The sequence below is a fragment of the Nitrospira sp. genome (assembly GCA_016873435.1).
GTDB lineage: Bacteria > Nitrospirota > Nitrospiria > Nitrospirales > Nitrospiraceae > VGXF01.
Genome location: VGXF01000008.1, coordinates 1 through 57,671 on the forward strand (window position 1 = coordinate 1; position 57,671 = coordinate 57,671).

The 57,671-nt window shown below is 59.9% G+C and carries 56 protein-coding genes and 1 pseudogene; 47 read left to right on the forward strand and 10 right to left on the reverse strand.

Annotation, left to right across the window (positions count from 1 at the left end):
• The first annotated feature begins 83 nt into the window (after positions 1–83).
• The 3 genes from FJ248_06085 (at position 84) to FJ248_06095 (ending at position 2,282) form a co-directional block, all read left to right on the forward strand.
• A complete protein-coding gene (locus FJ248_06085) occupies positions 84–317 on the forward strand; it encodes a hypothetical protein (protein ID MBM4120454.1) in 234 nt (77 codons plus the stop codon).
• 108 nt (positions 318–425) lie between these two features.
• Positions 426–1,514 carry a PstS family phosphate ABC transporter substrate-binding protein gene (locus tag FJ248_06090; GenBank protein MBM4120455.1) on the forward strand — a complete coding sequence of 363 codons (1,089 nt, stop codon included), beginning with the start codon at positions 426–428 and terminating at the stop codon, positions 1,512–1,514.
• A 75-nt stretch (positions 1,515–1,589) separates the two neighbouring features.
• Positions 1,590–2,282 (forward strand): hypothetical protein, encoded by a 693-nt coding sequence (locus tag FJ248_06095; GenBank protein ID MBM4120456.1) that lies wholly within the window; start codon positions 1,590–1,592, stop codon positions 2,280–2,282.
• A gap of 6 nt (positions 2,283–2,288) precedes the next feature.
• Here the strand turns inward: FJ248_06095 and FJ248_06100 are convergent, their stop codons facing one another.
• On the reverse strand, positions 2,289–3,758 hold the full coding sequence (locus tag FJ248_06100) for a hypothetical protein (protein ID MBM4120457.1): 1,470 nt from the start codon (positions 3,756–3,758) through the stop codon (positions 2,289–2,291).
• 165 nt (positions 3,759–3,923) lie between these two features.
• Here FJ248_06100 and FJ248_06105 point away from each other — a divergent pair, with 165 nt between their 5' ends.
• Positions 3,924–4,184, forward strand: a complete 261-nt coding sequence (locus tag FJ248_06105) for a winged helix-turn-helix domain-containing protein (GenBank protein ID MBM4120458.1) — start codon at positions 3,924–3,926, stop codon at positions 4,182–4,184.
• Here FJ248_06105 and FJ248_06110 read toward each other — a convergent pair.
• Entirely contained in the window at positions 4,181–7,855 is a 3,675-nt protein-coding gene (locus tag FJ248_06110; GenBank protein ID MBM4120459.1) for a DUF255 domain-containing protein, read from the reverse strand. The genes FJ248_06105 and FJ248_06110 overlap by 4 nt on opposite strands.
• An 864-nt stretch (positions 7,856–8,719) precedes the next feature.
• Between FJ248_06110 and FJ248_06115 the strand changes: the two genes are divergently transcribed.
• Positions 8,720–10,120 (forward strand): NAD-dependent malic enzyme, encoded by a 1,401-nt coding sequence (locus tag FJ248_06115; GenBank protein ID MBM4120460.1) that lies wholly within the window; start codon positions 8,720–8,722, stop codon positions 10,118–10,120.
• Between the two features lie 47 nt (positions 10,121–10,167).
• Here FJ248_06115 and FJ248_06120 read toward each other — a convergent pair whose 3' ends face one another.
• On the reverse strand, positions 10,168–10,725 hold the full coding sequence (locus FJ248_06120) for a cytochrome c class I (GenBank protein MBM4120461.1): 558 nt from the start codon (positions 10,723–10,725) through the stop codon (positions 10,168–10,170).
• A 32-nt stretch (positions 10,726–10,757) separates the two neighbouring features.
• Here FJ248_06120 and FJ248_06125 point away from each other — a divergent pair, with 32 nt between their 5' ends.
• The gene (locus tag FJ248_06125; GenBank protein MBM4120462.1) at positions 10,758–11,426 is read left to right on the forward strand and encodes a J domain-containing protein; all 669 of its coding nucleotides are present in this window, start codon (positions 10,758–10,760) and stop codon (positions 11,424–11,426) included.
• On the forward strand, positions 11,410–12,621 hold the full coding sequence (gene rnd, locus FJ248_06130) for a ribonuclease D (protein MBM4120463.1): 1,212 nt from the start codon (positions 11,410–11,412) through the stop codon (positions 12,619–12,621). Before FJ248_06125 ends, rnd begins: the two co-directional genes overlap by 17 nt.
• On the opposite strand, the gene arsC is transcribed toward rnd, so the two are convergent.
• Positions 12,618–12,968, reverse strand: coding sequence for an arsenate reductase (glutaredoxin) (gene arsC / locus FJ248_06135; GenBank protein ID MBM4120464.1), 351 nt, complete (start codon positions 12,966–12,968; stop codon positions 12,618–12,620). The two genes, rnd and arsC, sit on opposite strands and share 4 nt — an antisense overlap.
• 211 nt (positions 12,969–13,179) lie before the next feature.
• Here arsC and FJ248_06140 point away from each other — a divergent pair, with 211 nt between their 5' ends.
• Positions 13,180–13,509, forward strand: coding sequence for a hypothetical protein (locus FJ248_06140; protein MBM4120465.1), 330 nt, complete (start codon positions 13,180–13,182; stop codon positions 13,507–13,509).
• A gap of 105 nt (positions 13,510–13,614) precedes the next feature.
• Here FJ248_06140 and FJ248_06145 read toward each other — a convergent pair whose 3' ends face one another.
• Positions 13,615–14,028, reverse strand: coding sequence for a hypothetical protein (locus tag FJ248_06145; GenBank protein ID MBM4120466.1), 414 nt, complete (start codon positions 14,026–14,028; stop codon positions 13,615–13,617).
• 102 nt (positions 14,029–14,130) lie between these two features.
• Between FJ248_06145 and FJ248_06150 the strand changes: the two genes are divergently transcribed.
• The 5 genes from FJ248_06150 to FJ248_06170 all read left to right on the forward strand — a co-directional run bounded on the left by FJ248_06150 (position 14,131) and on the right by FJ248_06170 (position 19,429).
• The gene (locus tag FJ248_06150; GenBank protein MBM4120467.1) at positions 14,131–15,264 is read left to right on the forward strand and encodes a citrate synthase; all 1,134 of its coding nucleotides are present in this window, start codon (positions 14,131–14,133) and stop codon (positions 15,262–15,264) included.
• Positions 15,251–15,754: a hypothetical protein gene (locus FJ248_06155; protein ID MBM4120468.1), complete on the forward strand. Its 504-nt coding sequence runs from the start codon at positions 15,251–15,253 to the stop codon at positions 15,752–15,754. The genes FJ248_06150 and FJ248_06155 overlap by 14 nt, the downstream gene beginning before the upstream one ends.
• Before the next feature lie 165 nt (positions 15,755–15,919).
• Positions 15,920–16,372, forward strand: coding sequence for an Hsp20/alpha crystallin family protein (locus FJ248_06160; GenBank protein MBM4120469.1), 453 nt, complete (start codon positions 15,920–15,922; stop codon positions 16,370–16,372).
• Between the two features lie 124 nt (positions 16,373–16,496).
• Positions 16,497–17,942: a class II fumarate hydratase gene (locus FJ248_06165; GenBank protein MBM4120470.1), complete on the forward strand. Its 1,446-nt coding sequence runs from the start codon at positions 16,497–16,499 to the stop codon at positions 17,940–17,942.
• A gap of 125 nt (positions 17,943–18,067) precedes the next feature.
• A complete protein-coding gene (locus FJ248_06170) occupies positions 18,068–19,429 on the forward strand; it encodes a hypothetical protein (protein ID MBM4120471.1) in 1,362 nt (453 codons plus the stop codon).
• Between the two features lie 6 nt (positions 19,430–19,435).
• Here the strand turns inward: FJ248_06170 and FJ248_06175 are convergent, their stop codons facing one another.
• Entirely contained in the window at positions 19,436–20,287 is an 852-nt protein-coding gene (locus FJ248_06175; GenBank protein ID MBM4120472.1) for an NAD(+)/NADH kinase, read from the reverse strand.
• Positions 20,288–20,535: 248 nt separating this feature from the next.
• Here FJ248_06175 and FJ248_06180 point away from each other — a divergent pair, with 248 nt between their 5' ends.
• The 13 genes from FJ248_06180 to thiE all read left to right on the forward strand — a co-directional run bounded on the left by FJ248_06180 (position 20,536) and on the right by thiE (position 33,301).
• Entirely contained in the window at positions 20,536–22,962 is a 2,427-nt protein-coding gene (locus FJ248_06180) for an ATP-dependent Clp protease ATP-binding subunit (protein ID MBM4120473.1), read from the forward strand.
• 110 nt (positions 22,963–23,072) lie between these two features.
• Positions 23,073–24,125: a tRNA (adenosine(37)-N6)-threonylcarbamoyltransferase complex transferase subunit TsaD gene (gene tsaD, locus FJ248_06185; protein MBM4120474.1), complete on the forward strand. Its 1,053-nt coding sequence runs from the start codon at positions 23,073–23,075 to the stop codon at positions 24,123–24,125.
• Positions 24,126–24,204: 79 nt separating this feature from the next.
• The gene (gene hflX / locus FJ248_06190; GenBank protein ID MBM4120475.1) at positions 24,205–25,800 is read left to right on the forward strand and encodes a GTPase HflX; all 1,596 of its coding nucleotides are present in this window, start codon (positions 24,205–24,207) and stop codon (positions 25,798–25,800) included.
• A 1-nt stretch (position 25,801) separates the two neighbouring features.
• Positions 25,802–26,449 (forward strand): endonuclease III, encoded by a 648-nt coding sequence (gene nth, locus FJ248_06195; GenBank protein MBM4120476.1) that lies wholly within the window; start codon positions 25,802–25,804, stop codon positions 26,447–26,449.
• Complete coding sequence (locus FJ248_06200; protein ID MBM4120477.1) at positions 26,446–27,324, forward strand: YicC family protein; 879 nt, start codon at positions 26,446–26,448, stop codon at positions 27,322–27,324. The genes nth and FJ248_06200 overlap by 4 nt, the downstream gene beginning before the upstream one ends.
• A gap of 47 nt (positions 27,325–27,371) precedes the next feature.
• On the forward strand, positions 27,372–27,965 hold the full coding sequence (locus FJ248_06205; GenBank protein ID MBM4120478.1) for a guanylate kinase: 594 nt from the start codon (positions 27,372–27,374) through the stop codon (positions 27,963–27,965).
• Between the two features lie 23 nt (positions 27,966–27,988).
• The gene (locus FJ248_06210; GenBank protein MBM4120479.1) at positions 27,989–28,351 is read left to right on the forward strand and encodes a DNA-directed RNA polymerase subunit omega; all 363 of its coding nucleotides are present in this window, start codon (positions 27,989–27,991) and stop codon (positions 28,349–28,351) included.
• 13 nt (positions 28,352–28,364) lie between these two features.
• Positions 28,365–29,588 carry a bifunctional phosphopantothenoylcysteine decarboxylase/phosphopantothenate--cysteine ligase CoaBC gene (coaBC, locus tag FJ248_06215; protein ID MBM4120480.1) on the forward strand — a complete coding sequence of 408 codons (1,224 nt, stop codon included), beginning with the start codon at positions 28,365–28,367 and terminating at the stop codon, positions 29,586–29,588.
• Positions 29,589–29,705: 117 nt separating this feature from the next.
• Positions 29,706–30,173: a type II 3-dehydroquinate dehydratase gene (gene aroQ / locus FJ248_06220; GenBank protein ID MBM4120481.1), complete on the forward strand. Its 468-nt coding sequence runs from the start codon at positions 29,706–29,708 to the stop codon at positions 30,171–30,173.
• Between the two features lie 37 nt (positions 30,174–30,210).
• Positions 30,211–30,771, forward strand: coding sequence for an elongation factor P (gene efp, locus FJ248_06225; GenBank protein MBM4120482.1), 561 nt, complete (start codon positions 30,211–30,213; stop codon positions 30,769–30,771).
• Complete coding sequence (gene accB / locus FJ248_06230; GenBank protein MBM4120483.1) at positions 30,768–31,271, forward strand: acetyl-CoA carboxylase biotin carboxyl carrier protein; 504 nt, start codon at positions 30,768–30,770, stop codon at positions 31,269–31,271. The genes efp and accB overlap by 4 nt, the downstream gene beginning before the upstream one ends.
• 25 nt (positions 31,272–31,296) lie before the next feature.
• Positions 31,297–32,646 carry an acetyl-CoA carboxylase biotin carboxylase subunit gene (accC, locus tag FJ248_06235; protein ID MBM4120484.1) on the forward strand — a complete coding sequence of 450 codons (1,350 nt, stop codon included), beginning with the start codon at positions 31,297–31,299 and terminating at the stop codon, positions 32,644–32,646.
• Between the two features lie 61 nt (positions 32,647–32,707).
• Positions 32,708–33,301 (forward strand): thiamine phosphate synthase, encoded by a 594-nt coding sequence (gene thiE / locus FJ248_06240; GenBank protein MBM4120485.1) that lies wholly within the window; start codon positions 32,708–32,710, stop codon positions 33,299–33,301.
• Here the strand turns inward: thiE and bioD are convergent.
• Positions 33,234–34,073, reverse strand: a complete 840-nt coding sequence (bioD, locus tag FJ248_06245) for a dethiobiotin synthase (protein MBM4120486.1) — start codon at positions 34,071–34,073, stop codon at positions 33,234–33,236. The genes thiE and bioD overlap by 68 nt on opposite strands.
• Before the next feature lie 11 nt (positions 34,074–34,084).
• On the reverse strand, positions 34,085–34,837 hold the full coding sequence (locus FJ248_06250; protein MBM4120487.1) for an SDR family NAD(P)-dependent oxidoreductase: 753 nt from the start codon (positions 34,835–34,837) through the stop codon (positions 34,085–34,087).
• Positions 34,838–34,922: 85 nt separating this feature from the next.
• On the opposite strand from FJ248_06250, the gene FJ248_06255 reads away from it, so the two are divergent.
• From FJ248_06255 to amrB, 15 genes and pseudogenes are all read left to right on the forward strand, one after another.
• Positions 34,923–35,753: a hypothetical protein gene (locus FJ248_06255; GenBank protein ID MBM4120488.1), complete on the forward strand. Its 831-nt coding sequence runs from the start codon at positions 34,923–34,925 to the stop codon at positions 35,751–35,753.
• A gap of 264 nt (positions 35,754–36,017) precedes the next feature.
• Positions 36,018–36,785, forward strand: coding sequence for an acyl-CoA desaturase (locus FJ248_06260; protein MBM4120489.1), 768 nt, complete (start codon positions 36,018–36,020; stop codon positions 36,783–36,785).
• A gap of 108 nt (positions 36,786–36,893) precedes the next feature.
• Positions 36,894–37,766, forward strand: a complete 873-nt coding sequence (locus FJ248_06265) for an Mrp/NBP35 family ATP-binding protein (protein MBM4120490.1) — start codon at positions 36,894–36,896, stop codon at positions 37,764–37,766.
• Between the two features lie 10 nt (positions 37,767–37,776).
• Entirely contained in the window at positions 37,777–38,082 is a 306-nt protein-coding gene (locus FJ248_06270; GenBank protein ID MBM4120491.1) for a Rieske 2Fe-2S domain-containing protein, read from the forward strand.
• Positions 38,083–38,110: 28 nt separating this feature from the next.
• Positions 38,111–38,464, forward strand: coding sequence for a hypothetical protein (locus FJ248_06275; protein ID MBM4120492.1), 354 nt, complete (start codon positions 38,111–38,113; stop codon positions 38,462–38,464).
• A complete protein-coding gene (locus FJ248_06280; GenBank protein MBM4120493.1) occupies positions 38,464–38,817 on the forward strand; it encodes a hypothetical protein in 354 nt (117 codons plus the stop codon). The genes FJ248_06275 and FJ248_06280 overlap by 1 nt, the downstream gene beginning before the upstream one ends.
• The gene (gene lipA / locus FJ248_06285; protein MBM4120494.1) at positions 38,814–39,695 is read left to right on the forward strand and encodes a lipoyl synthase; all 882 of its coding nucleotides are present in this window, start codon (positions 38,814–38,816) and stop codon (positions 39,693–39,695) included. The genes FJ248_06280 and lipA overlap by 4 nt, the downstream gene beginning before the upstream one ends.
• Before the next feature lie 188 nt (positions 39,696–39,883).
• Entirely contained in the window at positions 39,884–40,237 is a 354-nt protein-coding gene (locus tag FJ248_06290; protein MBM4120495.1) for a hypothetical protein, read from the forward strand.
• Complete coding sequence (locus tag FJ248_06295; protein MBM4120496.1) at positions 40,234–42,087, forward strand: methylaspartate mutase; 1,854 nt, start codon at positions 40,234–40,236, stop codon at positions 42,085–42,087. Before FJ248_06290 ends, FJ248_06295 begins: the two co-directional genes overlap by 4 nt.
• Positions 42,088–42,151: 64 nt before the next feature.
• Positions 42,152–43,279 carry a hypothetical protein gene (locus FJ248_06300; protein ID MBM4120497.1) on the forward strand — a complete coding sequence of 376 codons (1,128 nt, stop codon included), beginning with the start codon at positions 42,152–42,154 and terminating at the stop codon, positions 43,277–43,279.
• A gap of 161 nt (positions 43,280–43,440) precedes the next feature.
• A pseudogene (locus FJ248_06305) lies at positions 43,441–44,583 on the forward strand (hypothetical protein).
• Positions 44,580–45,230, forward strand: a complete 651-nt coding sequence (locus tag FJ248_06310) for a hypothetical protein (GenBank protein MBM4120498.1) — start codon at positions 44,580–44,582, stop codon at positions 45,228–45,230. The pseudogene FJ248_06305 and the gene FJ248_06310 overlap by 4 nt, the downstream one beginning before the upstream one ends.
• A gap of 74 nt (positions 45,231–45,304) precedes the next feature.
• Complete coding sequence (locus FJ248_06315; GenBank protein ID MBM4120499.1) at positions 45,305–46,147, forward strand: hypothetical protein; 843 nt, start codon at positions 45,305–45,307, stop codon at positions 46,145–46,147.
• A 9-nt stretch (positions 46,148–46,156) separates the two neighbouring features.
• On the forward strand, positions 46,157–46,903 hold the full coding sequence (locus tag FJ248_06320) for a hypothetical protein (protein MBM4120500.1): 747 nt from the start codon (positions 46,157–46,159) through the stop codon (positions 46,901–46,903).
• A complete protein-coding gene (gene amrB, locus FJ248_06325; protein ID MBM4120501.1) occupies positions 46,900–48,144 on the forward strand; it encodes an AmmeMemoRadiSam system protein B in 1,245 nt (414 codons plus the stop codon). The genes FJ248_06320 and amrB overlap by 4 nt, the downstream gene beginning before the upstream one ends.
• Before the next feature lie 6 nt (positions 48,145–48,150).
• On the opposite strand, the gene FJ248_06330 is transcribed toward amrB, so the two are convergent.
• Positions 48,151–48,672 carry a peptidylprolyl isomerase gene (locus tag FJ248_06330; protein MBM4120502.1) on the reverse strand — a complete coding sequence of 174 codons (522 nt, stop codon included), beginning with the start codon at positions 48,670–48,672 and terminating at the stop codon, positions 48,151–48,153.
• On the reverse strand, positions 48,669–49,931 hold the full coding sequence (locus FJ248_06335; protein ID MBM4120503.1) for an MFS transporter: 1,263 nt from the start codon (positions 49,929–49,931) through the stop codon (positions 48,669–48,671). Before FJ248_06335 ends, FJ248_06330 begins: the two co-directional genes overlap by 4 nt.
• 155 nt (positions 49,932–50,086) lie before the next feature.
• On the opposite strand from FJ248_06335, the gene FJ248_06340 reads away from it, so the two are divergent.
• From FJ248_06340 to FJ248_06365, 6 genes are all read left to right on the forward strand, one after another.
• Positions 50,087–53,434 (forward strand): AsmA family protein, encoded by a 3,348-nt coding sequence (locus tag FJ248_06340; protein MBM4120504.1) that lies wholly within the window; start codon positions 50,087–50,089, stop codon positions 53,432–53,434.
• Between the two features lie 64 nt (positions 53,435–53,498).
• Positions 53,499–54,632, forward strand: a complete 1,134-nt coding sequence (locus FJ248_06345) for an aminopeptidase P family protein (GenBank protein ID MBM4120505.1) — start codon at positions 53,499–53,501, stop codon at positions 54,630–54,632.
• Between the two features lie 81 nt (positions 54,633–54,713).
• Positions 54,714–55,676: a succinate dehydrogenase iron-sulfur subunit gene (gene sdhB / locus FJ248_06350; GenBank protein ID MBM4120506.1), complete on the forward strand. Its 963-nt coding sequence runs from the start codon at positions 54,714–54,716 to the stop codon at positions 55,674–55,676.
• 231 nt (positions 55,677–55,907) lie between these two features.
• Positions 55,908–56,255, forward strand: coding sequence for an RtcB family protein (locus FJ248_06355; protein MBM4120507.1), 348 nt, complete (start codon positions 55,908–55,910; stop codon positions 56,253–56,255).
• Between the two features lie 11 nt (positions 56,256–56,266).
• On the forward strand, positions 56,267–56,722 hold the full coding sequence (locus FJ248_06360; protein ID MBM4120508.1) for a hypothetical protein: 456 nt from the start codon (positions 56,267–56,269) through the stop codon (positions 56,720–56,722).
• A 7-nt stretch (positions 56,723–56,729) separates the two neighbouring features.
• Positions 56,730–57,119 (forward strand): hypothetical protein, encoded by a 390-nt coding sequence (locus FJ248_06365; protein MBM4120509.1) that lies wholly within the window; start codon positions 56,730–56,732, stop codon positions 57,117–57,119.
• Positions 57,120–57,671 lie beyond the last annotated feature (552 nt).

Below are 57,671 nucleotides of genomic sequence, written 5' to 3' on the forward strand. Positions count from 1 at the left end.
GCCTTTAGGGGGCGTGCATCTTGACGGTTCATCGGGGCTCGGTCTATGCTCCCCCCTCATCTGCCTGCATAAAAGGAGGCCGTATGCGTCTGGGGCTGCTGCTTGGACTGGGACTGCTGGGCTTGACGGGCTGTGCCACGACCGAATGGGTGAACCTGAACAATCCGCGGGCCGAGTATGCCACGGATTTCAATGCCTGCGAGCAGAAAGCCTACAACGATCCGCGATACCAGGGTGGTATGAAACTGATCGTGGAAAAGAGCCGCGATCAGTGCATGGCCAAGCTGGGCTGGCGCCTCCGCGAAAAACGCGACTAGCCCACGCCAGAATTAACAGATCCGTAACAACACGATCATTCTTCCGCAACCTCCCGCGCCTATCGTCTAGGGCAGTTTAGTGATCTGCTCGAAAGGAGGCGCGTGCTCATGACACACATCGTGCGCATTTTCACTGTGGGCTTGCTGGCCCTGACGGGTCTGGTGGCGACTGGCAGGGCTGCCGATCCGCCCGCCCCGCGGCCGGTTGTCGACGAGGCGATCCCGGCCTATGCTGCGAAGGGGAGCGTCACCGGGGCCGTGGCCATTGCCGGGTCCGACACCATGCAGCCGATCGTCGCAAAGCTCGCCTCGGCATTTCGTCAGTGGCAGCCGAATGTGAAAGTTGCGGTCCAGGGCGGCGGTTCCGATGCCGCCTTGGGAGCCTTCCTCCAGGGGCTTGCAGGCTCTCGGCGTGGCGATGGCAATGTGCGGGGGCATCTGAGCTCGAACGACGTGGCACTGCTGGCCTCCTCGCGTCCGCTGTCGGAGGGCGAGCGCAAGGATTTCCGGTCCCGGTATGGCTTCGAGGTGACGGAAATCCCCATCGCTATGGATGCCATCGCGCTCTATGTCCACCGAAGCAATCCGATCGAGGGGGTGACGCTGGAGCAGCTGGACGCGATGTTCGGACGAGACCGCAAGCGGGGCGCCGGACGCGACATCGTAACCTGGGGACAAGCCGGTCTGAAGAACGAGTGGGAGGAACAGCCCCTCCATCTGGTCGGGCAGGATCTCCGGTCCGGCACGCGCACCTTCTTCAAACAGACTGTCCTGCGCGATGGGGAGTTCAAGGGGACGATCAAGGAGGAGATTGGCTACGCTACCGAGATTCTGACGATCAGCCGCGATCCCCTGGCCATCGGCTATGCGGGCATTGGTTTTCAGTCCACCTACGTGCGGACGCTGCCCATCGCCGGACGGGCCGGTGCGCCGTTTGTCATGCCGTCCGCGGAGTCCTCAGCCGACGGAACCTATCCGTTGAACCGGCAGCTCTATTTGTACGCGAAACGGGATCCTCGAACCGGGCTGGAACCGGCGATCCGGGAGTTTTTGATATTCATTAACAGCCGGGAGGGGCAGGCCCTCGTCGCAAGGGCCGGCGCCTATCCGTTGCCGGCCTCTCAGGTGCAAAAAAACATTCACGTGCTGACCGGCGGCCCGCAGGCCGCTTCGCTGACCACCCGCGAAGCGTCCTGACAGGCGTCAGGCTCAGCCGAACGCGCGGGAGGTCTCAGACTTCCGCGCGTTGTCTTTTTGTGGAAGGAATCTGGCATGATGTGCGGTATGACCGCGCTTCGTCGCTTCATGGCTTGGAGCCTGCTGCTCGCCGGATGCAGTCTCGCGCCGGCCCCGATTCTAATTCACGACGACGCCAACGACTCCGTCTGGCTGATGTCCGATCCGGAAGCGGGAGCTGGACACAGCCATCCGGCGGTAGTGAGTCCGGAGCAGCTCGCGGCTGTCTTGCAGGGGGTCCGCATCCAAAAACGGGATGCGCTCGGATTAGGCGGGCTGTTTCAACAGACCGGCAGCGCGCCGGCGTTCACGGCCCGTGAAATCGCTCTGCTCACCCGCCATCTTCCGCAGGCGCTTCGAAAAGCCTCGCCCAGGGATCTGGCCACCTTCTATCTGATCAGCACCGATCCCGTGCTAGGCCGTGTGGTGACGTCGGGGGGGCTGTTTGTCCGGCAGGGACGCTGGTATCTGATTCTGGCCAATGCCAAAACGTCGCCGCATGCCGTCCAGTACGAAAACACGTACGCCATCGACACGCGCGACCGGCCGCTCCTGCCCATCGTGCCGCTGAAATTTGTTGTCGGATTCAGCCCGGCCGGAGCCTGGATTCCCAACCGCGACATGCGCGGAAAGGACGGCTACGGAGGGTATCTAGACGACTCGAAGCTCCTCGTGATCGATCCGGCCCGCCTGGCGGAGCGGGCGCGTCCCGCGGCGCCGCAGCCCTGATGGCGGTCAGTTCCAGAACCAGATCACCTGAAACCGCAACAGATTGCCGTAATTGTCGAACTGCTGGCCCGGCGTCGAGGCCGTGCCCGCGGTGGTCGTGAACACGTTTTTCCGCTGCGTGAAGGTGTAGGCGGTCGTGAATTCCCATTGTGGGTCCGGCTGCCAGGCGATGCCGAGCTCCAGTTCCTTCATTTCGTCGTTGGGGGCGCCGGTCTGGAACTTGAGTCCGCCGTAATATTCCTGCCAACGGGCATAGAGGTTGGCCAGTCCCACGTCAGAATATTTCCACTGATAGTGTCCCTGCACGTAGCCGCCGTAGAGGGCTTCCGTGCGGACGACGCCGTTGGCGTCGCGCTGCGGCCCGCGCCCGGCGGTATATTCTGCGATGAATCCCCAGGGTTGGGGCGGATAGTACACGTAGAAATTCGCCCGCTCGTCGCGGTAGCTGCGGTCGGCGGTCGTCCCGCTCTGGTTCAAGGAGTAGAGCGTCGTGCCCGCCGCCGCGGTGCCGTGGCTGACGACATACTGGCCCTTCATGGCGTTCATGCCGACTTCCATCAGCCGCCCGCCGGGCAACTCGAAGGGCCAGCTCAGGCGCAGGCCGACGTGCTTGTCGGCGTTCTTTTCGACATTATTCAGGCCCTGTCCGTTATGGACGGTCAGATTGACCACGCCGTAGTCGCCGGGGCCGTACATATAGTCGAGCATCTGCTTGTAGCGGGCCTGCGCGCTCTTGGGCGTCCACATGAAGCTGACGCCCATGTCGCGCTCGCTGGGCGCGCAGGAGTTAGTCGCGTCGGCCCGGTCAATCGCCATGCGGACGCGGCTGGCCTGCCAGTTGTCGAAGGAGCAGGGGACACGCTGGAGGCCGACCCGCAGCCGGTATTCCTTGTTCCGGTCAAAATTCCAGTCGCCGTAGGCATCGCGCATGGTCAGCGTGTGCGTGTTACCGCTGAGATTACTGGCCAGGTCCGGCTGGAAAAAGACCGAGACATGGTCGGAGATCTGCCCGGTCACCACCCAGCGGACCCGGCGGAAGAAGAAGCCGGGCTGGGCGCCCGAATTCTTGTCGCCCACGGAGGCGTCGTGATAGGTCCGCAGCAGCCCGTTCGACGCGCCCAGATTGTTGTAGCGGAACATGCCGTAGCCGAACATCGTCAACCGCTCGTACCAACGCGGGCTGCCCGTGAACTCCGCCACAACGGCCCGCTCGCTCTGCCGCTGCTCCTCCTCGGCCTTGATTCGGATCCAGTCGTCCATGGTAATGACGCCCTTTTCGAGCAGCAAATCCTCGATGGAGGTGCTCGTCGGTCCCTGGGGACTCAGCCGCGGCGGTTCCACGGCCGGAGGCGGCTGATTGGCCGCCGGATGGGCCGCCGCCTGCGGTTCTCCGGCAATCGCCGGCATGCCGGCGATCAGGCCCAGCGCCGCTACTGCCAGCAACCTCGTCAGAGTCATCGTTAGTTGCCGAGTCATCACACCGCCTCCTTCGTTGGTTTTTTATGATCCTTACGCTACCAGTTGTACGGGGGGGCTGTGACGCGGGAATGACCGGCATGTTACGGGCACGTTAATATTCGGGCGGGGGGCTGCGCGACAGGCCGGATTGACAGGAATATCACACGCGGTTGACGGGCAGACATGAGGTCACTGTCGACGGGAAACCGGTGGCCCTGCCCCCCCAAGGAATTTCAGATTCTGCTGCACTTCATGCAATATCCGACCCGGGTCTTTTCGCGCGATGAGCTGCGGAACGGGATCTGGGGGGAGGGCTATGCGCTCGAGCAGCATACGCTCGACGTGCACATCCACTCGCTGCGCCATACGATCGAGCCGGACCCCGCCAACCCCTCACATCTCGTCACGGTCCGTGGCATCGGGTACAAACTCGCCCGGTCCTAGCTTCCCGGGGAGGCGGAACGCAGCGCCTCATAGACGCGGCGCGCATCCGAAAGCGGTTCCCACCGAAGGACGGCCAGCGAGTCCTTTACATAGGCCGGTGTGCGCATCCCGTTGAGCACACAGGTGACGCCGGGCGTGGAGACCAGCACCCAGAGGGCCTTGCGGGAGAGAGATTCGCCCAGCCTGGTCGGGGGCAGAAAAGGGGCCAGTTTTTTAGCAATCGATGCGGTCGTTTCGCGGCTCTTCATGCCCGCGTCGTGGCGCAGCGTTTTCAGCAACAGGAGCAATTGGGGCAGGTAGCGTGCCTGCCATTGCTGCCAGGGTTCCGCTCGTGTCTGCTTGAACAGGTTCGTGAGCGCGCGCAGGATTTGATGGAGCTGTGGCGCGATCATCTGGTTCTCGATCTGGTCCCAATGCTCGAGACCCTGCACGTGCGGACGGATGCGGGTGAGCTCGTCCGCCCAGCGGAAATAATCGTGCGGCGACAGTCCCTGGCCGGACCATGGGACGTGCGGCGCGAAGTCGCGCCGGTAGTCTGCCTCGATCGCCGCCACCGCCGTGCATTGCGCCTCAAACGCCACGCCGGCTGCTTCGACCGGCATGTCGGCCAGCCGGATCATGCCGGCCTCGTTCGACGCCATGGCGTTGAGCGGACGGTTCAGGAGCACTGCGAGCTGCTCCTCGCGGGCTAGGTCCAGCAGTGTTTGTTTTGAATGTGCGCCGGTGTTGGGCGTCAGCAGGGCGCCCGATTCGAAGAGATTCATGGGGCATTGCACGACGCGGAAATGATGTGGCGCATTCGTCGCAGCCATCCGCGCGGCTTCGATCATTGATGAGAGCGACGTCGCCTCCGGATCGTTCGAATCTGCTGTGGCGGTGTTGGAGGAGACGCCATACCACCGAATGCGTCCCGCGGCCACCTGTGTTTCAAGCCAGGCAAAGGCGGCGTGCAGACGCCGATAAAATTCCTGTCGCAGGGCCGGGAGATCTTTGCGACCGCGATGCGCGGCATCAGAGAGGAAATACTCGGCATTGTGAAGCAGCAGGCCGTCCAGTGTCTGGAGGCCCAGCCGGTCCAGTGACAGATCCAGCTGATCGGCCAGAAACTCTGGATGGAGACAATGCCAGATGCCGTCTCCGTACTTGACCATCTCAGGGTACGGCGTACCGGCTTGTTCGCGTGCCTCGGCCGTCTTGAGATTCTGTCCCTGCACATAGCCGATCTTGGAGACGATAATAACTTCGTTACGCTTTAGTTCGCCGGCGCGGGTCAATTCGGCCAGCACCGAACCGATGAGACGCTCGCTGTCGCCATCCAGATAATTGGTGGAGGTATCGATCAGGTTGCAGCCCTGCCGGAGCGCGTCGAGCAGAGCCTGGCGGTGGTCGGCGTCGTCCGTCTCGGTTCTGTACCCGCCAAAGCCCAGCCGGCATACAGTGAGTCCGGTCGAACCGAAGGGCGTGAAGCCGCGTGCCAGATCGGAGTCCTGCCGGGCGATCATGCGCGCCGCGTAGCCGGCCGTGCCGTCCGGCGTCGCTGCGCCAACCAGCCGCGAGTCGGACAGCGATGTGGAGGGGGACTCCTGTTGCCGGGTGTGCTGTGCCCGCAGGGCTGCACCAACTGTTGCAGGATCGGTGAGTGGTGCTTGGCAGGAAAAGTTTCGGCACACATAGAGCGCCGGGGTGCTGTTGACCAGCGATTTGCCGGCCGTCAGTGGATGCTCTGGCTCGGGTCCCTGCGGATCGTGGTGGGCGATGATCCGGAGGGGGAGGTACCAGCGGTTTGCTTCTGCGCGGAGGGCTTCGTACCGCGACTCGGCCGGACTGCCGATGAACGCCAGTTCGACCGGTCCACGCAACAAGAGATCGATCACGGAGAGACTCTTGGCAAAGGCGCGGGGATAGCGCGTCATCTGGCGGCCATAGGCACGGACCGCACGGGCAGCTTCGTCACGAAAATCCTCGCGGGAGAAATGAAAGGACAGACGCGCCAGCACCGACGCCGCCACGGCGTTGCCGCTCGGCGTGGCGCCGTCCGGACCTTCGCGGCTGCGTAGGATGAGCGATTCATGATCCTTTGACGTGGTGAAGAATCCTCCCTGCTGCGCGTCCACAAAATCGACCAGGATGCGCTCGGCCAGCCGGACGGCTTCCTTGAGATAACCTTCGTGGGCGCCCGCTTCGTAGAGGTCGATCAAACCCTCGGCCAGCCAGGCATAGTCTTCAAGACAGCCATCCAGATGGGCTTTCCCTGCTCGATACGTTCGATAGAGCCCCCCGTCAGGGCGCTGCATGGTGCGGAGCAGAAACTCCGCCGCCTCTTCTGCCGTCTCCAGATAGCGGCTGTCGCCCAGCACGCGCGCGCCTTCCGCCAGGGCGCTGATCATCATGCCATTCCAAGCGGTGAGAATTTTATCGTCCAATCCAGGGGGGACACGCTTGGCACGAGCAGCGTAGACAAGCGGTTTGACCCGCTCGAGTGTCATCTGCAGCTCATTCGGCGTGATATGGAGCCGCGTCGCCACGGCGTCCAGCGATTCTGGCGTGTTGGGAATGCTGGCGTGCTCCCAATTGCCGCCGGGCGTGATGTCGTAATAGGCGCAAAACCGTGCGGCATCCTCTTCGTTCGGCACTGCCGCGCGGATCTGCTCCGGCGTCCAAACGAAGAATTTCCCTTCAACGCCTTCTGAATCCGCGTCGGTGGCGGAATAAAACCCGCCTTCCGGCGAGGTCATTTCCTTCAGGATGTAATCGAGCATCTCGGTGGCGACGCGGCGGTAGCGATTAAGGCCGGTCGCCTGACAGGCTTCGAGATAGGTGCGGGCCAGTAGCGCATTGTCGTAGAGCATTTTTTCAAAATGCGGGACCAGCCAGCGGTCGTCGGTCGAATAGCGGGCAAATCCGCCGCCAACATGGTCGTACATACCGCCGGCCGCCATGGCATCGAGCGTCGTCGTGACCATCGTCAGTGTGTGCGGATCGCCGGTCCGGTGGTGATGCCGCAATAGAAACGACAGGCCGGTGGCAGGCGGAAACTTCGGCGCCTGGCCAAAGCCGCCGTACCGCGCGTCGAAATCCTCGGCGAACTCGTTGACGGCCGTGTCCAGTTCCGCTTCGCCAACAGCGGCCGACGAGGCCACGCGCAACGACTGGTGAAGCTGGCGGGTCACGTCGCCGGCTTGGCGGCGCAATCCGGTCGGGTCCCGTTTCCAGGCGTCGGCGATTTTCGTCAGGAGCGAGGCAAATCCGGGGCGCCCCCACCGGTCGGCAGGGGGGAAATAGGTGCCGGCAAAGATCGGTTCCTGCTCCGGCGTGAGAAACACCGTCATCGGCCAGCCGCCCTGGCCATGGTTTAGGGCCAGTGTGGCCTGCATGTAAATTTCATCGAGGTCGGGCCGTTCTTCACGGTCCACCTTCACGCAGATAAAATGCGTGTTCATGATCGTGGCGATGTCGTTGCTCTCGAACGACTCGCGCTCCATGACGTGACACCAGTGGCAGGCTGAATACCCGATGGACAACAGAATGGGCGTATTCGTCGCCCGCGCTTTTGTTAGCGCTTCAGGTCCCCACGGATGCCAGTCTACGGGGTTATAGGCGTGCTGGAGCAGGTAGGGGCTGGTTTCCTGAATCAGACGGTTGGGCGGACGTTGGCTTGTGCGATCGGACATAGCGGGCAGGCTACCATCGCATTGAAAGAACGGTCAACCCACGGCAAACGCTTGCGGCGCCTGGCTACCCCGCAGACGTTCGGTTACGGAGGGAGGTTGTCCTTTGTCTCCTTCGTGTGGTCGTGCCCCGTCATTTTTCGTGCTTGGTCGCACTCGGCATTGTGGGACAAGCGGGGGGCAGGCGGTGCGTCTGCGTCAGGCACGAGGCGTCACAGCACGCCGACCACGAGAGTCGGCAGTAGGAGGGCTGCGGACAATCGGCGTCCCTGTTCGTGAAAAAGAAACGGCCCGCGCTCGTGAGAGCAGCGGGCCGGTCGAACACCGATCGTCAGCCGACTGGCTGAAACGGCTTACTTCTTCTTTTCGTCCTTCTTCTTCTCTTCCTTCTTGCCCTTATCAGCCGGAGCAGCCTTGTCGTCACCGGCGAAGGCCACGCCCGTGATGGAGACCAGGAACATCGCAAACATCATTGCGCTCAACAGCTTCTTCATTTGGACCCCTCCTTTAAAGTGATCGCCTGGCAAAGGGACAATTCCCTTTTGACCCTTTCAATCTATATTGAACAGTTGAAATAAGTCAATTAAAAAGGCAACCCCAAGTGCCTCCTTTTTATCGACTCTTCGACCCGGGGCGGGAGACACCGGGGGTGATTGAATGCGGGCGGCGGGCGTATAATCGGGTGTGCCCCCCCCGCAGTGCGTTGGGCTAGGGGCCCCAAGCCAAGACCACGGTCCGCCCATAGTCAGAGGGCTGGCGGTGGCGTGGGGACACGGTCTCCGTGACAGGGCAGGGGACATCGATGATTGTCGCCGAACCATTGGAGATGCACAGACTATCCGACAGCCAGAGAAGTCAGTAAGTACTATGCGCGTGCCGACATTCAAAGTAACCGTTCGGGTAGCTCTCGACGACCGACCGGGCGTCTTTGCCCAGGTAGCGGCGGCACTGGCCGCTGAAGGTGCCAATCTTGGCGCAGTGGACATGGTCACGGCCGATGGAGCCCAAATTGTTCGTGACATCACCTTTGAAGTGCAGAACGAAACGCAGCGCAGTCGTGCCACAAAGCGGTTGCAGTCCCTGCCGAACGTTCGGCTCCTGCCGGCGCCAGAGAGCGTTTTCGAGGTTCACGAGGGCGGGAAAATCGGCATTCAAAACAAGGTGCCGGTCACTTCGCACAGCGTGCTGTCGTTTGTCTACACGCCGGGCGTGGGGCGTGTCGCTGCCGCAATTGCGCAGGATCCTGCCCAAGTTTACACGTACACGATCAAGCGCAATGCCGTGGCTGTGGTGACGGACGGCTCCGCCGTGCTGGGGCTGGGCAATCTGGGGCCGGAGGCGGCGCTGCCGGTCATGGAAGGCAAGGTTATGCTGTTCAAGGAGCTGGCCGGCATCGATGCCTGGCCGATCTGCCTGAAGACGCAGAATGTGGATGAGATCGTGCGGGCCGTGGAACATATCGCGCCGGGATTTGGGGGCATCAATCTCGAGGACATCAGTGCGCCACGCTGCTTCGAGATTGAACGGCGCTTGAGACTCTCGCTGGATATTCCGGTCATGCATGACGACCAGCACGGCACCGCGGTCGTGATTCTGGCCGGGCTGCTCAACGCCGTGCGGGTGACACAGAAGAAACTGGAGGACATTCGCGTCGTGGTGAACGGACTGGGCGCGGCGGGTGTTACGTGCTGCCAGATGCTGCTGAAGGCCGGCGTGCGGCACATCATCGGCTGCGGGCGGCAGGGGATCATCCTAGCGGCGCCGCCCCAACAATTGTTCGCCCACCGCGAAAACCTGACGGCGCTGATCGATCGCGAGAACCCCAAGGGCTCCCGGCAGGATGCCCTACACGGCGCCGATGTGTTTGTTGGATTGTCGAGCGCAAATCTGCTCACGCCGGAGGATTTGGCGCTGATGGCATCGGACCGCATCGTGTTCGCAATGGCCAATCCGGACCCAGAGATCACGCCGGAGTTAGCGGTGGGGCGCTGCCGGGTCTTTGCCACTGGCCGGTCGGATTACCCCAACCAGATCAATAATGCGCTGGCCTTTCCGGGCATGTTCCGCGGCGCCCTGGATGTGCGCGCAACGGAGATCAACGATGCGATGAAGATGGCGGCCGCCCACGCGATCGCCAGGATTATTCCGGCGGACGCGCTCAGCGCGGACTATATTATCCCGAGTGTGTTTGATCGGCAGGTCGTGCCGCAGGTGGCCCAGGCCGTGGCCCAAGCCGCGAGGGACACAGGCGTTGCGCGGAAACAATAAGTCGCGCGCAACGCAAGTGCCAAGGGTCTCTAATAACGGACGGTTCGTTACTGCGACTCGCCGAGGCTCCGCTCGTAGAGCAGCACCTTCCAGCCGTCCTCTTCGCTCAAGAACTGGCCAACAATCGGGAGCATGCCCGTGCCCGGCACCTTGCCGGACTGGCCCATGCTACCGTTCTTCAGGACCCACATCATCTCGCCCGGCGTGCGGACCTTGTTGAATTTCGGATTCGTGAAATTACGTGGCTGAATCGGCAGCACTTTGGCCGCGCCGCCATCCCCTTTGCCCTCGGGCCCATGGCATTGGAAGCAGGTACCACGGCCGAGAAAGATTTCCTTGCCTTCCTTCAGAATCTCAGCTGTTGCCGCAAATGGCGGCTTCAGCGCCTTGGCCTCCGACAGTTGATCGGCCGGCACGCGCGGAATCTTGATGTCGAATTCGCCGCCTGCCTGGCCGTACCCAGACGGATTCTCCGCCCAACCGGCACCCGGGGCGAGCAGCAGCACCGCATAGAGCATCACGACAACACGCCACATAAATCTCACCCTCCGTATATGAAAATGGGGCCAAACCAAAACGGCGCGGAGTATACCATGCCCGTGCATTCGTTTTCATCCGATTTGCCGGCTATGTTAAGATGCCAACCGTTTCGAGCCTGCGAGCGACCTGCGCCATGCCATTTGACTTTAGAAAATTAGGGAAATACCGCGTCGGCATGCTTCGGCGCATCGCCGATCTGAAGGTCAAGTTTGAAGACAGTCTGGAATTCGCCGTGGACACGATGATGGAAGAACGCGTCGACAGTTTTTTTCGGGTCGAACAGGGGTTTGCCGAGATCGAGCATTCGTTACAGACTATCGAAGCAGAGCTATCGCTTATCGGTGATCTGACGACTGCCCAGCGCCTGGAGGCCCGCTTGGAATTCGTCGAGGACCGCTACGACGAGCTCGACAGCGAGGTCCGACAGCGTCCGCGACGAAGACGGCGCAAGATCAACCTGGCCGATTTTCTCAAGGCGGCCGGCGGGACGCGCGATCCGCGGAACGACTCGCGGGGAGAGGTCAATACCGTTGGCGAAGCCTACGACGTGTTGGGGGTGGAGTTTGGCAGTTCCCTGTCAACCGTAACGAAAGCGTTTCGCGCAAAAGTGAAAACCTTCCATCCCGACGTTCGCAAGGGGGACCGCAGCTCCGAGCCTGAATTGCGACGCATCCTCGAGTCTTATCAGATGCTCAAGGAATATCTCAGCCTAAGCAACGTAGACCCAGTGACCGGTAAGCCCGGCACCTATACGCCAGCCGAATAATCTAGTGACGAAACACGTCCCCGCACATCTTTATATTGCTGAGCGCCGACAATTCGAGGACTTGTGCCGGCAGCTCCGGCAGGCCGACCGTCTTGCGCTGGACACAGAGTTCATCGGCGAAGACCGGTTTACCCCCCGGCTTGAAATTATTCAGATCGCCGCTGCCGGGGTGTGTGCGATCGTGGACGTGCCGGCGCTCGGTACGCTGGACGGATTCGCCGAAGTCCTAGCCAATCCGGCTATCGAGAAAATATTTCACGCAGGCCGCCAGGATCTCGATCTGCTCGCCGCTCACACTGGGCAAGTGCCGCTACCATTCTTCGATACGCAGGTGGCCGCCTCGATGGTGGGCTACGGTGTGCAGATCGCCTACAGCCAACTTGTGCAACGCGTCTTAGGGCACAAATTGGAAAAGGCGCAGACGTTTACCAACTGGAGCCAGCGCCCGTTGCTGCCGGAGCAACTCCGGTATGCGGCGGAAGATGTTGAGTACCTGTTTCCGCTCCACGATCATTTAAAGAAAAAACTTGCCTCGCACGGACGACTGGAATGGGTGCAGGAAGAATTCGCCCGGTTGCGTGCAAACGTGGGGGCGCACGCGCACGACCCCCGCGAGCGCTATCAGCGTATCCGCGGGTGGGACAATCTCAAGCCGCAGTCGGCCGCCGTCCTGCGCGAATTGGCGGCCTGGCGAGACGAGGAGGCCCAGCGGCGAAACATTCCGCGCGGGCGCGTGATCCGTGACGAAGTACTGGTCGAATTGGCGCGGCGGCCACCGCATACGGTGGAGGCGATGAAAAGCGTTCGCGGGCTGCATGGGAACGAGGTGGACAAGCGGGGAGACGCTATTCTCGCCGCTATTCAACGCGGGCTCGCTCTTCCCGCCTCCGACTGGCCGGAGGTGTCACCTGCCAAACGGTCCGAACCCGAGTCCGCTGGCCTTGTCGATTTACTGCAGGCGGTGCTCAAGGCCCGTGCCACCGATGAGCGTATCGCCCCTACATTGCTGGCCACCTCAGCCGATCTGCAGGCGCTCGTCGAAGCTACGCGCGAGGGGGACAAGCTGGACCTGCCGATTCTCTCCGGCTGGCGCCGCACCCTGGTGGGGGAATTACTGCTGCAGGTGTTGGATGGACAGGTGCGGGTCAGTGTAGATCGCAAAACCGGACAGCTAAAAGTCGTTCCTAATTCTTAGAGCAGCTTCTTCACCGTCTCCGCCGGCCTCGCCAACATCGCCTGCTCGCCTTTTTCAACCACCGGCCGCTGAATTAGATCCGGATGCGTGAGCATCAGGTCAATCAACGCATCTTCGGACACCTGCTTCCTGGCTAACCCCAGTTCCCGATAGATGTCGTCTTTGACCCTAAGAATATCTTTCGCTGCCAGGGTAGCTTTCTTCAACAATTTGTTTAGCTGTGCCTTCGTAAAGGGCTGTTCATAATAGTTTATAACCGTAAAGGCCTGCCCGCTCTCCTGCACGAGTTGAATTACCTCACGGCAAGTCGAGCAGGTCGGTTTGGCATAGATAATGATTTTGGCCATTCGATGGGATCCTCCTGCTGGCCGCCTTGACGACCTTTTTCTCGCGTGATAGATACACGCACGACACGCGCGCGCCGCCTGCGACTTGCGTGAATCGCCCGAAGGCCGGAATGCTTCCGCGGGTTCGCTGGTCCCAACAGTCGCGTGGTTCGTTCGCCTGCGTCAGGAGCCTATGCCGACAGCCGGGACTAGTTCAAGCGGGAATTTTTTGGTGGCAAACGCCACCCAGCGGACGCTCAAGGATCTGCGAACCAAGCGGAAGGGCCAACCGCTCTTTGTGGTCGGGCATCTGCCTGACCGAAAGGGACAGGAGGCGACTTTTGAAGTCTTCAACGAACGGCTGGCGCTGGTCAAATTTCCAGACGGGGTGGTCCTGGGCTATGACCCGCTGGAATTGTTGTTGCCGACCGAAATTGATGAGAAGGGCGTGGGGTTCTTCGAAATCCGCCAGTGCAAACAGTGTGAGCAACTCTTTCCGCTCACCGCCGCCGAAGCCGACGCCGAGCAGGAGCCGGCCACTTGCCCGGTGTGCACGTCCTGACTCATGAACACTAGATGCGGATCGATGCCCTAGCCAAGCGGGTCCTTCCAGAGTGCGTTCCCAGCTCCCGTTCCGCGTTCATCTGTCCAGGCGCACACGTACGAGTTAGTCTACCAACGGCGCCACATCCAAGGCCTTGCGAATCAAACAGTCGCCCGCCACACCTTGGAGTTCCATTGGCAGCATGCTGGGGTCCAGCACTCTGACCGACGCCAGGCGATAGCCGTCCGGCGTTTTCCAGGCATCTGCTTTCAGCGAGTGGCAGAGTTCCAGTGCGCGCCAGATCGGGTTGGTGACGATGTGATCCGGAACGATGAGGACGCTGTCCAAAGCCTGAGTGCCGACCAGCACGCGCGCGGGCACACGGCTGCGATCGCGCGGTACCTTGGTTACGACGGCAAAGATCGTGGACGGATCGCTTTGCGCCCAGACCGGTTCCGCCGCCACCAGCACACTGCCGCAGAGTAGGTAGCAGACAGCCACTGCCCGATGCCACGTAAGTTGCATGACTGACGCCATCTTAGCATACCTCCGTCGATCTGCCGCGCGGACGTGGCTTGACTCCGTCGCGCGCCACCCCATAGTATCTCGTACACGAGTAGTGAATCTACGCGGGGACGCATGCCGCACGATTTCATGCCGGGCTTAGCCGGAGTACCCGCTGCCAAATCCTCGATTAGCGACGTCGATGGGGACCGCGGTATTCTCGAATACCGCGGCATCCGCGTCGAGGACCTCTGCGCACGATCCTCCTTTCTCGAGACCGCCTCGTTGCTGCTCTTCGGCGGCCTGCCCAGACAGCACGAACTGGCCCAATTCGTCAGCGACATCACCCATCATCGCCGAATCAAGTTCAAGATCATCGATCTGCTGAAATGCCTGCCGGCGCAGGGGCATCCGATGGATGCGCTCCAAGCCGCCGTCGCCGCGCTGGGCATGTTCTACCCTGGGCGGAATGTCAAAGACATCGAGAACAACTACTGGTCGGCCATCCGGCTGATCGCCAAGGTGCCAACAATTATTGCCGCGTCTGCCCGCATCCGACGCGGCGACGATCCCATTGAGCCCCGCGACGACCTCGATTTCTGCCAGAACTTTCTCTACATGCTTACCGATCGCGTCCCTGAGACGGTCGTCGCCTCCACGCTGGATACCTGTCTGATCTTGCACGCCGAGCATACGATGAATGCATCCACGTTCACGGGGCTCATCACCGCCTCCACGCTGGCCGATCCCTATACCGTCGTCGCCTCGGCCATCGGATCGTTGAAAGGTCCGCTGCATGGGGGCGCCAACGAAGAAGTGGTCAGCATGCTGCGCGAAATCGGTGCGCCTGAGAAAGCGAAGGCGCATGTCGAACGCAAAATTGCCGCTAAGGAAAAACTCATGGGGCTGGGACATCGGGTTTACAAAGTGAAAGACCCACGCGCAGTCATCCTGCAGACGCTCTGCCAGCGGCTGTTCAAGGAATGCGGCTCGTCGCCGCTCTACGACACAGCCGTGGAGGTTGAGCGGGTGGCTGCAGAGATGCTGCACAGCAAGAAGGTCTATCCCAACGTGGATTTCTACTCAGGTATCATCTACGACAAGATGGGCATCGAGGTGGACTGCTTCACGCCCGTCTTTGCCATGGCGCGCGTGGCCGGCTGGTTGGCCCACTGGTTTGAGCAGTTGCGTGAGAACAAATTGTTTCGACCCGATCAAATCTACTCCGGCGAACACAACCGGCCCTACGTTCCCATTGACGAACGCTAAGTTCAGCGTGCTGTTGGCAGCCTGTGGGGGCCTGCTACTGGGCGTGGTGGTGGCGGACGCGCAGAATCCCCCCCGCACAATCGTGCAGTTTGCAAGTGGCGAGATTCGATTCGCGCAGCGCGGCAAGGCCTACGTCGCGCATCTCTCATCAGGACGTATCGAGGTGTCGGAAGAGCTGGCTGGGGAAGCGCCGCTGGAGGTCCGCACGGTGGATCTGCAATTCACGTTTCTCAAGGGAGGGGCGACCGCCACGCCCGACGTGCAGCTCATTCTGACTAATGCCGACGGTCCGCGGACCTACGACGGCTCAGATCTGCTCGCATTTACCATTCAGACCAGCGAGGGGGGACTGTGGGATCTTCGGACGGGAAACGGACGCTGTGTCTTTACGCTGAGCCGTGTGTCGCGCGGCGGCGTGGAGGGGACAGCAAAATGTGAGGATGGCCTAGACACGCCTGTGACGGACATCTCGTTCGCCGCCAGCCCTTGAGCTGACTGTTGGGTTAATACATTAAACAGATAATTCGCGTTACTGCAAAGTCAAGGTCGCCGGTCTCAGTGCGCAGAAAAAATACCGCCGTCTCGTTCTCTTGACCAGTGATGAGGCGACCTTACCTCTTGGCTGTGAGCGGACACCCTAACTAGGAGGCTTGTTATGACAACCTTGATGCGTTGGGATCCCTTCCGTGAATTAGAAGACATGTCCGAGCGGCTCAGCCAAGTGTGCAACCGGCCGGTGCTCCGGGCCCCCGACGGCACGAAGACCAGCACGGTGGCCGACTGGGTTCCGACCGTGGATATCGCTGAGACGGACGCGGAATATTTGATCAAAGCCGAGCTACCGGAAGTGAAAATTGAGGACGTGAAGGTGACGGTCGAAGACGGCGTCCTGTGCCTCTCTGGCGAGCGGCGCCACGACACGGGGGAGAAGAGTACGAAGTATCATCGAGTGGAGCGATCCCACGGCCGCTTTGTTCGGAGCTTCACACTTCCCGATCATGTGGATGAAGCCAAGGTGAAGGCTGAATACAAGGACGGGGTGCTGAACCTGCATCTGCCCAAGGCCGAGAAAGCCAAGCCGAAAGCCATCGAGGTCAAAGTCGGCTAAATCACCGGCCGACGGTCCCCACAACGGAGGGCCTGCTGTAGCGGCAGGCCCTCTTTTTTTGTCTTGTCGGAGCGCCCATGCTGACGCTAAGATGCCGCCCTGAGTCAGGAAGGACAAGGCAGCCATGAAAAAGAGCGCAGAGAAGACCTCACCACCTGCCGAAGCCACCCGCGTCGAAAAGGACACGATGGGCGAATTGGCCGTGCCAGCCGACGCCTATTATGGTGTCCAGACTGCCCGCGCCATCGAGAATTTTCCGATCAGCGAGCTGCGGTTTCCGCGTGCATTCATCCGCGCGATGGGGCTGATCAAACACGCGGCAGCTTCAGCCAACCAGTCCCTGGGCCTGCTGAACAAGAAACAGGCGGAGGCGATTAGGCGGGCGGCAGCCGAAGTCATCGCCGGCCAACTGGACGCCGAATTTCCCGTCGACATTTTTCAGACTGGCTCCGGCACCTCCACAAACATGAATACCAACGAGGTGATTTCGAATCGTGCGACCGAACTTGTGGGCGGGGCGCGCGGCACGAAGCTGGTGCATCCCAATGACCACGTGAATCTGGGCCAGTCGAGCAACGACGTCATTCCCACGGCCATTCACATTGCGGCTACGGAGATGATCCAGCGACAGCTCATTCCCGCGCTGACCCGCCTCCACAAGGCGCTCAATCGTAAGGCGCGCGAGTTTAACAAGATCGTCAAAATAGGACGGACTCATTTACAAGATGCCACGCCGGTCCGATTGGGCCAGGAGTTTGGCGGCTACGCGCGTCAGATCGAGCTGGCCATCGTACGCGCACGGCGGGCACAGGAGGCCCTGAGGGAAGTCGCACTCGGCGGCACGGCCGTGGGCACGGGGCTTAACGCCCATCCGGACTTCGCCCGAAAAGTACTGGCACTTGTCTCGAAGGAAATCGGCTGCACGGTCCTGGAAGCGGTCAATCACTTTGAAGCGCAATCCACGCAGGATTCGGTCGTGGAAGCCAGCGGGGAGTTACGAACACTCGCCGTCAGTCTGATGAAAATTGCCAACGACGTGCGCTGGCTTGGCTCCGGTCCCCGCTGCGGGCTGGGTGAAATCACCCTGCCTGAGACGCAGCCGGGTTCCTCGATTATGCCGGGCAAGGTCAATCCGGTGATCGCGGAGTCTGTCACGATGGTCTGCGCGCAGGTGATCGGAAATGACGTGACCGTCACTGTCAGCGGGCAGGCCGGTAATTTCGAGCTGCTTGTCATGCTGCCGGTCATGGCCTACAACTTGTTGCAGTCCATCGAATTGCTGGCAGCAGCGGCCGACAACTTTGCCGCCAGGTGTATTGAAGGCATCCAAGCCAACGAGCAAAAGTGCAAGGATACGATCGAGGGCAGTCTGGCCATGTGCACGGCGCTAGCGCCGGAAATCGGCTACGACGCTGCGGCAAAGCTGGCCAAGGAGGCCTACAGGACCGGCAAGACCGTACGGCAAGTTGCCAAGGAACATAAAGTCCTCTCCGAGACGCGTCTCGACAAACTGATGGACCCCTGGCGAATGACGAAATCGGGGGGGCCGGTGGGCTCCGCCGGCGGGTAATTCCGGCTCGCCTCGTCTCCTCATTGCCGTCGTGTTGTACTATCTCGAAGTTTTGACAATTCGCGGTGCTGTGTGCTAGCGTCCGCACGTTTTTTGAACTTTTTCCACGCAAATTAACGAGGACCATGAGCGGATCAACGGGACATGTCATTGTCGTCGTCGGGGCCGGGCCAGCCGGCCTGGCGCTGACCAATATGATGGTTAAGGCCGGCCATGAAGTGATCGTCCTGAACCGCGACATCAAGTTCGGCGGCCTTGCCGAATACGGGATTTTCCCCAGCAAGTTGAAGCTCCGCGGCGGGCTTAAGAAACAGTACTGGGACATGCTGGAGCAGCCGAACGTCCACTATCTGGGCAACGTGTCAGTGGGCACAGGCAAGGATCTGACGGTGGAGCAGTTGCGGGGGCTCGGTGCCAGCGCCGTGGTATTTTCCATCGGTGCGCAGGGCACCAAGGCCATCGGCGTCGAGGGTGAGTCGGCCCAGGGGGTCTTTCACGCAAAAGATGTCGTCTATCATTTCAACCGTCTGCCGGGATTCGGCGACCGGCCCTTCGACATGGGCAGGCACGTCGCCGTGATCGGGGCGGGCGACGTGATGGTGGACATCGCGCACTGGCTCATCGGCTATAAGAAGGTGGAGCGGGTGACGGCAATCGTGCGTCGCGGACCGGTCGAGCGCAAATACAATCCCAAGGAAATTCGAGCCGTTTGCTCCAATATGGACATTGCCGGCATCACGCAGGAGTTTGAGCGTATCAAGGACCGCATGGTGGCGGTGGGGCAGCAGCCGGACGAGGTCCTCAAGGGGTTGCTGGATGAGTTTACCAAATGCGAGCCGAAGGTCAGCAACACTCAGATGGGCTTCAAGTTCCTCGCCTCGCCGAAGCGCATTCTGGTGGATGCCAACAATCGTGTCCGCGCACTGGAGATGGAAGACAACAGGCTGGATCCAAAAGGTGAGGATACGGTTGCGGTCGGACTCAAACAGTACTACGAATTTCCCTGCGATGCGGTGGTCTTTGCCGTCGGCGACAAAGTGGACGAATCGGTCGGTCTCCCGTTCAAGGGCGGCGTGTTCGTCACCAATCCCTCCAAGACGAACAACGATCCGGATGATGCGCTGTTCCAGGCGTACGATGAGGCCAGCGGCAAGGTGGTGGACGGCGTGTTTCTTGCTGGCTGGGCGCGCAAGGCCAGCGAAGGGCTCGTCGGTGTGGCCAAGCGCGACGGGGAATGGTGTGCGGAGGTCGTCACTCGCTATCTGAATGGCAAGGCCCCGCTGGGCAAGAGCGCCGTGGGTGATGTCCTCAAAAAACTTCAGCAGGCGCTGGCCGAGCGCGGTGCGCGTCCGGTGGATATCAAAGGGCTGCGCGTGCTGGAGTCAGCCGAGAAGACTCACAAGAGCCACGATGATGGCGCGATCGGCGAGTTCAAGTTCCGTACGAACACGGACATGCTGGCGAAGATTCAAGCCGGCAGGAAATAGTCCGGGTTACTCATCCCCCCACTTTAGCTTCTGCCTCAATACATCGTAGTAGGTCTGCTCGGGAAAGCGGATCAGCTTCGTCGCATGCGACGACGGCGTGATCGTGACGGTATCGCGCTCCCGCAGGGCCACGCCGATCTGCCCATCGAAGGTTACCATAGCGCCCTTGTCATGCGTCGTCAGCGTCACCGCCAATGTGGCCGTACCAGGCACGAGCAAAGGACGATGCGTGAGCGTGTGCGGACTGATCGGCGTGACGAGCACGGCCTTGACCGCGGGGCTGACAATCGGCCCGCCAGCCGACATCGAATAGGCGGTCGACCCGGTCGGCGTGGAGAGAATCAAGCCGTCGCCGCGCAGCCTCGTTACGAATCGCCCGTCGATGTCAATTGTCATCCCGATCATGCGCGAGAGCGTCCCCTTTGTTATCACGACGTCATTGAGCACGGTCGCCTGGGCGAACCGCTTGCCGCCGCGATTCAGCCTAGCCTTTAGCATCAACCGTTCTTCGATCTGGAAATCTTTAGCGAAAACGCGTTCGAGCGTCTCGTAGAGATGCCCGCTGCCGGTTTCGGTAAGGAAACCCAGGCCGCCCATGTTGATGCCGAGAATAGGCACCCCGTGTTCTTCGACCATGCGTGCGGCACGGAGCATCGTGCCGTCACCGCCCAGCACCAACACCATGTCCGCCTTTTCGGCCAGCCGTCCAGCATGCTTTGTGGCCAACACGGCGGCGGCGGCCGTTTTAGCATCCAGCACGACATCTTTTCCGCGCGCACGCAACCAGGCGACGAGATTGGCGAGCGTCGCCTTCATCAGGGGGAGTTTGGGCTTGGTCAGAATGCCGATAACTTGCATGAATGGCCGGTCCTCACCCGGCATGCGCAACGCGAATTTTCGAGCGCGTAGTGGAGGCAGATTGTACGGGGCACCAAAATTTCTGTCAACGAGTGGTGCGCATGTACAATTGAGGTTGCACGACGGAATTTCGGTACTGCCAAGCGGCCGCCGCTCTTGACAGAGCAAGAAATGACGGATAGAATTAGCACAGTTTTTCGACAACTTCCGTCATTCCACAGTATCACTAAGTTGCCAAAGGAGGCGGGATGTTCGAACGATTCACGGATAAGGGTCGGAAGATCATCATCCTGGCGCGCGAGGAAGCCGAACGCCACCAGAATGACTACCTCGGGACGGAACACCTCGTTCTGGCCATACTTCGTGAGACAGACGGGATCGCCCTGACCATTATTAAGAAGATGGGGCTCTCGTCCGAACAGATCCATCTCGAAATCGAGCGCAATCTCCCGGGTGGCGGGACCACGATGACGTTCGGGGAAATTCCCTTTAGCCCGCGCGTGAAGAAAGTTATTGAGTATGCGGTTGAGGAAGCACGGCTCCTGGGCCATAATCACATTGGCAGCGAGCATCTGCTGCTCGGTCTCTTGCGCGAAGAGGAGGGCATCGGCGGCAAGATCCTCCGCAGCCTTGGCGCGAACCTCCTAACCGCGCGTCAGCTCACCGTCACGTTTCTGCGCAAATCCGCGCCCCGCGAGCGGGATCGCAAATCCACCACGCCCGCGCTGGATGAATTCGGCCGCGACCTCACCGCGCTGGCTCAAGAGGGGCAGCTTGATCCGGTGATCGGGCGGGCAGACGAGATCGAACGCGTCCTGCAGATTCTCAGTCGCAGAACCAAGAACAACCCGGTGCTAATTGGGGAATCCGGCGTCGGCAAGACGGCCATCGTCGAGGGGCTCGCCCAACGCATCGTTGCCTCGGAGGTGCCCGACAATCTTTTGTCGCGCCGCGTGATCGCGCTCGATTTGGGCTCGCTCGTGGCGGGCACGAAGTACCGGGGGCAGTTCGAGGAGCGCCTGAAGGTGGTCATGAAGGAGATCGCGCAGGCGGGAAACATCATCATCTTCATCGATGAGCTGCACACGCTCGTCGGCGCGGGCGCGGCGGAGGGATCGATCGACGCCTCCAACATGCTCAAGCCGGCTCTCTCGCGCGCGGAGATTCAGTGTATCGGCGCCACAACGCTGGACGAGTACCGGAAACATATCGAGAAGGATGGTGCCCTGAAACGCCGCTTCCAGCCGATCTATGTGCAGCCGCCGTCGATTGACGAAACAATCCGAATCATCCATGGCCTGCGCGACCGCTACGAGGAGCACCACGGCGTGGAGATTACCGAAGAGGCGATCGAAGAGTCCGTGAAGCTTTCGGACCGCTATATCACTGACCGGTTCCTGCCGGATAAGGCGATCGATTTGATTGACGAGACCGGTTCGCGCGCCAAGCTGCAGACCTATGCGCTGCCGGGCGAGCTCAAGGCGATGGAGCAGGAGCTCAAGAAGGTCTCGCGCGAGAAGGAAACGGCCATCTCGCTCCAGAATTTTGAAGAGGCGGTCAAGTTCCGTGAAGAAGAGGAACGCCTGCGGAAGCTGCTCGAGGAATCTAAGCGGGAATGGAAGAAGAATCAGGAGAAGAACAAGCCCGTCATCTCTAAGGAGGACGTGGCCTATGTCGTCTCCAAGATGACCGGCATTCCGCTCTTTAAGCTCGAGGAGGAGGAATCCCAGAAATTGCTTCACATGGAGGAATTTCTCCATAAGCGGATCGTTGGACAGGAAGAAGCAATCTCGGCGGTCTGTCGTGCGATTCGCCGCTCGCGGGCCGGGCTGAAAGAAGCCAAGAAGCCGATCGGTTCGTTCATCTTCCTCGGCCCTACCGGCGTCGGGAAGACGGAGTTGGCGCGCGCCCTGGCGGAGTTCCTCTTCAACTCGGAGGATGCGCTAATTCGCGTGGACATGTCCGAATATCAGGAAAAGTTTACCAGTTCGCGCCTCTTCGGCGCTCCTCCGGGCTACGTCGGGTACGAGGAGGGTGGCCAGCTCACGGAGAAAGTCCGCCGCCGCCCCTACTCGGTAGTTTTGTTCGACGAAATTGAAAAAGCCCATCCGGACATCTTCAACGTGATGCTGCAGGTCCTGGATGACGGCGTCCTGACGGACAGCCTCGGTCGCAAGGTGGACTTCAAGAACACCGTCGTCATCATGACGTCGAATCTGGGCACAAAGCTCATCCAGAAGGGTGTAGCACTGGGCTTTCAGCAGGAAGAGGCCGCGCAAAATCGGAAGATCAAAGAAGACGTGCTGGCGGAGCTACGCCGTTCGTTCAGTCCGGAGTTCCTGAACCGGATCGACGAAGTGGTCGTCTTCCATCAGCTGGAGAAGATCCATCTCGTCAGCATCGTCGACATTCTCATCAAGGAGCTCAACGCGCGGCTGGTCGAGAAGGGTGTGCAGCTTGATATCACCGAGGAGATCAAGCAATGGCTCATCAAGGAAGGCTACCAGCCGCTCTACGGCGCACGCCCGATGCGGCGGGCCATCCAGAAGAGCATCGGCGATCCGTTGTCGGAAGAGCTCATCAAGGGCCGCTTTAAGGATTCACGCCGGATCAAGGTTGTGCTTAAGGATAACGCCCCGGCTTTCATCGAAGCGGAAGTCCTGGCTGAGGTGTAGAACTCCCTCCGCGGGACCCTTGTGACGATAACTCCGCACATTCATATCCACTGTCGGTTGAGCCCCACGTTGGCCCTTTGACGTTGCCCCTCCACACGTCGTCGCCCCTCATTCTCGCGCTCGAAACGTCCTGTGACGAAACGGCCGCCGCAGTTGTCACCGGCGAGGGCCGCGTCGCGGCCAGCGTGCTGTGCTCGCAGCACGACGTACATGCGCGCTATCAGGGCATCGTCCCTGAACTCGCTGCGCGGCGGCACATCGAAACCGTCGAGACCATCGCGGCTGAGGCCATGACCCAAGCCGGCCTGGAGTGGTCCGATCTGGGGGCCATTGCTGTCACGCAGGGGCCGGGGCTTGCTGGAGCGCTGCTGGTCGGCGTCAGCGTCGGCAAGGCGCTGGCCTACGCGCTGAAGCTGCCGTTAGTTGGTGTCAATCATCTGGAAGGACACATCGCCTCGGCCTGGCTCGATCAGCGGGATTTCCCACTGCCCTGCGTCGTCCTGGTTGTTTCGGGCGGGCACACCCATTTGTATCTGGTGTCGACGGATGACCGGCTCGAGCTGCTGGGAAAGACGCTGGACGATGCCGCGGGCGAAGCGTTCGACAAGGCCGCCGCCGTGCTCGGCCTCGGATTTCCGGGAGGGCCGGCCATCGACAAGCTGGCCCGAACCGGCACCCCCGACGCGGTTAAGTTCCCCCGACCGCTGTTGAGCGCGGGGAATCTGAATTTCAGTTTCAGTGGGCTGAAAACGGCGTTGCTGTATCACTGGCGTGATCTGAATGACGCGCAACGGTCACGGGATAGGGCGAATGTCGCCGCCAGCTATCAGGAAGCCATTGTGGACGTGCTGGTTGAGAAAGCATTCCGGGCCGTACGCCGCATGCAAGTCAACTCGCTCGCCGTGGTAGGCGGCGTCTCGGCTAATTCGCGGTTACGCGTAAAATTGACGGCGCGGGCAGGGGAGGCCGGCATCCGGCTGGCCATTCCACCACTGACCTTGTGCACGGACAACGCCGCTATGATCGCACTCGCCGCGCAGCGCGCTTACCGTGCCGGCCGACTGGCAGCGTGGAACTTGGAGGCGGTGGCTGATCTGCCACTGCAGACCGCAGGGGAGGCACGTCTATCAGCCTCACGCATTCTGGCGGGAAGGCGAGGCTGACATCCCGACACTCCACGGCTATACGAACGGACTCAAGGCCGGCCAAGTACTTCGATTGGAGCATCTCTACCGACGGCGCGTGCCGGTGACGGCTGTCGTCAGCGCGGAACTGGCCCGATCCTGCACGGAACTCTCGCATGAGATTCACCGTGAAATCGCCCTGCTGATCAACCGACGTGGGGCCGTCCAATACGTCTGCGTCGGACAAGGGCGGGACGTGGCGCTACCGGACCTCTCCCGGTTCCGGTCAGGTCCGCGCTCGTTGCGCGGTCTGCGATTGGTCCGGACCTATCTGCACAACGAGCCACTGACTAAGCAGGACCTGACCACCTTGGCGCTGCTCCGCCTGGATCTTGTGGCCTCGATTGTTGTGGGGGAACACGGACTGCCGGCCCAGATGGCTGTGGCGCATATCATACCGCCGAACCCGCGCACTCAACTCTATGTGGCGCTGCCGCCTAAACCCTTCCATGCCTGGGATCTGGATTGCCTGGAGTTGATCGAGTCCATCGAGGACGAACTGGCTAGGGCCGATGTCGGACGCGAAGTGTCGCATGCCTCCGATGCGGCCATCCTGATCAGTGCCTCGCAGGCCAGTCGGATTGTGCAGGAGGACCGGATGGAAGAGCTGGTCGACTTGGCGCGCTCGGACGATCTGGATGTGCGTGATACCGTCGTCCAGCGTTGTCAGACCATCAATCCAAAATATTTGATGGGAAGTGGCAAGCTCAAGGATGTTGTGATGACGGCGCTCCATAAGGGCGCAAACCTTCTGGTATTCGACCAGGATCTCACGCCGGCCCAAGCACGGGCGATCGCGGATGTCACCGACATGAAAGTCATTGATCGGACGCAATTAATCCTCGACATTTTCGCGCGGCGGGCGCACAGCCGGGAAGGGAAGATTCAGGTCGAACTGGCGCAGTTGCGTTATCTGCTGCCCAGACTGTCCGGGTCCACCGGGACGTCGTTGTCGAGGCTGGGGGGCGGCATCGGCGGCCGCGGGCCGGGTGAAACGAAACTGGAAACGGACCGCCGGCGCGTGCGCGACCGCATCGCGCATCTAGAAAAGGAGTTGCACGCCTTTGCGCGCCACCGGGACCAGCGTCGCGCGCGCCGGTTCCGGTACAAGATTCCCACGATTTCAATTGTCGGCTATACAAACGCGGGCAAATCCACGCTGCTCAATGCGCTGACAGGTAGTCGGGTCGCGGCCGAGGACCGGCCGTTCGAAACGCTCGATACTGCTAGCCGCCGGCTACGGTTTCCGCATGACCGCGATGTGATTGTCACGGACACAGTCGGGTTCATTCGCGATCTGCCGAAGGCCCTCGTGGGCGCTTTCAGGGCTACGCTCGAGGAATTGCGCGATGCCGACTTACTGCTCCATCTGATCGATGCCAGCAGTCCACGGATTGACGCGCAGATCGACGCGGTCGAAAAAATTCTACGCGAGCTCGGGCTGACGCATTTCCCGTCCATCCGGGTGCTTAATAAATGCGACAAGCTGTCGTCAGGAGAAATTGGCGGTCTGTGCCGGCGATATAGTGCCGTCGCCGTGTCCGCGTTCACGCCTGCCACGCTCGCGCCGCTGGTGGATGCTGTGTCAAATGCACTGGACGAACAGACGCGCCTGCCGCAGGTCGCATCCGCACTGGCCGTGCCTGGATTCTGACATGCCGACGGCCGTGCTCCGTCAACGAGCCCGACGCATCCTGCAGGGGCTAGCGAAAACCGACCCCGTACCGGGAGTGGAGCTCCATCATCGCTCGCCGCTCCAGCTCCTGATCGCAACGATTTTGTCCGCGCAGTGCACGGACCAGCGGGTGAATATGGTGACGCCGGCTCTGTTCCAGCGGTACCAAACGGCTGGGGACTATGCCGCCGCCGATCAATCCAAATTAGAAAGCCTGATTCGCTCAACCGGCTTTTATAAAAGCAAGGCTAGGAGTATCATCGGCTGCTGCACAGTACTGACGCAGCGATTCGGGGGGCGCGTACCGGATAGGATGGACGATCTGGTGACGCTCCCAGGAGTTGGCCGCAAAACCGCAAACGTCGTGCTGGGAAACGCCTTCGACAAGCCAGCCGTTATCGTAGACACCCACGTCACGCGCGTTGCGCAGCGGCTGGGGCTGGCAAAGAGTAACGACGCCGGGCGGATCGAGCTAGATTTGCAGAGCTTGATGCCGGAGAAGGACTGGACCGTCAATTCGCAGCGCATCCTGCTGCATGGCCGCTACATTTGCCTGGCCCGCAAACCACGCTGCGCAGACTGTTCGATCTACGCGCTGTGTCGCTGGAAGGGGAAACTGAAAACATGATCCGCAGTATGACCGGTTATGGGCGGAAGGAAGCCGCCTGGTCAGGTGGTACGGTGGTCGTGGAAGTCCGGTCGGTCAACAACCGATTCTGCGAAGTCAGTGTGCGCCTTCCCCGCGGACTCACGGTGCTAGAAGATCATCTCAAGGGTCTAGCGCAAAAGCAGTGTGCGCGCGGGCGTGTTGAACTCACGGTCTCGATTCCGGGAGGGCGCGAAACCAAGCGGACGCTGCAGGTTGATCGTCTGCTGGCGAAGCAGTACCACGGCCTGCTTCAGCAGATACAGCGGGAACTCAAGCTGGGCGGGACGATCGACGTGTCGCTCGTGGCCGGCATGAAAGATGTGCTCTACGTCACGGAAGAGCCCGTGGATGATTCGGGTCTTCAAACGCTCATCAAGAAGCTGGCGGCGGGGGCATTGGCTGATTTAGACCGCATGCGCCGGCGCGAGGGGAAGGCCTTGGCGGCGCATCTGGAGGCATTGCTGCGAACACTTGAACAGGACCGCCAGGCCGTGGCCGTGCGTGTACCGCAGGCCCAGCAGGAGCACCTGGCCCGCATGCGGGCACGCGTCGAGAAGCTACTGGAATCTGGTCGCGCCGATGCCGGACGGCTAGAGCAGGAGCTGGCAATCCTGGCTGACAAGAGTGATATCAGCGAAGAAATCGCCCGGCTGGATTCTCATCTCGCACAATTCCGGCAGACTCTGAAAGTCGCGGCGCCAGCCGGCAAGACACTTGACTTTTTGACCCAGGAGATGGGACGAGAGATCAATACGATGGGTTCCAAAGCTAACGACAGCCAGCTTTCCCAGCACGTGATCCGCATGAAGGGGGGCCTGGAAAAGATCCGGGAGCAGACGCAAAATGTCGAGTAACCGACCAGAGGGCGCCACCCGCCATGGCTGTTGAACAACGGGGAGTCCTGTTCGTCGTCTCCGCTCCCTCAGGAGCTGGCAAGACCACCTTGTGCAAGGGGCTGGTGGCGGCGGTCCCGGACCTGCATCCCTCAGTGTCGTATACGACGCGCCAGCCGCGCCCGGGCGAGATCCCCGGACAAGACTACTACTTTGTAGACGAGGCGGTCTTCCAAGCCATGGCTGACCGCAACGACTTCGCCGAGTCCGCGCGGGTCTACGACCAGTTGTACGGCACGCCGCGGCAGGCGCTGACCGACATGATGGAGCAGGGCCAGGACGTGCTGCTGGAAATCGACCCGACGGGAGCCATGCAGATCAAGAAGAAATTTTCTGACGGGGTCTACATCTACATCCTGCCGCCCTCGATCGAGGCCCTTAAGGCCCGACTGACCCAGCGGGGGGATGCGCCAGATGAAATCCAGCGGCGCATGCAAAAGATCCGGCAGGAAATTCTGAGTTACCGCGAGTATGATTATATCGTCCGCAACGAGAATCTAGCGCAGGCCTCGCAGCAGCTGCTGGCCATCGTGCACGCGGAACGGGCCAAGATGAAACGCATTGATATCACCTGGCTAGAACACAACTTTCTGACCGAGTAACCTTCTTCTGAAAGGAGCAGAGCATGATCGACGCATTGTCCCTGTTACCCGAATACGACCCGGCGCGGACCGATTCGCGCCATCGGCTGGTCGTCGCCACGTCCCAGCGCGCCAAGCATCTCATGCAGGGCGCCAAGCCGATGGCCGCGCCCCGTTATGCGAAGGCGACCTCGGTGGCCCTCGACGAGATGCTCCACCACAACATCGAAGTTGTGATTGGGAAGGAGGCGCGCCAGGCAATCAAGGAAGTCAAGCGTGGGAAGGACAGCGAGATGGAGCGGATGGCCGCCACCGCCCTCCGGGAGGATGCTCGCGAGATCAAGAAAGAACTTAGCGTCTTTGTGGATGACTCCGTGAAGCCGTCGGTGAAGGACCGAGAGGAGTAGCGCCATCGAGTCCATCGAATCTGAAGTCCCAGTCCGCCGTTTTTGCGGGAAGCGTATTCTGCTTGGCGTCAGCGGAAGCATCGCTGCCTACAAGGCAGTTGAACTGCTGCGCGCGCTGACGCGAGAAGGCGCCGACGTCCACGTGGCTATGACTGAGTCGGCCACGAAGTTCGTAACTCCGCTGACGTTTGAAGTCCTCTCGAAGCATTCCGTCGCTAGGGGACTTTATGCGACCCATCAGGAAATGCTGCACCTGACATTGCCCGAGGAGGCGGATGCCTTTCTCATTGCGCCCGCTACAGCTAACACGCTAGCCAAATGCGCGCTCGGCTTGGCCGACGATCTGCTAAGCACTATGGTCCTGGCAGCTTCTTGCCCGCTGATTATTGCGCCGGCCATGGATGGTGGTATGTGGGACCATCCGACAGTGCAGGAACATGTGGCGCTGCTGCGGCAACGCGGCGTGACGGTGCTGGATCCCGTTGAGGGACCGCTGGCATCAGGGAAAATTGGCACGGGTCGCCTGACGGATGCCGTGACGATGCTAGCCGCTCTTGAAGCCCGGCTGAACCTTCGGCGTGATTTCGTCGGCCAGCGTATTCTTGTGTCTGCCGGACCAACGCAGGAGGCCATCGATCCGGTCCGATTCATTTCCAACCGGTCCTCTGGGAAAATGGGCTATGCAGTTGCCGCAGCGGCGGCCGAGCGGGGCGCCTCCGTCGTGCTGGTCAGTGGTCCTACAGCTCTGTTGCCTCCGGCCGGCGTCGAATGTGTCCGCGTTGAAACGGCGGACGAAATGAACAAGGCCCTGCAAATTCGTTTCAACTGGTCCACGTTGGTCGTCATGGCGGCGGCCGTGGCCGACTACCGGCCCGTGGAGCGCTTCGGACGCAAGATCAAGAAGGGCACCGCCGCACGCGCACTTCCTCTAACGCCCACCGACGACATCCTCGACGGTCTCTCGAAGCGCCGGACTCATCAAATCCTGGTGGGGTTTGCGGCCGAGACCGACGATCTGGTCGGCCAGGCCAAGGACAAGCTGCGCCGGAAGGGGCTGGACCTGATTGTCGCCAACGACGTGACGCGCGCGGGGGCCGGATTTGGCTCCGATTCCAATGCGGCCATCATACTAGACCGGGCAGGACATGAAACCCGGCTCGCACTAATGCCCAAGCGAGAGATGGCGGACCGCATTCTGGACGCCGTTCTGTCCCTGCCGCACCGGCCTCGTTCCTGAGCCGTTCGCCTGCTAGGCGCCCGGTTCGGCCCTTTGTTTGACCCCTTTGCCCAAGCCTGATACAATGCCCGCGTTTTCTAAGGTTTTTCAGAGGGATCGCACGATCACGCGAGTAGAATGAAGCGCACACCCCAGGTCCTGATCCTGCATGGGCCCAATCTGAACATGCTGGGCACCAGGGAAAAAGCCATCTACGGGAAAGTCTCGCTTAGCACGATCAATGCGGCGATCCGGAAAGCGGCCACGGCCCACAAGGTCAAGGTCGACATCCGGCAGTCTAATTTGGAAGGGGACTTAGTGAATTGGATCCAGCAGGCCAAGGCGAAGTTCGACGGGATCGTCATCAACCCTGCTGGCTACACCCATACGAGCGTCGCTATCCGTGACGCCATTGCCGCCGTCAGCATCCCCACCGTCGAGGTACATTTGACGAACATCTACAAGCGGGAGGAGTTCCGTCACCATTCCTATATCGCCGGTGTGGCGGTGGGTCAAATTTCGGGCTTCGGCCCGTCCGGCTACGTGCTGGGGCTACATGCTCTCGTGGAGCATCTCAAAACCGCCCACGCCGCAACGACCCGCTGAGAGACGGATTCGGTACAACGTAGGGAGGACAGGGTTCGTGATTTCGACGGCAGATTTTCGCAACGGTGTTCGCTTGGAGATTGACGGCCAGCCGTTCTATATCGTGGAATTTCAGCACGTCAAGCCTGGCAAAGGCGGTGCGTTCGTTCGGACCAAGCTCAAGAGCTACACCACCGGTAGTGTCATCGACCGGACTTTCCGGTCGGGCGAGAAGTTTGATGAGCCCGATCTTGAGGAACGCGAGATGCAGTTCCTCTTTGCAACGGGCGATGCCTACACCTTCATGGACGTGAAGAACTACGAGCAGTTGGAATTTGAGAAGAAACAGCTTGGTGACAATGCCGATCTACTCAAGGAAAATATGACGGCCAAGATTCTGATCTTCCAGCACCGTCCGATCGCCGTCGAACTGCCCATCTTCATTGAGCTCAAGATCGTAGATTCAGAGCCAGGCGTGCGCGGGGACACGGCCTCAGGCGGCACCAAGCCGGCCACCTTGGAAACCGGTGCGGTTATCAAGGTGCCTCTGTACATGGAAGTCGGGGAAACCATCAAGATCGACACCCGTACCCGCGCCTACGTGGAGCGTGTCCGATGAAGAAGCGAGCCAAACACGGGGGGGCATCCAAAGCGACGGCGAATAGCGATCCGCTCGCTCGGGATGTGCAGCGACTGGTCGATCTAATGCGGCAGCACGAGCTGTCCGAACTGGAGGTTGAGCAGAAAGGCCTTCGCATCCGCGTCCGGAACGGGCAGGGCGGCGACGACGCGCCCCCTGACATGCCCCGCCAGGGGGCCCCAACCCAGCGAGAGGTCAGCGAAACGGCTGAACCGGATATTGATCTAAACTCGCTCGTCACCGTGACCTCGCCAATCGTCGGGACGTTCTACCGATCACCCTCGCCTGACGCTGCGTCTTATGTTGAGGAGGGGGACGTCGTGAAGAAGGGGCAGGTCCTGTGCATCGTCGAAGCCATGAAGCTCATGAATGAGATCGAGGCAGAAACGGGCGGCACGATCCACAAGGTACTGGCAGAAAGCAGTAAGCCAGTCGAGTACGGCCAGCCGCTCTTCCTGATTGATCCGACGGCATCCTAATCGTCCCCGCATAAAGGGGTCGCTTGTGTTCAAAAAAATTCTCATAGCCAATCGCGGTGAAATTGCCCTTCGGGTGATTCGGGCCTGCAAGGAGCTCGGCATTCGTACGGTGGCAGTGCACTCCGAGGTGGATAGCAATGCGCTGCACGTCCATGCAGCCGACGAGCATGTCTGCATCGGACCGGCAGAGAGTTCGCTCAGCTACCGCAACATTCCCAATGTGTTGAGCGCTGCGGAAGTCACTGGCGCTGACGCCATACACCCCGGCTACGGCTTTCTGGCCGAGAACGCACATTTTGCCGAAGTCTGCGAATCGCTCGGCATCCGTTTCATCGGGCCCACGTCCGATCATATCGCGACGCTTGGCGACAAGGCTAAGGCGCGGGAAATCATGAGCCGCAAGGGGTTGCCCCTTACGCCCGGCAGCCAGGGCGAATTGAAGACCGATCAGGATGCGCTGGAGGCCGCCAGGAAGATCGGCTTCCCGGTCATCATCAAGGCCTCGTCGGGCGGGGGCGGGCGCGGCATGCGCGTCGTCAACAAGCCGGAGGATCTCCCTCGTGCGTTCCAGACGGCCCAGGCGGAAGCCAAGGCCAACTTTGGCGACGAGAGCGTCTATCTCGAAAAGTTCTTCATCGAGCCGCGCCACATTGAAGTGCAGATTCTGGCAGACGAAAAAGGGCGCACGGTCTTTTTGGGTGAGCGGGACTGCTCGATCCAGCGGCGTTACCAGAAACTGGTCGAAGAATCGCCGTCGCCCGCCATTGACGAGCGCCTGCGGCGCGAAATCGGTCGCGTGGCCGTCGAAGCTGTCCGTGCCGTACATTATCGAAACGCCGGCACGGTCGAGTTCCTGCTTGACAAAGACCACAATTTCTATTTCATGGAAGTCAACACGCGGATCCAGGTCGAGCATCCGGTCACGGAGATGGTCACGGGAATCGACCTGATCAAGGAGCAGATCCGGATTGCCAACGGCCAGCCGCTCTCCGTCCGCCAGCAGGACATCCAGATCACCGGCCACAGCATCGAATGCCGGATCAACGCAGAAGACCCCGAGCGGTTCACGCCGTGCCCGGGCACCGTGACGCGCTTCCGTCCGCCGGGGGGACTGGGCGTCCGGGTGGATTCCGCGATTGAAAGCGGCAGCATCATTGCTCCGCACTACGATTCACTGATTGCTAAGTTGATCACCCACGGCCAACACCGGGACGAAGCCATGGCCCGGATGCGACGAGCGCTCGATGAATTTGTCATCGAGGGCATTAAGACCACCATCCCGCTCCATAAACGAATTTTGAATGACGCCGAGTTTCAAAAGGGCCGTGTCTCCACTAGCTTCCTGGAACGGTTCATGACAACGGCGGCTTCCTGACGGAGGCCGACCCGTGGTTGCCGCCGCATTTCCACAAACCGATCTCCGCGGCCTCTATGTGATTCTCGATCCCGACGCAGCGCACGGCCGTTCGCTCATCGACCTGCTCAACGCTGCTGCCGCTGGAGGCGCGACGCTTTTTCAGTACCGCGCCAAGCGCGTTGCCCTGAGAGACGCCTACCGGCAGGCACAGGCCCTGCGTCAGGCGGCAGCCGATGCGGGCGGACGGCTGATCGTCAACGACCGCTGCGATCTCGCGCTGGCCGTGGAGGCCGATGGGGTCCATCTCGGGCAGGATGATCTGCCGGTTGAGGAAGCCCGGGCACTTCTGGGAAAGGGGAAGCTGATCGGCCTCTCCACTCACACTGCGGCGCAGGTGAAGAGGGCGTCGACGCTGGACGTCGATTATCTCGGGTTCGGGCCAATTTTCACACCGTTCTCGAAACGCGATCACGACCCTGTGGTTGGCCTCGATGGCTTGCGGACGATTCGTGCGCTCACGGCGAAGCCAATCTTTGCCATCGGTGGCATTGCCGTTGACTCCGCCGGAGAGGTCATCCGCGCTGGTGCGAATGGCGTGGCCGTCATCAGTGCAATCGCCCAGGCCCCCGACGTAACCGGAACCGCTCGCGCGTTCGTGGCGCTCTTCCGATGATCAAGTCGGCCAACGCGCCGATTTCTTTGCTGTTGGCGACGGTCGCCAGTCCTTCCGCCCACGCTCTCTGCACGTGGGCATGAAAGGCCAGGGGGCCAATCACCGGAATTTTTCCCCATGCCTTCAGAAGCGACAGAGCCGAGGCTTCCTGGAGCCGTTCCGTCGCCGTCGCTGGCTCCGCGCTGGATCGGTTCAGCAACAGTCCGAGAACGGGCAAGTCTCTTTGCGCGAGCGCATCGAGCGTCAGCAGTGCGTGGTTGATGGCGCCGAGCCTGGTGCGTCCAACCACGACGGACGGAAGGCCGAGCCGGCGGATCAACTCGCTCACATCGGCCTGGGGCGTTAACGGAACGCGTACGCCGCCCACACCCTCGACCAGTACGATCTGATAGCGCGAGGCCAGCGCACGATAGGCGCGCGCAATGTGCGCCAGCATGATCGTCTGACCGGCCCGGCGGGCGGCGTCGGCTGGCGCCAGCGGCTCGGGGAATCGGCAGGGGCTGATCGCCTCAACCGCCTCATCCAGACCGGCTGCCGCACGCAATCGGGCTGCGTCGGAGGCGGCCGCGCCCTCATCGCGCAAGCCCGTTTCCACAGGTTTCATCACGCCGACCGAAAAACCGCGCTGCTTCAGACACACGGTCAGTGCCGCCGTCACCAGCGTTTTTCCCACGCCTGTGTCCGTACCGGTGATAAACACGCCACGGTGTGACGGGGGGCGAGTACGGGGGGGCGGGTGTACGGAGGATTTGTTCTTCCGTGCGGTATTCATATTTCATCGTTTCAGAGGATGCGGCTGTCGAGGTTCCAGACCTGCCCGGAGACATCTTCAAGCTGCGCCAGATGGTAAATCGAGTCGGCTACTTTCTTCAGATCAGGGGTGCAGCCCACTGTATGGGCCTCGGGTACGCTTGGAAATGCACTGCCAGCCAACGCCGTTTTGTGCCAACCAGGGAAGACCACGTTGACGCACACACTGTGCGGACCCCATTCTTTCGCCGCCGTTTTCATCAGCCCCAGCAGGCCCGCTTTCGCCGCTGCGTAGGCTGCTTGGCCTGTTTGTCCCTGTAGGCTGGCGAGGGAACCGACAATAATAATCGCGCCATGTCGTTTCGACACCATCACGGCTCCCGCTGCCTGGAGACAGTGGAAGGTTCCGGTCAGGTTCACAGCCACCTTATCGATCCAATCCTGAAATGACATGCGCACAATCAGGCCGCTGGAAGCTTGCCCGGCACAGCAGACCAGCACATCGAGCCGGCCCCAGCGATCCAGCAGGCGGGCAACCATCTCCTGCACCTGTTTGCCGTCACAAATGTCTGCCTGGAGAGCCAGGCCGTGGCCACCCCGTATCCTTACCGCAGACACAACCTGCGCCGCCATCCGCGCGTTGGTTCGATAGTGCACGCCGACGTTCCAGCCGGCTTGCGCAAAGGCCAGGCAAATCGCGCGGCCGATGCCGCCGGAACCGCCGGTCACTAGAACAGCGGGCCGAGGTGTCGTTGTGCGCCGGGTTTGTTTTCGAACAGTCGGCATGCACCATTATCCGCAATCGTTTCTGGCGATAGCAAGGTACGCAATCTTGCGGCCTCTTTCGGCGATGTGATACGGTGACTCATTGATGGTAATTCGCATACTAACAATTGCGGTCGCACTGACTGGAGCGCTGGGTATGGCTCCAGAATTTGCGTTGGCCCAGTCCGACTCGCGGCTGGAGATGATCCCGGACGGGCCGCTCTATTTTCCGGACGCCATCGGCAGCCGGTGGCGCTATCGTGGTCACATCGAAACCCTGCCGCTCCAACAAATCTCTGAGCGCAAGACCTTCGTCAACATTTCATCAGTGACAGGCACGCAGACGATCAATGGCGTCCCCGTCAAAGTCTTTCATGACACCAATCCGGGCAACCACGGCGCGACAAACAGTTACTACCGGCGCGATGCAGTCGGCATTATCTACTACGGCTCCTCGCCCGGCACGCCGGTGGAGCGGCAGGTCACGCCGTACCAGATTGTGCACTTTCCCATCGATGTCCCGTCCTCCTTTCAGCAATTTGAGCGGAAGGGTATTGATTTCGACAACGACCTTGATGGGGATGGTTCGCCGGAAAAAGCGGACGTGGAGGCCTCGGTGACGGTGGTGGGGAAAGAGTCGGTCACTGTGCCAGCTGGTACCTACGCTGATGCCCTCAAGCTCGAAGCGCGGATGAGCATGCGCATCCATTTATCGAAGACGAAACGTTCTGTGGTCAGCACCGACCTGCTGACGGCATGGTTTGCGAAGGGAATCGGACTGGTGAAATACACTGAGCACCAGGAAATGCCGCCCGCCGCAACCGATCGGGGCGGGATCACCAACATCACTGAGGAGTTGGAGGGGGCGGACATCAAGACCGTCGAATCTCCGGTGAGTCAGGACGGGCGAATCCGCGCCGCAGCTTATGCTCGCTGACCCCGCGGCTGACCTTGAACAACTGCAACGACTCCGTGCCGCCTAACTTGGCCCCCCGCGCCAAGTCTTGTTCAGAGGGGGCCGCAGCATCCATCCCAACTCCCTCGATCAGCATAGACCACTGAAATTACTTGAAAAAGTGTTGTTTGGCTGGTATGCTGGGACATCCGGTAACAATGCCAGTAAGAGGGGAAAGTGGAAGCAAGCCAGCGTCCGCGGGATTATCCGACTATCGTCATCTTTTCCTTCGTGACCATCGGGGCCATGATCGGCGTGCCGACCTATGCCTACTACTACGACTTCACGGCCTTTGACTGGACGATGTTCGCCATTCTCTACGTCGTCACCGGCCTCGGCATCACGGTCGGTTATCACCGCATGATTTCGCACCGCGCCTTTGACGCGCCAGATTGGGTCCGGGCCTGCTTTCTGATTGCTGGTGGCTGGGCGCTCCAGAATTCCGCGCTCAAGTGGTGTGGGGATCATATCCGCCATCACGCGGTCTGCGACAAGGACGACGATCCCTATAACGCCCTGCGGGGCTTCTGGTACAGCCACTGCGGCTGGCTCTTCGAATTGTCGGCCTCGGATGACAACGCCAAGTACGACGGCAAGCTCCGTAAGGACCCACTGATCATGTGGCAGCACAAATACTACGTCCCAATCATCCTGTCCGGCCTGGCGCTCCCGTTTGCGCTGGGCGTGGCGGTCAACGGAAGCTGGATGGGCGGCCTGAGCTGCTTTCTGCTGGCAGGCGTCTGCCGGATATTCCTCGTTCTGAATTCGACCTTCTGCATCAACTCGATCTGCCACATCTGGGGCAGCCAGCCTTATGGCACGAAGGACAGCAGCCGGGACAGCTGGTGGGTGTCGCTGATCACCTTCGGCGAGGGATACCACAACTACCATCACATGTATTTGCGCGACTACCGCAACGGGCCGCAGTGGTATAATTTCGATCCATCCAAATGGCTGATCTTTTCGCTCTCCAAAGTCAGACTCGCGTCCAACCTCCAGCGCCGGTCAAATTAACCCGACTGGGTCTTTTTCCCTCCGGCCGTAGGCCTACGAGCCACTTGTCAGCGCAGGAAGCCATCGGCTAGCATGGGGCCGGCACAGTCGTCACCACACGAGGTTGGCATGGCAGACACTCCCCATCAGCACGGACACCAGGAACAGGCCAGGCCCAATCTGCTGCCTGACGTGAAGCACATCATCGCGGTTAGCAGCGGCAAGGGCGGAGTGGGTAAATCCACAGTCGCGACGAACCTTGCCGTCGCATTGGTTGTCTCCGGTGCCAAGGTCGGCCTGCTCGACGCTGACATCTACGGTCCCAACATCCCGCTGATGCTGGGCGTGCGTACGCCGCCTGAGCAGAAGGACGGCAGGTTGCTCCCGGCCGAAAGCTATGGCGTCAAACTCATCTCCATGGCCTTTTTCGTTCCGGAGGACAAGGCCATTGTTTGGCGTGGACCGATGGTTCATACCGCCATCCAGCAGTTCTTCCGTGACGTTGTCTGGGGCGAGCTCGACTATCTGCTCATTGATCTGCCGCCCGGCACTGGCGACGCGCAGCTCTCCATCTCGCAATTGGTCACGCTGGCGGGCGCCATCACCGTCACCACGCCACAGGAAGTGGCCCTGCACGACGTCCGCAAGGGCATGACGATGTTCCAGAGCGTGAACGTGCCGCTGCTCGGCGTTATCGAGAACATGAGCTACTTCGTCTGCAAACATTGCGGCGAGCGGGAGGAGATCTTCTCGCATGGCGGAGGGGCCCGCGCAGCGGAAACACTGGGGGTGCCGTTTCTCGGCGCCATCCCAATCGATACGGCGATCCGGGCGGGCGGGGACGAAGGCATGCCGATTGTCGTCGCGCAACCCGATTCGGAGCAGGCCAAGGCTTTCATGGGGATCGCCACAAAAGTTGCAAATAATCTTAAGACGAAAACTGCCGGCGCCCCGGCAGGTGGTATCCAGAGTTTGCTGAATAAAATCAAACGTCCTGCATAACGGGGAGCACATGGCGGAACTAGTGCGGGTAGCAGGCACGGCAGACATCAAACAGGGTAATGGCATTGTGGCCGAGGTAAACGGCAAGTCACTGGCTATCTTCAACGTCAACGGCACATATCACGTCATCGACAACGACTGCGTGCATCGCGGTGGCCCATTGGGCGAGGGCGAGCTGGATGGCGAGGTTGTCATGTGCCCCTGGCACAACTGGACTTTTAACGTCATCACGGGCCGCGGTGTCAGCAACCCGGCCGCCTGCGTAAAGTCTTATCCGGTGACCGTCGAGGGAAGCGACATCAAGGTCGCGCTGTAACGCCTAATCCTCAGCCACAGAAGGGCTTATGGCGACGCCGAACCACATCGAGACAACGGAACTGCTGGTTCGCCTCTACGTTTTTCTGACGCAATACCTCGACCGCTGTATCAACGAAGCAGCCCATCGGTCCTATCCCGAATCCGAACTCAAGAAACATCTGAGTGAGACCCGCGCTACGCTGGCCAGCATTTTGACCATCAATCGTGTTGTCAAAACCAAAGTCGAGGAAGAATGTGACCGCGTGATCTCGCTGGCCGACTCCTGCCTGAAGAATGGGGGCACCATGGCCGATATCGAACGCCTGAAGGTCGAACAGGGGATTTTGCGTAACAAGACCATCGTCCTGAGCGATCTGTTAGCAGTTTTTCGTTCTGTCTGATGAGTGTCGAAAAACATCAACTGGCGGGGCTTGATGGCCGGGCCAGAGGATTTAACCGCGTAGTGGAGATCGAACGGGGGGCAGCCGGCTGCTGCGCGATGCTTCGATACGAACAGACCGTGATTGGTGTCGAGGGACATCCGACAGAAGCCGCCGCTTTACACGGATTGGTCGTGCGCCTTCAATCGCAAGGCTACACGCAGCTTCGCAGCCAACTGAGTTTTCAGGGGTCGGCCTATCTTGGCTCGCGGGAACCCTGGATCGAATATCCCGATCCGAGTCAACCATCGTTTCTGGGCCGGTTGTTCGGGAAGCTCTTTGGCCGCAGGGGCACAGGACCGATAGCCGCATGAGTTTGATTCCTGTCCATGCCATCACGCGTCCACACCAACGTCTGCCCCCCTGGTTCAAGGTCGATCTTAAGACCGGAGCAGACTATCAGCATCTCCGACAGACAATGGATCAGCTGGCCCTGCATACGATCTGCGAAGAAGCCCGCTGCCCTAATCAATGGGAATGCTGGAACAACCGGACGGCCACGTTCCTGATTCTTGGCGACATCTGCACTCGCCGTTGCCATTACTGCGCAGTGACAACTGGCAAACCGCGTCCCGTCGATCATACGGAACCACAGCGGGTAGCTCAGGCGGTTCGACTGTTGGGCCTTCGCCATGCCGTTATCACATCCGTGAATCGCGATGAATTGCCGGACGGAGGGGCTTCCGTATTTGTGGAAACGATCCAACAGATCAAACTGGCACAGCCGGAGTGCACGATTGAAGTATTAATTCCTGATTTCGACGGCAATAAAGCAGCCCTGGCGGTGGTTGCGGAGGCGAAGCCGGACATTCTCAATCACAACATTGAAACGGTCCGGCGGCTGTTTCCTACCATCCGGCCACAGGGTAAATACGATCGCTCCGTTAAGCTGCTAGGCTGGGCCCAGCACATGGGACTCGTCACCAAGTCAGGCCTAATCGTCGGCATGGGGGAAACGGATAAAGAAATTCGGGAAGTCATGCTCGACCTTCGCTCTGTCGGTTGCGACATTCTGACAATCGGCCAGTACCTCCAGCCCACAAAAGAGCACCTACCGGTTGCCCGCTTTTACCACCCGGATGAATTTGCCGGCTTTAAGCAGGAAGGTCTAGCGCTGGGGTTCCGTCACGTTGAATCGGGACCGCTGGTCCGCAGTTCCTACCACGCTGAACAGCAGATTGGTGGGCGCTAACGACCATAGTGTTGGCCATAGGGGCCGTGAATATTCGCCAGTGGATAAATTGGATATCAGGTCTTCGCGCATCTGAGTGCCCAGATTCTTTCTCGCCACCCCGCTGGGGGAGGGGAAGCGATAAATTGACTCTCCTTTCGACCGCCCCCTATAATGCGTCTGCGAATTACGCGCGCGGCATTGTCGCAATGCAAACACGCAGTTTGATTCACCAACTCCAGGCCTCCTTGCAGCAAGCCTTTGCCATCAAGCCTGATGGCTTACCGCTAAATTCCGACGATCAGGCGCTGCTTGAAAAAGTGGCTACGGCTATCGTCGATCGGCACATGGCCGAACCGGCTATTCTGTTCCTAGAATCAGCGGGGCCCATGAACTTTCTGAGTAGTCAGGCGCTGCATTTCCTGGCACCTATTCTGGATATGGCCTGCGATGCCCATGATATCCAGCAGGTAGCCACTCTCCTCGAACGCCGTGATGCCATCCCTTGCTTGATCGAGCGTATCGGCGCCAGGTCCGCTGCGGCCGGAGCACCGGTGCGATGACGGCATCCGCCTCCGTTCCAGACAGGAAACCGTTCGACTCGCTCTCTGTCATTGTCGCGACGGATTGCGGCAGCACTACCACCAAAGCCATTTTGATCGAAAAGAAAGACGGTATTTACCGTCAGACCTTCCGCGGGGAGGCACCGACCACCGTTGAAGCGCCTTTTGAAGATGTTACACGCGGTGTGCTGAATGCGCTGGCTGAAGTGGAAGAACTATCCGGACGGAAAATCCTGGACGGCGAGAAAATCATCACGCCGGCCGGCGCGGGCGGCAATCCCAAGGCCGGTGTAGATATTTACGTGTCCACGAGTAGCGCAGGTGGCGGTCTTCAGATGATGGTGGCCGGGGCCGTCCAGAGCATGACGGGCGAAAGCGCCCAGCGCTGCGCGCTAGGCGCTGGTGCGATCGTAATGGACGTGCTGGCCTCCAACGACGGCCGGCTGCCGCATGAAAAAATCGAACGCATCCGCTCGCTACGCCCGGATATGATCTTGCTCTCCGGAGGAACGGACGGCGGGACGGTGACGCACGTCGTCGAAATGGCTGACTACATCGCGGCCGCGGCGCCTCGGCCGCGGCTAGGCATGAGCTACGACCTGCCGTTGATCTATGCTGGCAACAAGGACGCCCGTGAGCGGGTGACGGACATTCTGGGCACTAAGACTGCGCTGACGGTCACCGACAACATCCGTCCTTTGCTGGAAAAGGAAAATCTGACTCCGGCTCGGAACAAAATTCACGATCTGTTTCTTGAGCACGTCATGGCGCAGGCACCCGGTTACAAAAAACTCATGTCCTGGGCAGGTGCCCCCATTGTCCCAACGCCCGCGGCAGTCGGATTCATCATGGAAGCTCTGGCTACGCGTGACAAGATCAATCTCATCGGCGTGGATATTGGCGGTGCCACGACTGACGTCTTCTCCGTCTTTGGCGGAATCTTCAACCGGACGGTCAGCGCTAATCTCGGGATGTCCTATAGCATCTCGAACGTGCTGGCGGAAGCAGGACTCGCCAACATCATGCGCTGGGTGCCCTTCAACGTCGATGAGCAGACAATCCGTAACCGAATTAAAAACAAGATGATTCGGCCGACGACGATTCCACAGACGCTCGACGAGTTACAAATCGAGCAGGCGATCGCTCGCGAGGCCCTCCGACTAGCGCTGATCCACCACAAGTCACTGGCTACCGGGCTGAAAGGCGTGCAGCAGGAGCGGACGATCTCAGACATTTTCGATCAGAAAACATCTGGTGCCACACTAATTGATATGCTCAAGCTAGATTTAATTGTTGGCAGCGGTGGCATCCTCTCGCATGCGCCGCGGCGCGTACAGTCCATGCTCATGATGGTCGATGCCTACGAGCCGCTGGGCTTCACGACGCTTTCTGTCGACAGCATCTTCATGATGCCGCACCTTGGCGTACTCTCGACGATCAATGAGAAAGCGGCCACGGAGGTATTCGTTAACGACTGCCTGGTCTATCTCGGTACCTGTATCGCACCGATCGGACAGGGGATTAATGGCCAGACATGCGCCGACTACGTGGTCACCTTCCAAAGCGGACAGACGTCGGTACAAGGTACGCTGGCATTCGGTGAATTGAAACTGATCGCGCTTGGTAACACTGAACGGGCAACCGTCACAATGAGGCCGGTGAAGTCGGTGGATCTTGGGGAAGGGAAGGGCGTGGCTGTAACGAAGAATGTCCGTGGGGGCGCCGTCGGCTTGCTGCTGGACGGCCGTGGCCGTCCGCTCCAGTTGCCCACTGATGCCACTGCGCGCGTCAAAGCGGTAACACGCTGGAATCGCGCAGTGGGCCTTTATCCAACAACTGACCATAGCTGAGCACGAGTTGCGATTGCCACGTACCGTCGCCCACGACTCAACCGTAACCTAATCAAACCTCTCAATGGGACACGCGTACACACCAGGTTTGACCGTGACCGAACGCACCACCGTGCGTAAGCGCCGTCTCCTTCCGATTCCCGGCACAGTGGCAGTGACAGCAGGCGACCGCGTGAAGCCTGATTCCGTTGTGGCCCATGCGGAACTGCCTGGCAAAGTCCACTCGATCAATGTTGCGAATCTGTTGGGCGCGGCGCCCGATGAAGTTCCCGAGTATATGCACCACAAACAAGGTGAGGTGGTCCAAAAAAATGACGTCATTGCCGAAAACAAGCCCTTCATCAAATTGCTCAAAACTGTAGTACGATCACCCGTGCAGGGCACGGTGGAGGCTGTCTCCACCGTTACGGGGCAGGTGTTACTGCGCGAACCGCCGAGACGGCTCGAACTGCTGGCTTACGTTGAGGGACACGTAACGGATGTGCTGCCGCAGCATGGCATCATCGTTGAAACGGACTGCACCCTGGTCCAAGGCATCTTTGGTGTAGGTGGGGAAACCTGGGGTGAACTCACGATGGCAGTCCAATCTCCGGACGAGTTGCTGACCGCTGACCATCTGATGCCTGCCATGGCCGGTCAAATTGTAGTTGGCGGTTCTTTTGTCACTGCTGATACCTTGGGTAAAGCGAAAGCTCTGGGCGTGGCAGCTCTTGTCGTCGGCGGTATGCATGACAAAGATTTGCGCACGCTCCTGCGCTATGATCTCGGTGTGGCCATTACCGGAACGGAGCAAATCGGCTTTACGTTAATTCTCACGGAAGGGTTCGGGACGATCCCGATGGCCGCCAAAACCTTTGCGTTGCTGTCGAAACATGCAGGTCAGAATGCGTCGGTATCGGGTGCAACGCAGATTCGGGCGGGAGTGATCCGCCCGGAACTCATCATTCCCGCATCGCAGCAGTCTGCCGCAGCCAGCGCGAGACCGAAAGCGGAGCGGGAGGGTATTGTAGTCGGCGATCAGGTCCGAGTCATCCGCGATCCCCTCTTCGGACGTATTGGTACGGTTAGCGATCTGCCACCTGACTTGCGCCAAATTGAGACCGAAAGCCGCGTCCGCGTGCTGGAAGTGACCTTTGCTGATAACACCCGCGCGGTCATTCCGCGCGCTAACGTGGAAATTATTGAAGGATGACAACTGCACCAAAGGCCGTTGCGTGTAAAAGCATGAGCCGACGAGGTCGGTTCCGATCACTACGACGTTGTGGCTCAACTTCAGCAGTCATGCTTCAAACGGTACTCGTGCTCGGATGCCTACTTTTGCCACGACTCGCGCATGCGGATGACCTGGCCTCCCCACAAAATGTTCGTGTCTTTGACACGCCAAATGATGGGGGGGGCAGTCTCACGGTTGTCTGGGATAAGGCGGCCGGCGAGACCAAGGACGGGCGTTATCAGGTACTGCTCCATCAGCCAAGTGCCGCTGACCCCAAAGTCATCGCTGAGTTTGCAGCCAACTCGCGTTATGTCAAAGATGCCAAAATTCCCTGGTGGACCCGATCCGTGCCAAACACTAATCATTTTATTACAATCAGAACAGGCAAGGGCCTTGAACTGAAAGACGGCACATTGTATGGCGTGACGGTCGTCGCTGTGTCGGGTGAGCACAGGGCGCCCGCCGCCACTGTGCAGGCGACGCCGGAGCCCAACTGGTTCAATTGGAACCAGATTAACAATTTGGCCATTGTTATTATTTTCGTATTGATTGTCTTCGGTTCGATTCACGTCGCTAAAACGAAGGATATTTTTCTCCGTCGTATTGCCGGATTAGATGCTGTCGATGAAGCTATCGGCCGTGCCACTGAATTGGGTAAGCCCATTCTCTATCTGACCGGCGCCGGTGACATGAGCGAGCCATCCACCGTGGCGGCAGCGGTGATTCTTGGACGGGTGGCCAAACGGGTAGCCGCCTACGAAACCGACCTCTTGGTACCGCACCGCGATCCCATCGTCATGGCCGTGTGCCAGGAAATCACCAAGCAGTCATATCTCGAAGCGGGGAAACCAGATGTCTTTAAAGAGGACTCCAACTTCTTTATTACGACCGACCAGTTTAGTTATACCGCGGCAGTAGACGGCATCATGTTGCGCAAAAAGCCCGCGGCGAACTTTTTTATGGGCTCCTACTTTGCCGAGTCACTACTGCTAACCGAAACCGGGGCGAGCACCGGGGCGATCCAGATCGCGGGCACCGACTCAGACCATCAATTGCCGTTTTTCGTAACGACCTGTGATTACACACTGATCGGGGAGGAGCTCTACGCCGCCAGCGCCTATCTCTCACGCGAGCCGATCCAGCTTGGAACCCTCCGCGGGCAAGATATTGGCAAGGCCTGCATCCTAGGCACCATCGCTGTGGGTACTGCGGTTGCGACCGTTGCCGTTCTGTTCGGTGTGGACTTGTCGCCGATCATCGACCTCATGCGAGATTTAAAATGACTTTTCTACGCCGCCAACTGCCGCTGTTTATTACCTTCGCAACCGGTATTCTCTTTGCTGCGCAGTACTATGTGCCGCATCCGGACTCCGAGCTCATGCTGACAACCACGACGAAGTGGCTGCAGATCATCGGCGGATTCGCGCTGGTGCTAGGCGTGACGAGTCTGTTCCACCTCCATGCCGTGAAAATCCGTCGCCAGGAAGCGGGCTGGGGCTACAGCTTTGTGCTCTATGCCGGAATGCTTGGGACGATCGTCATCGGACTCTGGCACAACGGCAAAGAAACGACGGAGGGTGTTACCACTGCCTTCGGCTGGATCTACACCTACATGATGGTGCCGCTCCAGGGAACGATGTTCGCGATTCTTGCGTTTTTCATTGCCTCCGCTGCGTATCGTTCGTTCCGTGCGCGCAGCCGTGAGGCCGCTGTGCTCTTAATCGCCGCTGTGATCGTGATGATGGGTCGCGTCCCGCTCGGCGAGCATCTGATTCCTTTAAGTGGCGACGTGACACAGTGGATTCTCAACGTACTAAACGCTGCGGTCCGCCGTGCCATCTTGATCGGCATTAGTCTTGGCGCGATCGCCCTGTCACTGAAAATTATCTTTGGAGTTGAGCGGGCCTACCTGGGTGGAGGCAAAGAGTAACGTGATGCAGGCCTTCTATCTCGTGAAGTGTATCGTCAAGTACACGGACCGCGCTACGAGCAACGGAGTTGGGAATGACCTTCGCTGAGCGCATGCTCAAATTAGATCGGAGGGTGATCTTTATTGTGATCGGGCTCTGCACGCTCATCCCGCTACTTTATCCGGTCGGTCTAGCTATCAAAATTTCACCGGAAGTGCAGGCTGTCTACGATTACATGGAGTCGTTGCCGGAGGGATCGGTTTTTCTACTCTCGCTGGATTTCGATCCGGCCTCCAAGCCAGAACTCTATCCGCAGGCCGTGGCGCTCTTAAAGCATGCGTTCAAGAAAAACCTCCGCGTGATCGGCATGACCCTCTGGCTCCCCGGCACCGGCATGGCCGACGAAGTCGTCTCGCGCGTCGCACGAGAATCCGGCAAGACTGCTGGCAGGGACTACGTGTTTCTTGGCTGGAGCCCGGGCAGCGGCTCGGTCATCATCAATATGGGGCAGGATCTCTATAAGGCTTTCCCGACGGACTACCACAACCGCCCGACCAAGGATCTCGAGGTGCTCAAGGGCGTGCAGAGCCTACGGGATGTGGCCTACGTCATCAGCCTCGCGGCTGGCACAACAGGCATTGAAACCTGGTATGTGTTTGGGAAGGACAAGTACAAGTTCGAACTAGCTGGCGGCTGCACCGGTGTCATTGCGCCCGGCCTCTATCCCTTGTTGCGCAGCGGGCAGATCAATGGGCTGATTGGCGGGTTGCGCGGCGCAGCGGAGTATGAAGTTCTCATTGGCCAGAAGGGACGAGCGGTGGCCGGCATGGACGCTCAGTCCGCCACGCACGTTGCGATTATTCTTCTGGTTATCCTGTGCAACACGTTTTATTTTCTGCGTCAGACATCACGCGGCAAGGCCGCGCAAGATCAGTAGGAACATACCATGTCGGTTGAAGCAATACTCGGAGCGTGGGTGGCAACAGGATTGACCTTGTTCATCCTGACGTTTCTCTACCAAGACAATGCGCTGTTTAAATTTGCCGAACATCTCTACGTCGGCGTCTCAGTCGGCTACACGATCGTCAAAACCTATGACACCGTACTAGTGCGCCTGATCTACGAGCCGATGGTTAAGCAAGGAGACTGGTCGCTCCTCATTCCGCTTTTCATCGGTGCACTCATGCTGACCCGCTATGTACCGAAGGCTGCCTGGATGTCGCGTATTGCCTTTGCGTTTATCGTCGGGGTCGGAACGGGACTCGCGATACCGCGGATCATCTCGTCATACATTCTTAAGCAGATTGAAGACACGGTCAGGCCGCTGGTCACAATGACGGCGGAGGGCGTGACGTTCACCGCTAGCCTCCTCAATCCCGCGAGCAACTTGAACGCGATCGTGCTCCTAGTCGGTGTCGTCTCCGTGCTCTTCTACTTTTTCTTTTCAGTCGAGCACACCGGAGTTGGAAAAGCGGTCGCACGGACAGGCATTTTCTTCCTCATGGTCGCGTTCGGCGCAGCCTTTGGCTACACGGTCATGGCCCGCATGTCGCTACTGATCGGTCGACTCACTGACCTGATTGAGTTCTCCCGTTCCGATTACGGTTGGGCCACCTGGTGCCTGCTCGCACTCACGGTGAGCACATTGATCGTCTTGGAATGGTACAAAAAAGGAATTGAGCCTCCTCAATGACATCCATTAAGAACACGCACCAGTTTCCACTGCTCCGCAATCTCCAGTTCTCGCCATTGAAACAGGGCGAGGACCAATACATCGTCCTTTGGGACCCCAGCGGCTTGAGCGCTGAGAAGCTCATTGTCCCGCTGAGCTATTTCTATTTGCTGCAATTTTTCGACGGTGCACATTCACTTGAACAGATGGCCGCTGAGTACCTGAAAAAATTTGGCGAATTTCTGGTGCCGGACCAGATTCAACGGTTGGTTACTGATCTTGACGCTCGGCTTTTCCTGGAAGGGGAGAAAGCTGCGGAGGCGCATCGGGAGGCACTGGCGATCTACCGTAACGCGTCAGTCAGGCCCGCCGTTTTTGCGGGCAAGGGGTACGAGGCAGATGCCAAAAAGTTGGCCGCTCAGATTGCCGGCTGCTTCAGTTCGAAGGAAGGCCCGCCGAAAAAAGAATCTGCGCGCAAGGGCCAGCTAATTAAAGGGTTGGTCGCGCCGCATTATCCAGTCAACGAGGCCGGTCCGGTCTATGCCTGGGCATACAAAGAACTTGAAGAATCGCAGACGCCGGACTGCTTCGTCATTTTCGGCACCTGCCAGGCCGGGTTGAACCAGGCCTTTGCCGTAACCGATAAGGATTTTCAAACACCGCTCGGCATTGTCAAGACCGATCGGGCCATCGTCGACGCACTCCGCGCAAAGGCTAGTGTCTATTTCGAGGAAGAACTCGCGCATAAGCACGAGCATTCGATCGAGTTCCAATTGCCGTTTCTGCAACAGGGCGTCGGCAAGGTCAAGCCCATCACTATCGTGCCGATACTCTGCTCGTTTCCTGCCGCCTGCCTCTTTGATCCCTCGATGACAGATGTACGTGACCACGTTCAAACGTTTCTTGCGACGCTGCGGGAAGTTCTGGCGTCGTCTGGGAAGTCTGCCTGCTTTGTCGCGAGTGCGGAACTAGCCCACATTGGCCTCCGCTACGGTGATTCCAAACCGCCTACGGACTTTTCGTTCCATCGTTGCATGCAAACTGACATGGCCATGTTAAAACATACGGAAGAGATCAATGCTGACGAATTCGCCAGGTTTGTTGCTAAGGAAGAGGATAGCCGGAGGATTTCCGGCTTCGGGGCCATTTACAGCGTGCTGGCAATGATCGGGCAGGGAAAGGGTGAAGTCCTCAGATACGACCGAGGTATTACTGACCAGTTCAACTCGACGGTGACCTACGCCAGTATCACAATGTTCTAGCAGGGTTTATTCCTTTACAGTCACGGTCATTGTCGGAGGGTCGAGCGGATTATCCCGCTCATCACGTGGAAGCGCCACGATCGTGTCTAAAATCTCAACCCCACGGACAACTTCCCCAAATACTGTATAGCGTCGATCAAGCCCGCTGGAATCCGCCACGCAGATAAAAAACTGTGAGCCATTGTCGTCGAAGCTGCGCGTGCTGTTGCTCTCGCGCGGCATCTTGGCCATGGAGACGGCCCCGCGCTTGTGGGGACGGTCGTTCGGCTCAGGCGGCAGAGCGTAACCGGGCTCGCCAGTACCATGCAGACTGCGGTCCGGTTTCTTGCTGAGGGGGTCGCCGCCCTGGATGAGAAAGCCCGGCACGATACGGTGGAATGTCGTGTCGTCATAAAAGCCCATCTTGGCCAGATTGATAAAATTTTCAACGTGGCGCGGTGCCTCGTCCGGAAAAAACCGGATGTGAATCTCGCCAAACCTGGTCGCGATGATGGCCTTCGGATTCTTTTTTTGGAATTGCACGGTCACAACGCGACTCTACCAAGCTCTTCGCCTGGCCGCAACCCGTCGCCGGGCTTGATTCTGATCCACATAATTCCACCTGCCAGCGCCACCAGCGCCGCTACGCCAAGCGCAGCGGCCCAGCCGACCTGCTCGGCCAGCCAGGGCGTCAATATCGGCGACACACTACCGCCGACATTGGCCCCCGTGTTCATGACGCCGGACAGTGTCCCGGCGTGGGCTTTTGAGAGATCGGACGTGCAGGCCCAGTAGGCACCGACTGTAAAATAGAGGAGGCCAGCTCCGAGCGACAGTAGGACAATGGCGAACAGCGGCGAGTCGCTGTATGCACCAAGGCAAATGGCGAGCGCGGCCAATCCCATACCGGCCGCGCCGGTATATTGCCGTCCCGCATTGAGTCCAACGCGAACAACCAACCGGTCAGTCACCCAGCCGCCCAGCGGGCAGAGCAGCGCCATGGCCAGAAAAGGCGCTGAGGCAAACCAGGCGCCTTGCAGTTCGTTAAATTCGCGCACGGTGACCAGGTAGAGATAAAACCACGACATATAAATGTAGGCGACATACCCAAGACAGGAGTAGCTCAGCACCAGCCAGCAGACCGTTGGCGTGCGCACGAACCGGCGCCAGGGCACAGGGGCCGCGGCATCGGCTCCGGACGGACGATCCACGGCATAGCCGTACCAGAGCGCAGCAATCAGCAGCCCGATAGCACCCGCCACGTAGAAGGTCATCTGCCAGCCGTAATTCACCATGATCCACGCGGTGAGGGGGGGGGCGACGGCCGCGCCGACACCGATCCCGCCGATGGCAATGCCGAGGCCGAGTCCTCGCTCGTCCGAATGCAGCCACGTGGTTACGGCCCGATTGAAGTTCGGCAGGGCCGCGGCTTCACCCACGCCCATTAGAAACCGGACCGTCATCAGTGATCCGAGGATACCGATCACGCTGGCCAGCGGCACTGTCGCAGCCACAGCAGTGAGCGCCGTGAATACCGACCACCACACGATCGCACCAGCTAACACGAGCCGAGCGCCCCAGCGGTCGCCCAGCCATCCGCCGGGAATCTGGCACAGCGCATAGCCGACTACGAAGGAAGAAAAAACCTGCCCCATCTGCACATCGGTTAGCCCGAGCGCCGGCATCATCTGTCGGGCCGCTACCGAGATGTTCACACGATCCAAATAGGTCACGACGCTGATGGCAAAGAGTAGCGTCAGGATCATCCAGCGGGAACGGGCGACGGTGGGGCTGTCGGAATGGTTCACGGGGCGGCATTATACGTTGCCGTCAGCGTGCTTGCCAGCCTCGACGGTCCGCTGGATTTCCGAAGGGTGTTTTTGTAAGATGGCGCAGGTGCGTGGCGCCCAACGTGCCCACCGAATCGCAGGCGCGCACAGTTACTGCTCGGCAGGGAGAGGGAGTGGCTGTTCGTCTTCAAACTTTTGTCTCTCGGCTTCTCCTCGTCGTTCTAATCGGCTTCATCATTCTCCTACTTCTGATTCTCTCCAATCCTGAACGCCTGAAGACTTTCGTCATCCAGCAAATCGAAACGAGCCTCGGGCGGAAGATTGAGGTAGGGGAGGCCACAATCGAATTCATTCCGCGTCCGCGGCTGATCCTGTCCCACGTCATCATCCGCGACACGGACCCCTCGCGGGTGTTCATCCAGACCGATCGGTTCGACCTGACCCTGCGCGCCACACCGCTGCTCCAAAAGCACGTCGTCGTCAAGCGTATGAGTATCGACCGCCCGCAGATCACGCTGCGCCGTGACCGAGCCGGCCAGTGGAATTTTCTGACCGCGGGGACTTCAGCAACCGACTCGACCGGTCTGATCGGCAATCCTTTGAATCTTCTCCTGATGGTACAGGCCACTGCGCTCACCGGGGGAGTGGTTACTGTGGTCGATGACTTTCGTGCGGATGGCCTGCGAACCCTGGACCTCACTGATCTGGACCTGACTGTAACCGCCAAGCCAGGAATGCCCGTCGACGTGCGCCTGGTGGGAAAAATTCCGACCGGCGCGACTGACTCCTTCTTCTCGCTAGCCGGCACCGTCACCCGGGCTGCGTCGAATCCTGCCATCGCACCGGAAGCTCATAAGCTGTCGATGCAATTTCAGGGTGCGCTGGAACTGCAGCAGGCCGACCTGCGTCAGATGATGGATTTTTTCGGGCCCCGGCCGATTCCCGACCACTTGCACGGCATGGCTACACTCAAGAGCCACCTGCGGCTGTTCCCAGGAGTTTCCGGCTACGACATGGTGCTCTCCGACATGACGGCCTCGGTGGAGGAGCTTGGCATCACTGGACAGGCCAGCATGTCCGGCATCATGACCTCCCAGCCGACCTTCGCACTGACCGTGTCCGCTACGCCGGTCAGCCTGGACGAATTACGGTCTCGTTTCCCGGCTGAATGGCTGCCTCCGGATCTGCATCGCATGCTGCTTGAGCGGGACATCAAAGGCCGCGTGGAAGTCGTGACAGCGACCGTCACAGGCTCCACAACACCGGCTCCGCACGCGTCGGTCAGCGGGGAATTTAAAATTCGGGACGGCGAGGCGTTGCTTGGACAAAACAGGGTACCGGCGCGGAATCTCTCGGGCACAGTCCGTCTCGATCCGGACCGCCTCCGGGCCACTGATATCACGGGGGAGTACGGCCCGCTGCAGATCACAACCGGCAAACTCGCCATCGTTTATTTGGATGCAGGCCCCTCCCTCGAACTGGATGTCAGTGGCACCATGCCCGCTGCCGATCTGGTGGCAATGCTGGCAAAATCTGCGTCCCTCAAACCCGCGCTGATGGAATTGCGTGATATGAAAGGGCAATCGGCCGTCTCCTTTCAACTGTCCGGACTGATGAACAGCCCCGAGGGGCTGACGCTGTCTAAGGCTGAAATTGCTCCTCAGGGAGTAAGCTTTGCTAGTCCGCGCATCAAGGCCCCCGTGACTGGCGTGGAAGGGCGGCTGGTCTACACGAACTCAGCTATTAACTTCGACCGCGTTACCGGCCGGCTTGGCGGGTCACCTTTCGAGGTCCACGGCGTGATCACGAAGGGGGAGCCAGTCTTATTCAAGGACTTCAGCCTTTGGTGGCAGACGACTGCCGATCAAATCGGCGCCTTACTAGGCGTGTCGGACAAGAGCAAACCGGGTATCCCGGAACCGATCATACTGGCGGTCTCGCTCACTGGACCCGTAACGGCGCCGCAAGTGAAAGGGGTGGCTCACTTAGACCAATTAACGGTATCCGTACCGGGTATGCTGCAGAAACCGGCCGGGTTGCCGGCTACGATCGAATTCGATGCTACCTGGTCGCGCGAGCGCACGCTGACTGTCTCCCGCGTGGACGTCAGTATGCCGCCGGTCCGTCTGTCGGGGCGCGGTACCCTGCGCTTCACACCCGCGTTGCGCGTTGAGAGTTCCTGGGTCGCCGGACCGATTCCCCTGGCAGAATTGCCGGCTGGCATGACACTGGGAGGATTGGATTCCGGCACGCTGGAAGTCTCGCTTGATTTGAAGGGACGGGGGGCCAACTGGAAGCAATGGGCGCTGACCGGATGGGTTGCCCTAACCGACGGACGACTGGCCAGCAAAATCTCCGGGCATACCATCAGCGATATTTATCTCCGCCTACAACTACTGAAGAACGGCGGCAATGTGAAGCGACTGGAATTTCGTGTCGACGACAGTTCGGTTCGTATCGCGGGCACACTCCGTGATTGGCAGACGACACCCGTCGTGACTGCGACCGTCGAGTCGACGTATTTGGATGTTGAGTTGCTGATTCCAAAGGGTGAACGGTCGCCTGCGCGAGACTTTCTGGAGGATCTGGCTGCCACCAGCCGTGTCACGGCCTCGGTTGACATCACGCGGGCACACTACAAGCAGTTCAGGCTCGGCGAGTTGTCCGCTCACGTGGTCATCGGCAACGAACTCATTGAGGTCAGCCGCATCAGCGGGCAACTTGAGGAAGGCACCCTCGCCGATAGCCGCCTGCTGGTCCGCCTGCCACGGCGCAAACCGGCCGAAGGGGAACTCAAGCTGCGAATGACCGGCTTCCCGTCCGAAAAAGTCTTCCGTTTATTTAAGGACGACCAGCGTCTCATCACCGGCGACCTGACGATCGAGGCAACCCTCCAGGGAAACGGGAAGCATCCACGCGGCATGGCCAATACGCTTAACGGATTGGTCTCGTTCCGGGTCGATCAGGGCCACATCGAAAAGGGGACGATCGTCCCCAAGATCCTCATGATACTAGACATTCCCAACCTGCTGCAGGGAAAGATCGACTTATCTAAAGAAGGAATGCCCTTCGACTCATTTCGCGGCGGGTTGACGATCGAACAGGGGATTGTGACGACCAACAATTTGCTGATCGACAGTCCCGTGCTCAAACTCAGCGCCGCGGGCTCCTACGATATACCGGCCGATCAACTCAACCTCGCTGTAGTCGTTAGCCCCTTCGGCTCCTACACGAAACTGCTGCAAGACATCCCACTGTTCGGCCGGCTGCTGGCCGGTGAGCGCACAGGATTCACGACGGCCTTCTTTGATGTCCAGGGCTCGCTTAAAAATCCGCAGATCATCAATCAACCGCTCAAATCCGTCGGCGCTGGTCTCGTCGGACTGGGGAAGTTGGCCTTTGACGTTCTCAAAAACACTCTGACGCTCCCGGCCGAGCTCTTTTCGTCCGAAGAGGAAAAGCCCGCTTCACCGGAGACGCTGGCTCCAGTTATCACACCAGCGCCACCCACGTCGCCTTGAGCCTCCAGCACCCCTATGTTAGAATCTTCCTAGCGAAAACTCTGATTAGCCACCGGAGTCTGCAATGAGCACCCCCGAACGCGCCACCGTCATGATCGCGGCGAGCGAGACAGACTCCAATCTCTATTACGCGACGAAATTCATCGCACCTGATCCCTTTATCTTTTTGGACGTGCGCGGACAGCGCCTGCTAGTCATGAGCGATCTGGAAATGGATCGAGCCCGCAGCCAGGCGTCAGGGACCGAGGTGCTCTCCTATTCCGAGCTTGAGCAGCAGGCCAAGGCACAGGGCGTGGCCGCCCCCGGGCCGGTCGATGTCATTCACCTAGTGCTTCAAAAGCACGGCATTAAGCAGTTGTGGGTACCGGGAAATTTCCCTTTCACTCATGCCGACAAGCTACAGGCACTTGGGTATCAGCTGGAGACGAGGCAAGAACCGTTCTACAAAAGCCGGTCCATCAAAACGCCCGCTGAGGTTCGCTGCATCGAGGCGGCGCAGCGCGCCACTGAAGCGGCGGTCGCCGTGGCACACGAGGCGCTCCGACGGGCAGCCATTCATGAGAACACGCTTGAGCTAGACGGCGCCCCGCTCACGTCTGAGCGGATCAAGAAGATGATCAATGTCGCGCTCATGGAGCGTGACTGCGTCGCCCAGCATACCATCGTGGCAGGCGGCGATCAGGCCTGCGATCCCCATAACGAGGGCAGTGGACCGCTTCCGGCGCACCGTAGCATCATCTTCGATGTCTTTCCACGATCCTCCACGACACGCTATTTCGCTGACATGTCGCGCACGGTCCTGCGCGGCGTCGCTTCACCGGAGCTCAAACGTCTCTATCGCGCGGTGAAAGACGCACAAGAAGAAGCCATCAGCAAGATCAGGGCCGGCGCGGACGGTGCGCGCATTCATCAGGGCATTTGCGAGCGCTTCGAGCAGGCCGGCTACACAACCGGCTTTGTCAACGGCCGGATGCAGGGCTATTTCCACGGTACCGGACACGGCGTCGGTCTGGACATTCACGAACATCCGCGCATCAGCCGCACCGGCTCCATCCTTCAGGAGGGGGAAGTCGTCACGGTTGAGCCCGGCTTGTACTATCCCGGCCTCGGTGCAGTTCGTATCGAGGACATGGTGCTCGTCACCAGAGACGGCTGTCGAAATTTGACTGACTACCCCAAGACCTTTGAATTGGGGTAACGGAACGTTCCCAGCAAGCCGTCGTCAGTGTTCGGTGCGGTCCAACTGATCACTCAGTACTGATAACTACCAACTACCCGCATGCGCCTGTCGTTCACGATCAGCCGATTCAATCCTGAAACTGATACGCAACCCCGAACCGAATCCTTTCGCCTAGACGTCGGGCGAGGAACGACCGTCCTGGATGCGCTGTTGCGCCTTAAGCAGGAGCAGGATGGCAGCCTGGCCTTCCGGCATTCCTGTCGATCGGCCATTTGCGGGTCCTGCGCTATGGATATTAATGGATCCGAAAAGCTAGCTTGCCGGACGTCGGTCTGGACAGAATGGGAGCGGCACAGCGCCATAACAGTGGCGCCGCTACGAAATTTCCCAGTCATCAAGGATTTGGTCGTGGATATGTCGTCATTCTGGGGAAAAATTCGTGACATTACTCCCTGGCTCTCGGCGTCGACCCAGCGGCAGGCTTCTGAGTTGCAGGGGCTCCGGTCGAGCGCTTCCGGGTTTCACAACGTGGATGCTTGTATCATGTGTGGTGCGTGCGTAGCCGCCTGCACAGTTCTTGAAGTGTCGAAGGGATTTCTTGGACCGGCGGCGCTGGCTAAGGCCGATCGGTTTATGGCCGATGCGCGCGAGCCGGCTGCAGCCCGACAGGGCCGGCTGATGGTCCTGGAGCAGCCTGACGGCATCTGGGACTGCACGCGGTGCAATTACTGTGTCGAGGTTTGTCCCAAGGATGTCCGGCCAATGGAGGCCATCATCCGCCTGCGCCGGGCTGCGCTCGACGCCGGGATGACGGCTACCGGCGGCGCACGTCACATCACCGGCTTCACCGATCTGATCCGGAGCCAGGGACGGCTGAACGAAGCACTGATGCCGCTTAAGATCGTGGGCCTCCGTCTGACGCAGGTGCTTCGCGTGCTGCCGCTCGGCTTGGCCATGCTGCGGCGAGGCAAGGTGCCCAATCCGTTCGGCCATGCGATCCCCGGCATGGCCTCCGTGCGGCAGATCTTTGCCGCCACCAGCCGAACCGCCGGCCGTTCATGACCGCCTCATTCCGGTTGCCGGACGATATCGTGCCGGCCGACCCCGCCTTTGAGGCTTACGGCCACACGTCCCTCGCCCGCGCCACGGCGTCGACACAGATGGTAATCGACACGTATCCTGTGGCCCAGACTATCCCCACGGTCACGCGGTATCCTGAAGGTGAGCGGATCATGCCTTGCAAGGGCTCGCCGCGACCTTTCGGGCCGGGCAGCCCGGGGCTTCTGAAAATCTATCGGGGGACCGTCCAGTCGGTCATTTGCGGCAGGGCGATGGAACCTGGCTTCTATCAGCTGGTTGGCGCAAAACAGGCCATGCCGCAGCCGTTTAGGTTTACCGTGCCTGGATTCGGGCAAACCATGGTACGCGCGGGCAGGGGCCAAGCAACCGGTCCGAGGCGAGCAGGTGCAGCGTCAGATGGCGCAGCAAGGCATCATCCTGAAAGCCGTGTCCATGAGCGGGCTGGCGTCGGAAGCGGGATTCGCGTACAAGAACATCTCCGACGTTGTGGCACTCGTAAATCGGCCCGGCATCTCGAAAAGAGCCACGGAACTTCGGCCCGGTAAACATATCACAAGATAGGACGCAGACACATGGACGTCACCATCGGCTCAAACAGTTTCCGCAACACCAACGGTGTGCTGGCCATCCACGGCAAGGAACAGGTCGTCATCGAGTTCGTGCCGGATGCGGATCAATTGCTCCTGACGATGGATTTGTACAGCGCGGCAGGCCGGCAGGTGGCGCATCTCAGACGAAATGCCTGGAAGTTCAATCTGGATGAGCGATTCGTGTTCAATGCCACAGCGCCGTCGCCCTCGCTCTACGGCGGCGCGCCCTGGCTGAAACTGGTCGATCAGGAAACAGGCGATGTCGTGCTGGAAGCCAGCGTCACGGACAGCGACAAACTGCAGATCGTCCAAGGCAAGTTCTACACGCACAAGGGACAGCTGCTCGAAATCACATCCCACCTGTGCCGCATTGCCGGTGTCACCACGCTCTTCGGGGACGTGCGCGACTTCCGCGGCGGGGCCATCGTCATCGGGTAGCGGGACCATGCGTGCCGCGACGGCCGTGCTTGCGCTTATTCTCCTGGCAGCCTGTACACGGACGCTCGAACTTACGCGCCTGACCGACGGTGCGACGGGAACCGGCACGCTCGATCTCAGCGCCCGTTCCGTGACAGTGATTCTTCCCTCAGGCGAAACCGCTCGGGGGGCCTACACAAAACTCACGACCGACGACATCAGATCGGATTCACTGTTTCACGGCGCCAACCTGGCCGACTTGCTGGGCACACATCAGACAGAGCGACTCTACGTTTACGCGCAGTTGACGGGAGAGCAGGGAACAAAGGTTGAGATGGTGCTGACCGTCGACTGGCTGGGGCACGGGTTTGGCGTGGCGCGGGCGGGCGGCCGCGAAGACTGCCGGGTGACGTTTTGAGTGCCGTTCCTTGTGTGCGATGGTATGCGGACTCCTGTCATCTGATTTCCTCGGAAATGACCAAAGTTGATCGGACGGCCGAGTCACACCGGTGGCAGGGGGGTGGCAAAGGAGACCACCGTCCGGACGATGGCCTCCTTCGGGCGTTTGGGGCGCCTGTCCCATGCGTATGGGCGCCTGTGGAACCCGCCGGTCAGGACGGGCAGAAAATCGGACGGTCGTACCGGTCAGGCCTGACTTACAGCAGGCTGAGACGGCGCTCCGCGGCTCGTGATTCCGCTGGAATCCAAGGCTGGCAGCCTTGCCGGGGTCGCCATCGCTGTTCGGTGCTATCCGATCAGTCTGTCCGTGCTCCGCATGTCACTGCCGGCGGGGTTGTGTGATCCGGTGGAGTCAGGTCATTCATAAATCCCCCTCCTTGTTATCGCCCGGCGAGCCCGAGCGGCGTGTCTGCTGTCAGCGCGACACACGACGGTGATAGGCCATGTGCCGGAGAGGCTTCGCCTCGGCCCAGGACAGGACTTCAGCCCAGTCTGTATCGGGGATCCGGTT

Coding starts and splice junctions, on each gene's coding strand:
- FJ248_06250 (MBM4120487.1), bottom strand. CDS start 34,837: ATGCCGACTGTTCGAAAACAAACCCGGCGCACAACGACACCTCGGCCC.
- FJ248_06265 (MBM4120490.1), top strand. CDS start 36,894: ATGGCAGACACTCCCCATCAGCACGGACACCAGGAACAGGCCAGGCCC.
- FJ248_06100 (MBM4120457.1), bottom strand. CDS start 3,758: ATGACTCGGCAACTAACGATGACTCTGACGAGGTTGCTGGCAGTAGCG.
- FJ248_06200 (MBM4120477.1), top strand. CDS start 26,446: ATGATCCGCAGTATGACCGGTTATGGGCGGAAGGAAGCCGCCTGGTCA.
- FJ248_06300 (MBM4120497.1), top strand. CDS start 42,152: ATGGGACACGCGTACACACCAGGTTTGACCGTGACCGAACGCACCACC.
- FJ248_06115 (MBM4120460.1), top strand. CDS start 8,720: ATGCGCGTGCCGACATTCAAAGTAACCGTTCGGGTAGCTCTCGACGAC.
- FJ248_06160 (MBM4120469.1), top strand. CDS start 15,920: ATGACAACCTTGATGCGTTGGGATCCCTTCCGTGAATTAGAAGACATG.
- FJ248_06090 (MBM4120455.1), top strand. CDS start 426: ATGACACACATCGTGCGCATTTTCACTGTGGGCTTGCTGGCCCTGACG.
- lipA (MBM4120494.1), top strand. CDS start 38,814: ATGAGTTTGATTCCTGTCCATGCCATCACGCGTCCACACCAACGTCTG.
- aroQ (MBM4120481.1), top strand. CDS start 29,706: ATGAAGCGCACACCCCAGGTCCTGATCCTGCATGGGCCCAATCTGAAC.
- FJ248_06085 (MBM4120454.1), top strand. CDS start 84: ATGCGTCTGGGGCTGCTGCTTGGACTGGGACTGCTGGGCTTGACGGGC.
- accB (MBM4120483.1), top strand. CDS start 30,768: ATGAAGAAGCGAGCCAAACACGGGGGGGCATCCAAAGCGACGGCGAAT.
- FJ248_06170 (MBM4120471.1), top strand. CDS start 18,068: ATGAGCGGATCAACGGGACATGTCATTGTCGTCGTCGGGGCCGGGCCA.
- sdhB (MBM4120506.1), top strand. CDS start 54,714: ATGCGCCTGTCGTTCACGATCAGCCGATTCAATCCTGAAACTGATACG.
- FJ248_06345 (MBM4120505.1), top strand. CDS start 53,499: ATGAGCACCCCCGAACGCGCCACCGTCATGATCGCGGCGAGCGAGACA.
- FJ248_06210 (MBM4120479.1), top strand. CDS start 27,989: ATGATCGACGCATTGTCCCTGTTACCCGAATACGACCCGGCGCGGACC.
- FJ248_06280 (MBM4120493.1), top strand. CDS start 38,464: ATGAGTGTCGAAAAACATCAACTGGCGGGGCTTGATGGCCGGGCCAGA.
- FJ248_06295 (MBM4120496.1), top strand. CDS start 40,234: ATGACGGCATCCGCCTCCGTTCCAGACAGGAAACCGTTCGACTCGCTC.
- FJ248_06120 (MBM4120461.1), bottom strand. CDS start 10,725: ATGCACGGGCATGGTATACTCCGCGCCGTTTTGGTTTGGCCCCATTTT.
- bioD (MBM4120486.1), bottom strand. CDS start 34,073: ATGAATACCGCACGGAAGAACAAATCCTCCGTACACCCGCCCCCCCGT.
- FJ248_06175 (MBM4120472.1), bottom strand. CDS start 20,287: ATGCAAGTTATCGGCATTCTGACCAAGCCCAAACTCCCCCTGATGAAG.
- FJ248_06095 (MBM4120456.1), top strand. CDS start 1,590: ATGATGTGCGGTATGACCGCGCTTCGTCGCTTCATGGCTTGGAGCCTG.
- amrB (MBM4120501.1), top strand. CDS start 46,900: ATGACATCCATTAAGAACACGCACCAGTTTCCACTGCTCCGCAATCTC.
- nth (MBM4120476.1), top strand. CDS start 25,802: ATGCCGACGGCCGTGCTCCGTCAACGAGCCCGACGCATCCTGCAGGGG.
- FJ248_06125 (MBM4120462.1), top strand. CDS start 10,758: ATGCCAACCGTTTCGAGCCTGCGAGCGACCTGCGCCATGCCATTTGAC.
- arsC (MBM4120464.1), bottom strand. CDS start 12,968: ATGGCCAAAATCATTATCTATGCCAAACCGACCTGCTCGACTTGCCGT.
- FJ248_06310 (MBM4120498.1), top strand. CDS start 44,580: ATGACTTTTCTACGCCGCCAACTGCCGCTGTTTATTACCTTCGCAACC.
- FJ248_06150 (MBM4120467.1), top strand. CDS start 14,131: ATGCCGCACGATTTCATGCCGGGCTTAGCCGGAGTACCCGCTGCCAAA.
- FJ248_06315 (MBM4120499.1), top strand. CDS start 45,305: ATGACCTTCGCTGAGCGCATGCTCAAATTAGATCGGAGGGTGATCTTT.
- FJ248_06290 (MBM4120495.1), top strand. CDS start 39,884: ATGCAAACACGCAGTTTGATTCACCAACTCCAGGCCTCCTTGCAGCAA.
- FJ248_06105 (MBM4120458.1), top strand. CDS start 3,924: ATGAGGTCACTGTCGACGGGAAACCGGTGGCCCTGCCCCCCCAAGGAA.
- FJ248_06360 (MBM4120508.1), top strand. CDS start 56,267: ATGGACGTCACCATCGGCTCAAACAGTTTCCGCAACACCAACGGTGTG.
- FJ248_06320 (MBM4120500.1), top strand. CDS start 46,157: ATGTCGGTTGAAGCAATACTCGGAGCGTGGGTGGCAACAGGATTGACC.
- FJ248_06260 (MBM4120489.1), top strand. CDS start 36,018: ATGATCGGCGTGCCGACCTATGCCTACTACTACGACTTCACGGCCTTT.
- FJ248_06275 (MBM4120492.1), top strand. CDS start 38,111: ATGGCGACGCCGAACCACATCGAGACAACGGAACTGCTGGTTCGCCTC.
- FJ248_06255 (MBM4120488.1), top strand. CDS start 34,923: ATGGTAATTCGCATACTAACAATTGCGGTCGCACTGACTGGAGCGCTG.
- FJ248_06270 (MBM4120491.1), top strand. CDS start 37,777: ATGGCGGAACTAGTGCGGGTAGCAGGCACGGCAGACATCAAACAGGGT.
- FJ248_06165 (MBM4120470.1), top strand. CDS start 16,497: ATGAAAAAGAGCGCAGAGAAGACCTCACCACCTGCCGAAGCCACCCGC.
- FJ248_06365 (MBM4120509.1), top strand. CDS start 56,730: ATGCGTGCCGCGACGGCCGTGCTTGCGCTTATTCTCCTGGCAGCCTGT.
- FJ248_06110 (MBM4120459.1), bottom strand. CDS start 7,855: ATGTCCGATCGCACAAGCCAACGTCCGCCCAACCGTCTGATTCAGGAA.
- FJ248_06145 (MBM4120466.1), bottom strand. CDS start 14,028: ATGGCGTCAGTCATGCAACTTACGTGGCATCGGGCAGTGGCTGTCTGC.
- FJ248_06180 (MBM4120473.1), top strand. CDS start 20,536: ATGTTCGAACGATTCACGGATAAGGGTCGGAAGATCATCATCCTGGCG.